Annotated in this window: 50 protein-coding genes; 29 read left to right on the top strand and 21 right to left on the bottom strand. The window is 60.8% G+C overall.

Annotated features, from left to right (window positions below):
• Positions 1-146 precede the first annotated feature (146 nt).
• Positions 147-1,181 (bottom strand): type IV pilus twitching motility protein PilT, encoded by a 1,035-nt coding sequence (locus AC1RO5_RS29180; RefSeq protein WP_007897938.1) that lies wholly within the window; start codon positions 1,179-1,181, stop codon positions 147-149.
• A gap of 57 nt (positions 1,182-1,238) precedes the next feature.
• Between AC1RO5_RS29180 and AC1RO5_RS29175 the strand changes: the two genes are divergently transcribed.
• The 10 genes from AC1RO5_RS29175 (at position 1,239) to AC1RO5_RS29130 (ending at position 8,206) form a co-directional block, all read left to right on the top strand.
• The gene (locus AC1RO5_RS29175) at positions 1,239-1,925 is read left to right on the top strand and encodes a YggS family pyridoxal phosphate-dependent enzyme (protein WP_493179145.1); all 687 of its coding nucleotides are present in this window, start codon (positions 1,239-1,241) and stop codon (positions 1,923-1,925) included.
• 34 nt (positions 1,926-1,959) lie between these two features.
• Positions 1,960-2,778, top strand: a complete 819-nt coding sequence (proC, locus tag AC1RO5_RS29170) for a pyrroline-5-carboxylate reductase (RefSeq protein WP_493179144.1) — start codon at positions 1,960-1,962, stop codon at positions 2,776-2,778.
• A 10-nt stretch (positions 2,779-2,788) separates the two neighbouring features.
• A complete protein-coding gene (locus AC1RO5_RS29165) occupies positions 2,789-3,379 on the top strand; it encodes a YggT family protein (RefSeq protein WP_019580613.1) in 591 nt (196 codons plus the stop codon).
• A 4-nt stretch (positions 3,380-3,383) separates the two neighbouring features.
• Entirely contained in the window at positions 3,384-3,674 is a 291-nt protein-coding gene (locus AC1RO5_RS29160; RefSeq protein ID WP_493179142.1) for a DUF167 domain-containing protein, read from the top strand.
• A 178-nt stretch (positions 3,675-3,852) separates the two neighbouring features.
• The gene (gene metX / locus AC1RO5_RS29155; RefSeq protein WP_413695854.1) at positions 3,853-4,992 is read left to right on the top strand and encodes a homoserine O-succinyltransferase MetX; all 1,140 of its coding nucleotides are present in this window, start codon (positions 3,853-3,855) and stop codon (positions 4,990-4,992) included.
• Between the two features lie 7 nt (positions 4,993-4,999).
• Positions 5,000-5,620 (top strand): methionine biosynthesis protein MetW, encoded by a 621-nt coding sequence (gene metW / locus AC1RO5_RS29150; RefSeq protein WP_007939351.1) that lies wholly within the window; start codon positions 5,000-5,002, stop codon positions 5,618-5,620.
• 26 nt (positions 5,621-5,646) lie between these two features.
• Positions 5,647-6,081 (top strand): DUF4426 domain-containing protein, encoded by a 435-nt coding sequence (locus AC1RO5_RS29145; RefSeq protein WP_019650221.1) that lies wholly within the window; start codon positions 5,647-5,649, stop codon positions 6,079-6,081.
• Complete coding sequence (rdgB, locus tag AC1RO5_RS29140) at positions 6,078-6,674, top strand: RdgB/HAM1 family non-canonical purine NTP pyrophosphatase (RefSeq protein ID WP_007939349.1); 597 nt, start codon at positions 6,078-6,080, stop codon at positions 6,672-6,674. The genes AC1RO5_RS29145 and rdgB overlap by 4 nt, the downstream gene beginning before the upstream one ends.
• Complete coding sequence (gene hemW / locus AC1RO5_RS29135; protein ID WP_493179141.1) at positions 6,671-7,873, top strand: radical SAM family heme chaperone HemW; 1,203 nt, start codon at positions 6,671-6,673, stop codon at positions 7,871-7,873. The genes rdgB and hemW overlap by 4 nt, the downstream gene beginning before the upstream one ends.
• Positions 7,874-7,882: 9 nt before the next feature.
• Entirely contained in the window at positions 7,883-8,206 is a 324-nt protein-coding gene (locus tag AC1RO5_RS29130; RefSeq protein ID WP_019650219.1) for a DUF3392 domain-containing protein, read from the top strand.
• Between the two features lie 124 nt (positions 8,207-8,330).
• Here the strand turns inward: AC1RO5_RS29130 and trmB are convergent, their stop codons facing one another.
• The 4 genes from trmB to AC1RO5_RS29110 all read right to left on the bottom strand — a co-directional run bounded on the left by trmB (position 8,331) and on the right by AC1RO5_RS29110 (position 10,586).
• A complete protein-coding gene (gene trmB, locus AC1RO5_RS29125) occupies positions 8,331-9,056 on the bottom strand; it encodes a tRNA (guanosine(46)-N7)-methyltransferase TrmB (protein WP_018928698.1) in 726 nt (241 codons plus the stop codon).
• A gap of 9 nt (positions 9,057-9,065) precedes the next feature.
• Positions 9,066-9,860 (bottom strand): thiazole synthase, encoded by a 795-nt coding sequence (locus AC1RO5_RS29120; RefSeq protein WP_007939343.1) that lies wholly within the window; start codon positions 9,858-9,860, stop codon positions 9,066-9,068.
• Positions 9,861-9,923: 63 nt separating this feature from the next.
• Positions 9,924-10,124 carry a sulfur carrier protein ThiS gene (gene thiS / locus AC1RO5_RS29115; protein WP_007897898.1) on the bottom strand — a complete coding sequence of 67 codons (201 nt, stop codon included), beginning with the start codon at positions 10,122-10,124 and terminating at the stop codon, positions 9,924-9,926.
• A 90-nt stretch (positions 10,125-10,214) separates the two neighbouring features.
• On the bottom strand, positions 10,215-10,586 hold the full coding sequence (locus AC1RO5_RS29110; RefSeq protein WP_019650216.1) for a DUF423 domain-containing protein: 372 nt from the start codon (positions 10,584-10,586) through the stop codon (positions 10,215-10,217).
• A 74-nt stretch (positions 10,587-10,660) separates the two neighbouring features.
• Here AC1RO5_RS29110 and mtgA point away from each other — a divergent pair, with 74 nt between their 5' ends.
• Complete coding sequence (gene mtgA / locus AC1RO5_RS29105; protein WP_493179139.1) at positions 10,661-11,383, top strand: monofunctional biosynthetic peptidoglycan transglycosylase; 723 nt, start codon at positions 10,661-10,663, stop codon at positions 11,381-11,383.
• Between the two features lie 75 nt (positions 11,384-11,458).
• Here mtgA and rpoH read toward each other — a convergent pair whose 3' ends face one another.
• The 4 genes from rpoH to ftsY form a co-directional block, all read right to left on the bottom strand.
• The gene (gene rpoH / locus AC1RO5_RS29100; protein WP_007897890.1) at positions 11,459-12,313 is read right to left on the bottom strand and encodes an RNA polymerase sigma factor RpoH; all 855 of its coding nucleotides are present in this window, start codon (positions 12,311-12,313) and stop codon (positions 11,459-11,461) included.
• Positions 12,314-12,426: 113 nt separating this feature from the next.
• On the bottom strand, positions 12,427-13,452 hold the full coding sequence (gene ftsX, locus AC1RO5_RS29095) for a permease-like cell division protein FtsX (RefSeq protein ID WP_493179137.1): 1,026 nt from the start codon (positions 13,450-13,452) through the stop codon (positions 12,427-12,429).
• Positions 13,449-14,120 carry a cell division ATP-binding protein FtsE gene (gene ftsE / locus AC1RO5_RS29090; protein WP_018928694.1) on the bottom strand — a complete coding sequence of 224 codons (672 nt, stop codon included), beginning with the start codon at positions 14,118-14,120 and terminating at the stop codon, positions 13,449-13,451. Before ftsE ends, ftsX begins: the two co-directional genes overlap by 4 nt.
• Positions 14,117-15,616 carry a signal recognition particle-docking protein FtsY gene (ftsY, locus tag AC1RO5_RS29085; RefSeq protein ID WP_493179136.1) on the bottom strand — a complete coding sequence of 500 codons (1,500 nt, stop codon included), beginning with the start codon at positions 15,614-15,616 and terminating at the stop codon, positions 14,117-14,119. The genes ftsE and ftsY overlap by 4 nt, the downstream gene beginning before the upstream one ends.
• 345 nt (positions 15,617-15,961) lie before the next feature.
• Here ftsY and AC1RO5_RS29080 point away from each other — a divergent pair, with 345 nt between their 5' ends.
• From AC1RO5_RS29080 to AC1RO5_RS29060, 5 genes are all read left to right on the top strand, one after another.
• Complete coding sequence (locus AC1RO5_RS29080) at positions 15,962-17,317, top strand: M16 family metallopeptidase (protein ID WP_493179134.1); 1,356 nt, start codon at positions 15,962-15,964, stop codon at positions 17,315-17,317.
• Positions 17,310-18,800: a M16 family metallopeptidase gene (locus AC1RO5_RS29075; protein WP_493179132.1), complete on the top strand. Its 1,491-nt coding sequence runs from the start codon at positions 17,310-17,312 to the stop codon at positions 18,798-18,800. The genes AC1RO5_RS29080 and AC1RO5_RS29075 overlap by 8 nt, the downstream gene beginning before the upstream one ends.
• Positions 18,800-19,417 carry a 16S rRNA (guanine(966)-N(2))-methyltransferase RsmD gene (gene rsmD / locus AC1RO5_RS29070; protein ID WP_258671492.1) on the top strand — a complete coding sequence of 206 codons (618 nt, stop codon included), beginning with the start codon at positions 18,800-18,802 and terminating at the stop codon, positions 19,415-19,417. The genes AC1RO5_RS29075 and rsmD overlap by 1 nt, the downstream gene beginning before the upstream one ends.
• 73 nt (positions 19,418-19,490) lie before the next feature.
• On the top strand, positions 19,491-20,501 hold the full coding sequence (locus AC1RO5_RS29065) for a hydrolase (RefSeq protein ID WP_493179130.1): 1,011 nt from the start codon (positions 19,491-19,493) through the stop codon (positions 20,499-20,501).
• A 3-nt stretch (positions 20,502-20,504) separates the two neighbouring features.
• The gene (locus AC1RO5_RS29060; protein WP_493179128.1) at positions 20,505-21,347 is read left to right on the top strand and encodes an AraC family transcriptional regulator; all 843 of its coding nucleotides are present in this window, start codon (positions 20,505-20,507) and stop codon (positions 21,345-21,347) included.
• 51 nt (positions 21,348-21,398) lie between these two features.
• On the opposite strand, the gene AC1RO5_RS29055 is transcribed toward AC1RO5_RS29060, so the two are convergent.
• Together AC1RO5_RS29055 and AC1RO5_RS29050 are read right to left on the bottom strand one after the other, a co-directional pair.
• Positions 21,399-22,253 (bottom strand): sulfurtransferase, encoded by an 855-nt coding sequence (locus AC1RO5_RS29055; RefSeq protein WP_493179127.1) that lies wholly within the window; start codon positions 22,251-22,253, stop codon positions 21,399-21,401.
• A gap of 33 nt (positions 22,254-22,286) precedes the next feature.
• Entirely contained in the window at positions 22,287-22,958 is a 672-nt protein-coding gene (locus tag AC1RO5_RS29050) for a TetR/AcrR family transcriptional regulator (protein ID WP_018928685.1), read from the bottom strand.
• Positions 22,959-23,104: 146 nt separating this feature from the next.
• On the opposite strand from AC1RO5_RS29050, the gene AC1RO5_RS29045 reads away from it, so the two are divergent.
• The 5 genes from AC1RO5_RS29045 (at position 23,105) to AC1RO5_RS29025 (ending at position 27,706) form a co-directional block, all read left to right on the top strand.
• Positions 23,105-24,535 carry a coniferyl aldehyde dehydrogenase gene (locus AC1RO5_RS29045; protein ID WP_493179125.1) on the top strand — a complete coding sequence of 477 codons (1,431 nt, stop codon included), beginning with the start codon at positions 23,105-23,107 and terminating at the stop codon, positions 24,533-24,535.
• A 28-nt stretch (positions 24,536-24,563) separates the two neighbouring features.
• A complete protein-coding gene (locus AC1RO5_RS29040) occupies positions 24,564-25,109 on the top strand; it encodes a twin-arginine translocation pathway signal protein (RefSeq protein ID WP_493179124.1) in 546 nt (181 codons plus the stop codon).
• 42 nt (positions 25,110-25,151) lie between these two features.
• Positions 25,152-26,747: a GMC family oxidoreductase gene (locus AC1RO5_RS29035; protein ID WP_493179122.1), complete on the top strand. Its 1,596-nt coding sequence runs from the start codon at positions 25,152-25,154 to the stop codon at positions 26,745-26,747.
• A 115-nt stretch (positions 26,748-26,862) separates the two neighbouring features.
• Positions 26,863-27,342, top strand: coding sequence for a pantetheine-phosphate adenylyltransferase (gene coaD, locus AC1RO5_RS29030; protein WP_007939322.1), 480 nt, complete (start codon positions 26,863-26,865; stop codon positions 27,340-27,342).
• Between the two features lie 112 nt (positions 27,343-27,454).
• Complete coding sequence (locus AC1RO5_RS29025; protein ID WP_003195146.1) at positions 27,455-27,706, top strand: YfhL family 4Fe-4S dicluster ferredoxin; 252 nt, start codon at positions 27,455-27,457, stop codon at positions 27,704-27,706.
• A 125-nt stretch (positions 27,707-27,831) separates the two neighbouring features.
• Here AC1RO5_RS29025 and AC1RO5_RS29020 read toward each other — a convergent pair whose 3' ends face one another.
• Genes AC1RO5_RS29020 through AC1RO5_RS29010 form a run of 3 tightly spaced genes read right to left on the bottom strand, consistent with a single transcriptional unit; the run spans position 27,832 to position 29,864 of the window.
• A complete protein-coding gene (locus AC1RO5_RS29020; protein WP_007939321.1) occupies positions 27,832-28,155 on the bottom strand; it encodes a multidrug transporter in 324 nt (107 codons plus the stop codon).
• 54 nt (positions 28,156-28,209) lie between these two features.
• On the bottom strand, positions 28,210-29,022 hold the full coding sequence (mutM, locus tag AC1RO5_RS29015) for a bifunctional DNA-formamidopyrimidine glycosylase/DNA-(apurinic or apyrimidinic site) lyase (RefSeq protein WP_007939320.1): 813 nt from the start codon (positions 29,020-29,022) through the stop codon (positions 28,210-28,212).
• A gap of 29 nt (positions 29,023-29,051) precedes the next feature.
• Positions 29,052-29,864: an HDOD domain-containing protein gene (locus AC1RO5_RS29010; RefSeq protein WP_493179147.1), complete on the bottom strand. Its 813-nt coding sequence runs from the start codon at positions 29,862-29,864 to the stop codon at positions 29,052-29,054.
• 232 nt (positions 29,865-30,096) lie between these two features.
• Here AC1RO5_RS29010 and AC1RO5_RS29005 point away from each other — a divergent pair, with 232 nt between their 5' ends.
• The 5 genes from AC1RO5_RS29005 to ilvD all read left to right on the top strand — a co-directional run bounded on the left by AC1RO5_RS29005 (position 30,097) and on the right by ilvD (position 37,098).
• On the top strand, positions 30,097-31,293 hold the full coding sequence (locus AC1RO5_RS29005) for a class I SAM-dependent rRNA methyltransferase (RefSeq protein WP_017341306.1): 1,197 nt from the start codon (positions 30,097-30,099) through the stop codon (positions 31,291-31,293).
• A 439-nt stretch (positions 31,294-31,732) separates the two neighbouring features.
• Positions 31,733-32,812 (top strand): SagB family peptide dehydrogenase, encoded by a 1,080-nt coding sequence (locus tag AC1RO5_RS29000; protein ID WP_493179121.1) that lies wholly within the window; start codon positions 31,733-31,735, stop codon positions 32,810-32,812.
• Complete coding sequence (locus AC1RO5_RS28995) at positions 32,809-33,786, top strand: diiron oxygenase (RefSeq protein WP_493179120.1); 978 nt, start codon at positions 32,809-32,811, stop codon at positions 33,784-33,786. Before AC1RO5_RS29000 ends, AC1RO5_RS28995 begins: the two co-directional genes overlap by 4 nt.
• Positions 33,779-34,999 (top strand): MFS transporter, encoded by a 1,221-nt coding sequence (locus AC1RO5_RS28990; RefSeq protein ID WP_493179118.1) that lies wholly within the window; start codon positions 33,779-33,781, stop codon positions 34,997-34,999. The genes AC1RO5_RS28995 and AC1RO5_RS28990 overlap by 8 nt, the downstream gene beginning before the upstream one ends.
• Before the next feature lie 257 nt (positions 35,000-35,256).
• Positions 35,257-37,098 carry a dihydroxy-acid dehydratase gene (ilvD, locus tag AC1RO5_RS28985; RefSeq protein ID WP_018928674.1) on the top strand — a complete coding sequence of 614 codons (1,842 nt, stop codon included), beginning with the start codon at positions 35,257-35,259 and terminating at the stop codon, positions 37,096-37,098.
• Between the two features lie 157 nt (positions 37,099-37,255).
• Here the strand turns inward: ilvD and AC1RO5_RS28980 are convergent, their stop codons facing one another.
• Entirely contained in the window at positions 37,256-38,323 is a 1,068-nt protein-coding gene (locus tag AC1RO5_RS28980; protein ID WP_413695868.1) for an HAD family hydrolase, read from the bottom strand.
• 237 nt (positions 38,324-38,560) lie between these two features.
• Here AC1RO5_RS28980 and AC1RO5_RS28975 point away from each other — a divergent pair, with 237 nt between their 5' ends.
• A complete protein-coding gene (locus AC1RO5_RS28975) occupies positions 38,561-39,952 on the top strand; it encodes an L-cystine transporter (RefSeq protein WP_493179117.1) in 1,392 nt (463 codons plus the stop codon).
• 110 nt (positions 39,953-40,062) lie between these two features.
• Here AC1RO5_RS28975 and AC1RO5_RS28970 read toward each other — a convergent pair whose 3' ends face one another.
• The gene (locus AC1RO5_RS28970) at positions 40,063-40,575 is read right to left on the bottom strand and encodes a dihydrofolate reductase (RefSeq protein WP_493179115.1); all 513 of its coding nucleotides are present in this window, start codon (positions 40,573-40,575) and stop codon (positions 40,063-40,065) included.
• Positions 40,576-40,660: 85 nt separating this feature from the next.
• On the opposite strand from AC1RO5_RS28970, the gene AC1RO5_RS28965 reads away from it, so the two are divergent.
• Positions 40,661-42,040 carry a DUF2868 domain-containing protein gene (locus AC1RO5_RS28965; RefSeq protein WP_493179113.1) on the top strand — a complete coding sequence of 460 codons (1,380 nt, stop codon included), beginning with the start codon at positions 40,661-40,663 and terminating at the stop codon, positions 42,038-42,040.
• Positions 42,033-43,409, top strand: a complete 1,377-nt coding sequence (locus AC1RO5_RS28960) for a GTPase/DUF3482 domain-containing protein (protein ID WP_493179112.1) — start codon at positions 42,033-42,035, stop codon at positions 43,407-43,409. Before AC1RO5_RS28965 ends, AC1RO5_RS28960 begins: the two co-directional genes overlap by 8 nt.
• Before the next feature lie 55 nt (positions 43,410-43,464).
• Here the strand turns inward: AC1RO5_RS28960 and AC1RO5_RS28955 are convergent, their stop codons facing one another.
• The 5 genes from AC1RO5_RS28955 to AC1RO5_RS28935 all read right to left on the bottom strand — a co-directional run bounded on the left by AC1RO5_RS28955 (position 43,465) and on the right by AC1RO5_RS28935 (position 49,148).
• Positions 43,465-44,022 (bottom strand): phosphonate degradation HD-domain oxygenase, encoded by a 558-nt coding sequence (locus AC1RO5_RS28955; RefSeq protein WP_493179111.1) that lies wholly within the window; start codon positions 44,020-44,022, stop codon positions 43,465-43,467.
• Positions 44,022-45,155 carry a TIGR03364 family FAD-dependent oxidoreductase gene (locus AC1RO5_RS28950; RefSeq protein WP_493179109.1) on the bottom strand — a complete coding sequence of 378 codons (1,134 nt, stop codon included), beginning with the start codon at positions 45,153-45,155 and terminating at the stop codon, positions 44,022-44,024. Before AC1RO5_RS28950 ends, AC1RO5_RS28955 begins: the two co-directional genes overlap by 1 nt.
• A gap of 125 nt (positions 45,156-45,280) precedes the next feature.
• Positions 45,281-46,306, bottom strand: a complete 1,026-nt coding sequence (locus AC1RO5_RS28945; protein ID WP_493179107.1) for a putative 2-aminoethylphosphonate ABC transporter substrate-binding protein — start codon at positions 46,304-46,306, stop codon at positions 45,281-45,283.
• Between the two features lie 41 nt (positions 46,307-46,347).
• Positions 46,348-48,072, bottom strand: coding sequence for a putative 2-aminoethylphosphonate ABC transporter permease subunit (locus tag AC1RO5_RS28940; protein ID WP_493179105.1), 1,725 nt, complete (start codon positions 48,070-48,072; stop codon positions 46,348-46,350).
• The gene (locus AC1RO5_RS28935) at positions 48,072-49,148 is read right to left on the bottom strand and encodes a putative 2-aminoethylphosphonate ABC transporter ATP-binding protein (RefSeq protein WP_493179104.1); all 1,077 of its coding nucleotides are present in this window, start codon (positions 49,146-49,148) and stop codon (positions 48,072-48,074) included. The genes AC1RO5_RS28940 and AC1RO5_RS28935 overlap by 1 nt, the downstream gene beginning before the upstream one ends.
• Between the last annotated feature and the right edge of the window lie 188 nt (positions 49,149-49,336).

Raw genomic sequence — 49,336 nt, 5'->3', positions numbered from 1 at the left:
GCAAGCTCCCCCTTTAGTTTTTACCGGACACTAGTGACGCTCTGCGTGGGAATGCAGCCCGGGACGCTCCGCGTCCCCCTGCCAAAGCGGACGCGGAGCGTCCATTGAGGCGTTCCCACGCAGAGCGTGGGAACGATCAACTTCCTTCAGAAGTTATCCGGTGAGCGCGCCTTCTCCCGCGCATGCTCGCGGCTGATCACGCCTTTGGTGACCAGCTCCTTAAGGCACATATCCAGCGTCTGCATCCCCAGCGACCCTCCGGTCTGAATCGACGAGTACATCTGCGCCACCTTGTCTTCACGGATCAGGTTACGGATCGCCGAGGTGCCGAGCATGATTTCGTGGGCGGCAATCCTCCCGCCGCCGATTTTCTTGATCAAAGTCTGAGACACCACCGCCAGCAACGACTCGGAGAGCATCGAGCGCACCATCGATTTCTCGTCCCCCGGAAACACGTCCACCACCCGGTCGATGGTTTTTGCCGCCGATGTGGTGTGCAGCGTGCCGAACACCAGGTGGCCGGTCTCGGCAGCGGTCAGTGCCAGCCGAATGGTCTCCAGGTCACGCATTTCCCCGACCAGAATCACATCCGGGTCTTCACGCAGGGCCGAGCGCAGGGCCGTGGCAAAGCTGCGGGTGTCGCGATGGACTTCACGCTGATTGATCAGGCATTTGCGCGATTCGTGGACGAACTCGATGGGGTCTTCGATGGTGAGGATGTGGTGATGGCGATGGTTGTTCAGGTAATCGATCATCGCCGCCAGCGTGGTGGACTTGCCGGAACCGGTCGGACCGGTCACCAGCACCAGGCCCCGGGGCGCTTCGGTAATCTTGCGAAACACTTCCCCCATGCCCAGGTCATCCATGCTCAGGACCTTTGACGGAATCGTCCGGAATACCGCGCCCGCGCCACGATTCTGATTGAAGGCATTGACCCGAAAACGAGCCACGCCGGGCACTTCGAAGGAAAAGTCGGTTTCAAGATGCTTCTCGAAGTCCACCCGCTGGAGGTCGTTCATGATGTCGTAGATCAGCTCATGCACCTCCTTGTGGTCCAGGGCCGGCAAGTTGATGCGTCGCACATCGCCATCGACACGGATCATCGGTGGCAGACCGGCGGACAGGTGCAGGTCGGACGCGCCCTGTTTGGCGCTGAAAGCCAGCAGCTCAGTGATATCCATAGCGCTCCTCAATTCCAGTAGAATGCCGCGAACCTCAGACCCGCTGGCGCCTCTTGAATGTCCACGATAGCAGACAACATCGCTCAGGTTAGTTCACGCATCCACGCTGCGGCCCTAGCCGCAAAGCGTGACGAACACAGCATCCAGCTACTGGCCGTGAGCAAAACCAAGCCCGCCGAGGCCCTGCGTGAAGCCTATGCCGCCGGGATCCGCGACTTTGGCGAAAACTACCTGCAGGAAGCCTTGGGCAAACAGCTCGAATTGGCCGACCTGCCCTTGATCTGGCACTTCATCGGCCCCATTCAATCGAACAAGACTCGTGCTATCGCCGAGCATTTCGACTGGGTGCACTCCGTGGATCGTTTGAAAATCGCACAACGCCTGTCCGAACAGCGCCCTGCCGATTTGCCGTCCTTGAACATCTGCATCCAGGTCAACGTCAGTGGTGAAGCCAGCAAATCTGGCTGCACCCCGGCCGACCTGCCCGCCCTGGCCGATGCCATCAGCGCGCTGCCGCGTTTGAAATTGCGCGGGCTGATGGCGATTCCCGAGCCGACTGAAGATCGCGCCGCCCAGGATGCCGCCTTTGCTGCCGTGCAGCGCCTGCAAGCCAGCCTGAACCTGCCACTCGACACACTTTCCATGGGCATGAGCCATGACCTCGAGTCGGCCATCGCCCAGGGCGCCACTTGGGTCCGCATCGGTACGGCCCTGTTTGGCGCCCGCGATTACAGTCGACCATGAACATGGCTGACTCACCTCTCTATAAGGACCTGACATGAGCAAGACTCGTATTGCCTTTATCGGAGCCGGCAACATGGCCGCCAGCCTGATCGGCGGCCTGCGCGCCAAAGGTCTGGACGCCGCGCAGATCCGCGCCAGCGATCCGGGTGAAGAAACTCGTGCCCGGGTGCACGCCGAACACGGCATCGAAATGTTTGCCGACAACGCCGAAGCCATTCAGGGCGTGGACGTGGTCGTGCTGGCGGTCAAGCCACAGGCGATGAAAGCCGTTTGCGAAGCCATTCGCCCAAGCCTCAAGCCGAACCAGCTGGTGGTGTCGATTGCGGCCGGCATCACCTGCGCCAGCATGAACAACTGGCTGGGTGCCCAGCCGATTGTGCGCTGCATGCCCAACACCCCGGCGCTGGTGCGTCAGGGCGTGAGCGGCTTGTATGCCACGGCCCAAGTGAGCACCGAGCAACGCCAGCAGGCGCAAGAGCTGCTGTCGGCAGTCGGCATCGCTTTGTGGCTGGACGAAGAACAGCAACTGGACGCGGTCACTGCCGTTTCCGGCTCGGGCCCTGCGTATTTCTTCCTGCTGATCGAAGCCATGACCGCCGCTGGCGTGAAGCTCGGCCTGCCACCGGAAACCGCTGCACGACTGACCGTGCAAACCGCGTTGGGCGCCGCACACATGGCGGTCGCCAGTGATGTCGACGCGGCTGAACTACGTCGCCGCGTGACCTCGCCTGCGGGCACCACGGAAGCGGCGATCAAGTCGTTCCAGGCCGGCGGTTTCGAAGCCCTGGTGGAAAAAGCACTCGGCGCCGCCGCGCACCGCTCGGCCGAGATGGCCGAACAACTGGGCAAATAAGGAGCCTTACATGATTGGATTGAACACTGCAGCGATTTACGTGCTGCAAACCCTCGGCAGTCTGTACCTGCTGATCGTGCTGCTGCGTTTCGTGCTGCAACTGGTGCGCGCAAACTTCTACAACCCGCTGTGCCAGTTCGCCGTAAAAGCTACCCAGCCACTGCTCAAGCCGCTGCGCCGGATCATCCCGAGCCTGTTCGGCCTGGACATGTCCTCGCTGGTGCTGGCGATCCTCGTGCAACTGGCGTTGATGGCGCTGACCCTGCTGCTAACCTTCGGCACCACCGGCAACCCTCTGCAATTGCTGATCTGGTCGCTGATCGGCGTAACGGCGCTGTTCCTGAATATCTTCTTCTATGCCCTGATCATCAGCGTGATCCTGTCCTGGGTCGCACCGGGCAGCCATAACCCCGGCGCCGAGCTGGTGAACCAGATCTGCGAGCCGGCCCTGGCGCCGTTCCGCAAGATTCTGCCAAACCTCGGCGGCCTGGATATCTCGCCGATCCTGGCGTTCATGGTGCTCAAGCTGATCGACATGCTGGTGATCAACAACCTCGCGGCCTTGACCATGATGCCGCAAATCCTGCGCCTGCTGATCTGACCCGGTGAGCTACTTTCGCTGGGACGGTGATGACCTGATTCTGGACTGTCACCTGCAACCTGCGGCCCGCAGCGATGATTTCGCCGGGCTGCACGGTGATCGCCTGAAGATCCGCCTGACGGCGCCGCCGGTCGAGGGCAAGGCCAATGCGTACCTGATGGCGTTTCTGGCCAAGGCGTTCGGGGTTTCCAAGAGCCAGGTGAGCCTGATCAGCGGCGAGTTGAACCGGCAGAAGCGGGTGCGGATCTGTTCGCCGAAGACGCTGCCGGAGCTACCCGATCTGACACCACCCTGATCATTCCCACGCTCCGCGTGGGAATGCATCCCGTGACGCTCCGCGTCACCACCAAAGCGGACGCAGAGCGTCCATGGCGGCATTCCCACGCAGAGCGTGGGAACGATCGTTGGCCGTCGCTTGCTGCTACGGGCAGCGGTCTTTAGACTTACGCCTCATTTCAATGAGAGCAGGGTCGATGCCAGCTGCCTTTCCCCCCGATTCTGTTGGTCTGGTGACGCCGCAAGTGGCGCACTTCAGTGAACCGCTGGCCCTGGCCTGCGGCCGTTCGCTGCCAGCTTATGACCTGATCTATGAAACCTATGGCACGCTGAACGCCACGGCGAGCAATGCCGTGCTGATCTGCCACGCCTTGTCCGGTCACCATCACGCCGCCGGCTTCCACAGCCCCGACGACCGCAAACCCGGTTGGTGGGACAGCTGCATCGGCCCCGGCAAGCCGATCGACACCAACAAATTCTTCGTGGTCAGCCTGAACAACCTCGGCGGTTGCAACGGTTCCACCGGCCCCAGCAGCGTCAACCCGGAAACCGGCAAGCCGTTCGGCGCCGACTTCCCGGTACTGACCGTAGAAGACTGGGTGCACAGCCAGGCACGCCTCGCCGACCTGCTCGGCATCGGCCAATGGGCGGCGGTGATCGGCGGCAGCCTCGGTGGCATGCAGGCCTTGCAGTGGACCATCACTTATCCTGACCGCGTGCGTCACTGCCTGGCCATCGCCTCGGCGCCGAAACTGTCGGCACAGAACATCGCGTTCAACGAAGTCGCACGCCAGGCGATCCTCACCGACCCGGAGTTCCACGGCGGTTCGTTCCAGGAAGCGGGCGTGATACCCAAGCGCGGGCTGATGCTGGCGCGGATGGTCGGGCACATCACTTACCTGTCCGACGACTCCATGGGCGAGAAATTCGGTCGCGGCCTGAAGAGTGAAAAGCTCAACTACGACTTCCACAGCGTCGAGTTCCAGGTCGAAAGCTACCTGCGGTATCAGGGCGAGGAGTTTTCCGGACGTTTCGACGCCAACACCTACCTGTTGATGACCAAGGCGCTGGACTACTTCGACCCGGCGGCGAATTTCGACGATGACCTGGCGAAAACCTTCGCCAATGCCCAGGCCAAGTTCTGCGTGATGTCCTTCACCACCGACTGGCGCTTCTCCCCTGCCCGCTCGCGGGAGCTGGTGGACGCGCTGATGGCGGCCAGGAAAGACGTCTGCTACCTGGAGATCGATGCTCCGCAAGGCCACGATGCCTTCCTGATTCCGATCCCGCGTTACTTGCAGGCCTTCAGCAATTACATGAACCGCATATCGCTTTGAGGAAGACATGAGAGCCGATCTGGAAATCATCCAGGAATGGATCCCCGCCGGCAGCCGCGTGCTCGACCTCGGCTGCGGTGACGGCGAGCTGCTGACCTGGCTGCGTGACCACAAGCAGGTCACCGGCTATGGCCTGGAAAACGACCCGGACAACATTGCCGAGTGCGTGGCCAAGGGCATCAACGTCATCGAGCAGGACCTGGACAAGGGCCTGGGCAACTTTGCCAGCAACAGCTTCGACATCGTGGTCATGACCCAGGCCCTGCAAGCCGTGCATTACCCGGACAAGATCCTCGACGAAATGCTGCGGGTCGGTCGCCAATGCATCATCACCTTCCCCAACTTCGGTCACTGGCGCTGCCGCTGGTACCTGGCGAGCAAGGGCCGGATGCCGGTTTCGGAGTTTCTGCCGTACACCTGGTACAACACGCCAAACATTCACTTCTGCACCTTCGAAGACTTTGAAGCGCTGTGTCGCGAACGTGAAGCCAAGGTCATTGATCGACTTGCCGTGGATCAACAGCATCGACACGGGTGGGCCAGTAAGCTATGGCCTAATCTGTTAGGTGAGATCGGTATCTATCGCGTCAGCAGCCCCGGTCTGCCGGACCACAAGGTCGCGGTCTGAATCACGACACTTCGAGGAGAACGATCATGGGTCGTCTAGCGCTGTTTTTACTCACTGCCTGCCTGAGCGTCACCGCCATGGCCGCCGATGTCATCAAAGGCGAGCGCAAGGAAACTTTTGGCGACGTGACGGTGCATTACAACACCTTCAATTCGACCTTCCTGACACCGGACATTGCCAAAGCGGCCGAGCTGATCCGCAGCAAAAACCAGGGCGTGATCAATATCTCGGTACTCAAGGACGGCAAACCGCAAACGGCGCAAGTCAGCGGGACGGTCAAAGACCTGACCAGCCAAAGCGTTCCATTGAAGTTCAAACAGATTACCGAAACAGGCGCGGTCTACTACATCGCCCAGTATCCGGTGGATCAGCAGGAAGTCCGCACCTTTGAAATCAAGGTGCAGACCGGTGACAAAATCAACACCATCAATTTCAACCAAGAGCTCTTCCCCGGCGAATGATCAATTTCACGCAACTCGTACTGGCCAGCCATAACGCCGGCAAACTCAAGGAACTCCAGGCCATGCTCGGCGAGTCGGTGCACTTGCGCTCGATCGGCGAGTTCAGCAGCGTCGAGCCTGAAGAAACCGGCCTGTCGTTCGTCGAAAACGCCATTCTCAAGGCCCGCAACGCCTCGCGCATTTCCGGCCTGCCGGCACTGGCCGACGATTCGGGGCTGGCGGTGGATTTCCTCGGCGGTGCGCCGGGTATCTATTCGGCCCGTTACGCTGACGGCAAGGGCGATGCGGCGAACAACGCCAAACTGCTCGACGTCATGAAAGACGTGCCGCAAGCCGAGCGCGGCGCGCAATTCGTCTGCGTATTGGCGCTGGTGCGTCATGCCGACGATCCGTTGCCGATCCTCTGCGAAGGCCTGTGGCATGGGCGCATCCTGACCCAGGCCAGTGGTGAACACGGCTTTGGCTACGATCCACTGTTCTGGGTGCCGGAACGCGAGTGCTCCAGCGCCGAGCTTAAGCCCAGCGACAAGAACCAGATCAGTCACCGCGCCCGTGCAATGGATCTGCTGCGCCAGCGTCTGGGCTTGAAATGACCATTGAATCGTCCGCGTCGCCGCTGATCTTCGGCGGCGCGCAATCGCCTCGGGCCGCTTTGCCTGTGCTGCCGCCCCTGGCGCTGTACATCCACATCCCGTGGTGTGTGCGTAAATGCCCTTATTGCGACTTCAACTCCCACACCGCCAGCCCGGTGCTGCCGGAACAAGAGTATGTGGACGCCTTGCTCGCCGACCTCGATCAGGACCTGCATGCGGTCTATGGCCGCGAGCTGAGCTCGATCTTCTTCGGCGGCGGCACGCCGAGCCTGTTCAGCGCCGAGGCGTTGGGCCGTTTGCTCAAGGGTGTCGAACAACGCATTCCGTTCGCCAGCGACATTGAAATCACCCTGGAAGCCAACCCCGGAACGTTCGAGCAGGAGAAATTCCGCGCCTACCGGGCGCTGGGTATCAATCGCCTGTCGATCGGCATCCAGAGTTTTCAGGAAGAGAAACTCAAGGCCCTGGGGCGGATTCACAACGGCGATGAAGCCGTGCGTGCCGCTGGCATGGCCCGTGAGGCCGGCTTCGACAACTTCAATCTGGACCTGATGCACGGCTTGCCCGATCAGTCTCTGGACGACGCTCTGAGCGACCTGCGCCAGGCCATCGCCCTGAAGCCGACGCACCTGTCCTGGTATCAGCTGACGCTGGAGCCGAACACGGTGTTCTGGAACCAGCCGCCGACGCTGCCGGAAGATGACGCCCTGTGGGACATTCAAGAGGCCGGTCAGGCGCTGTTGGCCGAGCACGGTTACGCGCAATACGAAGTCTCGGCCTATGCCCAGCCCGGCCGTCCGGCGCGGCATAACCTCAATTACTGGAGTTTCGGCGACTTCATCGGCATCGGCGCCGGTGCCCACGGCAAGCTCAGCCATCCGGACGGGCGTATCGTGCGCACCTGGAAGACTCGCCTGCCGAAGGATTACCTCAATCCGGCCAAAAGCTTCAAGGCTGGCGAGAAGGCACTGACCAACGAAGAACTGCCGTTCGAGTTCCTGATGAACGCCTTGCGCCTGACCGAGGGCGTCGAAGCGCGGTTGTATCCGGAGCGCACCGGGCTGCCACTGGAAAGCCTTGCAGAAGGGCGCCGCGAGGCCGAACAAAGTGGCTTGTTGCAGGTCGAACCGTCACGTCTGGCAGCCACGATGCGCGGACAACTCTTTCTCAATGACTTGCTGCAGACTTTTCTGACATAAGGAAATCGAATGGATCTGGTACTCGACCTGCTCGCCACCGTGTCCCGTTGGAGCCGTAGCAACCTGTCGGAAATCTCTCTGGCACTGGTGGGCTGCCTGCTGGTGCTGTTTGGCGCCGACCTCAAGGGCTGGGTCGAGCAACGCCTGGGCAGCATCGCCGGCGCCTTGCGCATCCCGCTGATGGCCCTGCTGTGCATGGTCGGCAGCGGCGTGGCGCTGATCTATGCCACGCCATGGATCATCAAAGGCCTGAGCCAGTTCAACAACTACAGCCTGGCACCGGTGTTGTTGGTGGTGCTGGTGTTAATCGGCGTGGTCGCAGACCGCCGCTGACTTAGAACCTAATAAAAATCCCGTAGGAGCGAGGCTTGCCCGCGAAGAACGATGACACGGTGTATCAGTTACACCGCGGCGTCCCGTTCGCGGGCAAGCCTCGCTCCTACAGGTTCCAGGTCAATCAGGACTGCTTCTCGAACTTCAGGTCCCACACGCCATGCCCAAGACGTTCGCCGCGGCGTTCGAACTTGGTGATCGGGCGTTCGGCCGGGCGCGGCACGCATTTGCCGTCTTCGGCGAGGTTGCGATAGCCCGGGGCGACGTTCATCACTTCCAGCATGTACTCGGCGTACGGTTCCCAGTCGGTGGCCATGTGCAACACACCGCCGACCTTCAACTTGCTACGCACCAGCTCAGCGAACGACGCCTGAACGATACGACGCTTGTGGTGACGGCTCTTGTGCCACGGATCCGGGAAAAACAGCATCAGGCGGTCGAGGCTGTTGTCGGCAATGCAACGGTTGAGCACTTCGATCGCATCGCAATCGTAGACACGCAGGTTGGTCAGGCCCTGAGTCAGCACACCATTGAGCAGCGCGCCGACACCTGGACGGTGAACCTCAACGCCAATGAAATCCTGCTCCGGCGAGGCCGCAGCCATTTCCAGCAGCGAATGGCCCATGCCGAAACCGATTTCCAGCGAGCGTGGTGCCGAACGGCCGAACACCTGATCGAAATCCACCGGCGCATCGGCCAAAGGCAGTACGAACAATGGAGCACCCTGCTCCAGACCGCGTTGCTGGCCTTCGGTCATGCGCCCGGCGCGCATCACGAAACTCTTGATGCGGCGGTGTTGGCGCTCTTCGCCTTCTTCCTGCTGGATAGGCGTGTCGTTTGATTCAGTCATCAATGGCTCTTACTTGATCAGACCATCCAGCGGCGAGGAGGCGCTGGCATAGAGTTTTTTCGGCATGCGGCCGGCGAGGTAGGCCAGACGACCTGCCACGATGGCGTGTTTCATGGCTTCGGCCATCATGATCGGCTGCTGGGCATGGGCGATGGCCGAGTTCATCAGCACCGCTTCACAGCCCAGCTCCATGGCGATGGTGGCGTCGGAGGCAGTACCGACACCGGCATCCACCAGCACCGGAATTTTCGCTTCTTCGAGGATGATCTGCAGGTTGTACGGGTTGCAGATCCCCAGGCCCGAGCCGATCAGACCAGCCAGCGGCATGACCGCGATACAGCCGATTTCCGCCAGTTGACGGGCAATGATCGGATCATCGCTGGTGTACACCATCACGTCGAAGCCTTCCTTGACCAGCACTTCGGCGGCCTTGAGGGTTTCGATCACGTTGGGGAACAGGGTTTTCTGATCCGCCAGCACTTCCAGCTTCACCAGGTTGTGGCCGTCGAGCAGCTCACGGGCCAGGCGGCAGGTGCGCACGGCTTCAATGGCGTCGTAGCAACCGGCAGTGTTCGGCAGGAAGGTGTAGCGATCCGGCGACAGGACTTCGAGCAGGTTCGGTTCGCCCGGGTTCTGGCCGAGGTTGGTCCGGCGCACAGCGAAGGTGACGATCTCGGCCCCCGAAGCCTCGATGGCCAGGCGGGTTTCTTCCATGTCACGGTACTTGCCGGTGCCTACCAGCAAACGCGACTGGTAAGTACGACCGGCCAGGACGAAGGGCTTGTCGCTACGAACGATGCTCATGGGAAATCCTCTGTTGGGGTGAGGTTCTTGCACAATGATTCTGTGGCCGCTCGGGCCAGACGGCTAGCCGCCGCCGATGGCGTGTACCACTTCGACCGAGTCGCCGTCGTTCAGCGTGGTTTCAGCGTGCTGGCTGCGCGGGACGATATCCAGATTGAGCTCGACCGCCACCCGGCGCCCGGTCAGTTCCAGACGGGTCAGCAGGGCCGCAACGGTTTCACCGTCGGGCAGTTCAAGGGATTCGCCGTTCAACTGAATGCGCATGCCGAATGCCGCCATCATTTTTAGGGGCTGGCATTCTAGCCCGATCAGACTTGACGACCCAAGCCATTCGTCACGAAATGGACCGCGTGGTCAGCTCAACCGCCAGGCGGCAAGCCCCAGGCAAACCCAGCCGACCAGAAACGCGAGACCGCCGAACGGTGTGACGATCCCAAGCTTGCTGACGCCGGTCATCGTCAGCAGGTACAGGCTGCCGGAAAACAACACAATGCCGATGGCAAACGACGCACCGGCCCAGGTAATCAGACGACCGGGAATCTGCGTCGCCAACAGCGCCACACCCAGTAACGCCAGGGTATGCACCAATTGATAAGTGACGCCCGTGTGGAAAATCGCCAAATACTCAGGCGTCAGGCGGTTTTTCAGGCCGTGAGCGGCGAATGCACCCAAGGCAACGCCGGTGAAGCCGAAGAAAGCGGCCAGCATCAGAAAGCCACGCAACATGAAGAACTCCAGTCAGACTCGATCAACAGGGTCTGTATAATGGCCGGCTCAACGGGTTCGGCCAAGCCATCTCTATGCTGCAGTTAATTTTCCGTCGTTTCACAAAGGCCCTGCTCTGGTTCGCGGTCGGCAGCGTTTTGCTGGTTCTGCTGTTTCGGGTGGTGCCGCCACCGGGAACGGCATTAATGGTCGAGCGCAAGATCGAATCCTGGTTCGACGGCGAGCCCATCGACCTGCAACGCACCTGGAAACCCTGGGATGAAATCTCCGACGACCTGAAAGTCGCGGTGATTGCCGGTGAAGACCAGAAGTTTCCCGAGCATTGGGGCTTTGATTTCAGCGCGATTCAGGCGGCGTTTGCACATAACGAGCGCGGCGGCTCGATTCGCGGCGCCAGCACCCTGAGCCAGCAAGTGTCGAAAAACCTTTTTCTGTGGTCTGGCCGCAGCTGGCTGCGTAAAGGCCTGGAAGCCTGGTTTACCGGGTTGATCGAAGTGTTCTGGCCCAAGCAGCGGATTCTTGAGGTGTACCTCAATAGTGCCGAGTGGGATGAAGGCGTGTTCGGCGCCGAAGCAGCGGCCCGGCATCACTTTGGCGTGGGCGCTGGTTCGCTGTCCCGGCAGCAGGCAAGTTTGCTGGCGGCGGTATTGCCGAACCCGCGGGTGTGGAGTGCCAGCCATCCGACTTCTTACGTTGCAAGGCGGGCGGGGTGGATTCGTCAGCAGATGAGCCAGTTGGGCGGGGACAGTTATCTGGTCGGCCTCAACGATTCGCGCCGGGCACCGTGGGCTCAATAACTCGACACAAACAAAAACGCCCCGATCAATGATCGACGATCATGATCGGGGCGTTTTTTATTGCCTTCGCGTGGGTTACGCGGCGATCGACAACTTGAGCTTGTTCATCGCGCTCTTCTCGAGCTGACGAATACGCTCGGCCGACACGTTGTACTTCTGCGCCAGGTCGTGCAGCGTGGCTTTTTCTTCTGCCAGCCAGCGCTGGTAGAGGATGTCGCGGCTGCGGTCGTCCAGCACTTCAAGCGCTTCGTGCAGGTTGTGATTGGAGTTGTCGCTCCAGTCGGCGTCTTCCAGTTGACGGGCCGGGTCGTACCGGTGGTCTTCCAGGTAGTTGGCCGGCGATTGGAAGGCACTGTCGTCGTCCGCTTCCGCGGCCGGGTCGAAGGCCATGTCATGGCCGGTCAGGCGACTTTCCATCTCGCGCACTTCCCGCGGCTCTACGCCGAGGCTTTCCGCCACACGATGGACTTCCTCGTTGTTCAGCCAGGCCAGACGTTTCTTCTGGCTGCGCAGGTTGAAGAACAGCTTGCGCTGAGCCTTGGTGGTCGCGACTTTGACGATCCGCCAGTTGCGCAGGATGAACTCGTGGATTTCCGCCTTGATCCAGTGCACCGCAAAGGACACCAGGCGCACACCCATTTCCGGGTTGAAACGCTTGACCGCTTTCATCAGGCCGACGTTGCCTTCCTGGATCAGGTCAGCCTGGGCCAGGCCGTAACCGGAATAGCTACGGGCAATGTGTACGACAAAACGCAGGTGGGCGAGCACCATCTGCCGAGCCGCCCCCAAATCCTGCTCATAATAGAGACTCTCGGCCAGTTCACGCTCCTGCTCCGGCGTCAGCAATGGAATGCTGTTCACCGTGTGCACATAGGCCTCCAGGTTCGCACCCGGGACCAGAGCATATGCAGGCTGCAAAGAATTGGTCATACGAAAAAACCTCCGACTTACATAACTCGTGCAGTTCAGCACTGCGAAAATTGACCGGAAACCAAAAAACAAGTTCCCATAAACGCTGAAAGGTCAATACGAGCAAAATGATATTACTTTGGCGCAAGCTCCCGCAGGTGGCGTGCGACTGCAATCCATGCACCGATATACCCCAACAGCACCGCGCCAAGCAAGAGCGACAGACCGTCGGCAACTGGCACTCCGGCCAGCGCAAAATCACTGCCGTACAAACCGGCCAGTCCAACCACCGCGTCGTTCAGCCAGTTCAGGCCGAACGCCAATACGCCCCAGGAAAGAATCCCCGCACCGAAGCCATAAAGCGCGCCCATGTACAGAAAGGGCCTGCGCACATAACTGTCCGTGCCGCCGACGAGTTTAATCACTTCTATCTCTGTGCGGCGGTTTTCAATATGAAGACGAATGGTATTGCCTATCACCAAAAGTAATGCAGAAACCAAAAGCACGGTCAGACCGAAGACAAAACGGTCACCCAGCTTGAGGATGGCTGCCAGACGCTCGACCCAGACTAGATCAAGTTGCGCCTGTTGTACCTTCGGCAATTCGGAAAGTTTTTGTCGTAATGCTTCAAGCGCGGGCTTGTCGACCTCTTTCGGCGTCACCAGGACTACGCCCGGCAGCGGGTTTTCCGGCAATTCCTTCAGTGCTTCGCCCAGTCCGGATTGTTGCTGGAACTCTTCCAGTGCCTGATCGCGACCCACATATTCAGCATCCGCTACGCCCGGCATGCCCTTGATCTGCTCGCGCAACGACTCGCCCTGCTCAGGGCTGGCCTCAAGTTGCAGGTACAGGGAAATCTGCGCCGCACGCTGCCAGGAACCGCCCAGACGCTCGACGTTATTCAGCAAAAGTGACAGGCCCATCGGTAAGCTCAGGGCCACAGCCATCACCATACAGGTGAAAAAGCTGCCGATCGGGTGCTTGCCCAAGCGACGCAAGCTGTCCAGCAAACTGGCACGATGACTTTCGATCCAGGCGCGGAACAGCGTGGCGAAATCCGGGCCATCGTCATCGTCGCGTTTTTTCTTCTGCTGTGGTTGCGGATCGGCGGCCTTCGGGGCCACGCGCTCGGAAACCTTGGGGCTACGTGTCGCACTCATACACCGGCCTCCCCGTCGCCGATCAATCGGCCACGCTGCAGGGTCAGCATGCGGTGACGCATGCGGGCAATCAGCGCCAGGTCGTGACTGGCGATCAGCACGCTGGTGCCCAAGCGGTTGATGTCTTCGAACACACCCATGATTTCTGCCGCCAGACGCGGATCGAGGTTACCGGTCGGTTCGTCCGCCAGCAGCAAGGCCGGACGGTGAACGATGGCGCGAGCGATGCCGACGCGCTGTTGCTGGCCGGTAGACAGGTCGCCAGGGTAGAGATCGGTTTTGTCCGAGAGCGCCACGCGCTCCAGGGCCGAGTCCACGCGCTTGACGACCTCGGCCTTGGACAGGCCAAGGATCTGCAATGGCAACGCGACGTTATTGAACACCGTGCGATCGAACAGCAACTGGTGGTTCTGGAACACCACGCCGATCTGCCGGCGCAGGAACGGAATCTGCGCGTTGCTGATGGTGCTCAGGTCTTGCCCGGCCAGCAGCAATTTGCCGGTGGTCGGACGTTCCATGGCCAGCAACAGCCGCAACAAGGTGCTTTTACCGGCGCCGGAATGGCCGGTGACAAACAAGAATTCGCCCCGACGGACTCGAAAGCTCAGCTCATGCAAGCCGACGTGACCGTTCGGGTAGCGTTTACCGACCTGTTCGAAACGAATCATGAACGCTCCCGCTCGGCAAACAATGCCTGGACAAAGGGTTCTGCTTCAAAAGTACGCAAATCGTCGATGCCTTCGCCGACGCCGATGTAACGGATCGGCAAGCCAAACTGCTTGGCCAGGGCGAAAATCACCCCGCCCTTGGCGGTGCCGTCGAGTTTGGTCAGCGCCAGGCCGGTCAATTCGACGGTCTGGTTGAATTGCTTGGCCTGGTTGATGGCGTTCTGGCCGGTACCGGCATCGAGCACCAACAGCACCTCATGAGGCGCGTCGGCGTCGAGTTTGCCGATCACCCGGCGAACCTTCTTCAACTCTTCCATCAAATTGTCTTTGGTGTGCAGGCGACCGGCGGTGTCGGCGATCAGCACGTCAATGCCACGGGCCTTGGCGGCTTGCACCGCATCGAAGATCACCGAAGCCGAGTCTGCGCCGGTGTGCTGGGCGATCACCGGGATCTTGTTGCGCTCACCCCAGACCTGCAATTGCTCGACCGCTGCGGCGCGGAAGGTGTCACCGGCGGCGAGCATGACTTTCTTGCCTTCCAGTTGCAGCTTCTTCGCCAGCTTGCCGATGGTGGTGGTTTTGCCGGCGCCGTTGACGCCGACCACCAGAATCACGAACGGCTTGTTCTGCGAGGTGATTTTCAGCGGCTGCTCGACCGGTTTGAGCATCGCTGCCAATTCGGCTTGCAGGGATTTGTACAGCGCATCGGCATCGGCCAGCTCCTTGCGGGCGACTTTCTGAGTCAGGCGCTGAATGATCACCGACGTCGCTTCGACGCCGACATCGGCGGTCAGCAGACGGGTTTCGATGTCTTCGAGCAGCTCGTCGTCAATGATTTTCTTGCCGAGGAACAGGCTGGCCATGCCCTCGCCAATGCTGGCGCTGGTCTTGGACAGGCCTTGCTTGAGACGGGCGAAGAAACCGGCTTTGGTCTCTTCGGTACGCACAGGCTCGACTGGAGTTTCGAGGGGCGCAACCGGTGTGGCGGCAACAGGAACGATGACCGGTGCAGGTGCAGGTGCAGGTTCTGGCGCTTGAGCAACCGGAGCAACAAATGCTGGCACTGGAGCCACCGGTGCAGGTTCGGCCACGAACACGGGAGCAACGGCTGCCGGTTCAACCACTGGCGCCCGAACCGGCTCCGGAGCAAACGCAGTCGGGGCCGGAATCGGCGGGGTGATGTGCGGTGCTTGCTCATCTTCGACCAGCGACACCGGCTCTTCCGCTACCGGCAACGTCAGCCACGGCGTGGCAACAGGCGTCAGCGGCAATGGGGCCGCGACTTCGGTTTCAGGTACGAGCGCGGCCGCAGGTTGCAGCACCGGCTCGGCAATCGGCGCAGGCTTTTGCTCTATAACCGGTGCCGGGGTTGGCTCAGAAAGTGGCTGTGGCTGTTCGACAACGGGTTCCTGCGGCTTTTTGCGCAGCCATCCGAACAGGCTTTTCTTCTCACCAGCCGCAGCTGGGGTCTTCTTGTCGTCGTTGGAACCAAACATGGAGGACGGCTATCTCACGGTAGCGACGCGCCAAAAGGCGCCTCGGCAAATAAATAATTCGATGCTGAACAGACTGCGATTCATCCAGCTTGTTCACGCGCAACATTTTGTCGAGGAGCCAACGGCGCCTCAAAGGTCGACTAATACGAAGGACTGGAACGGCATCGTCGGCGAAAACGCAGAGTTTAGCTGACAAACTCAAAGCTTCTGCCGGTAACCCATACAACCTGCAAGCCGATCAAAGGCTTGATAGGCGTGGCCGCCAGTAAAACGGATCAGTATCCTAGCACCCTCTCGCCCGCCGACGCTAAGACCAAGCGGGCAGCCCAACAGGTTTAAAAACGAATGAATGCTCTAGCCCGCCGCGCTGCAGGCCTGCTGCTCAGCACAGTTTGTCTGCCCCTCTCGGCCCTGGCTGCCGATCCACAACCGACCCACGAATTCACCCTCGACAACGGCCTGAAGGTTGTCGTGCGCGAAGACCATCGTGCGCCGGTCGTCGTTTCCCAGATCTGGTACAAGGTCGGCTCCAGCTACGAGACCCCGGGCCAGACCGGGTTGTCCCATGCGCTGGAACACATGATGTTCAAGGGCAGCGAGAAAGTCGGCCCCGGCGAAGCCTCGCTGATCCTGCGCGACCTCGGTGCCGAAGAGAACGCCTTCACCAGCGACGACTTCACCGCGTATTACCAGGTGCTGGCCCGCGACCGTCTGGGCGTAGCCTTCGAACTGGAAGCCGACCGCATGGCCAACCTGCGCCTGCCGGCCGACGAGTTCACTCGCGAAATCGAGGTGATCAAAGAAGAACGGCGTCTGCGCACCGATGACAAGCCGATGTCCAAGGCCTACGAACGCTTCATGGCCATGGCCTACCCCGCCAGCGGTTACCACACGCCGACCATCGGCTGGATGGCGGACCTCGATCGCATGAAAGTCGAAGAACTGCGCCATTGGTACCAGTCCTGGTATGTGCCGAATAACGCCACCCTGGTGGTGGTCGGCGATGTGACCCCGGACGAAGTCAAAACCCTGGCCCAGCGTTACTTCGGCCCGATCGCCAAACGCGACGTGCCACCGGCGAAAATCCCGCTGGAGCTGGCTGAGCCCGGCGAACGCAAGATCACCCTGCATGTGCAGACCCAATTGCCGAGCCTGATGCTGGCCTTCAACGTGCCGAGCATCGCCACAGCCGCAGACAAACAATCGGTGAACGCCCTGCGCCTGATTTCCGCCCTGCTCGACGGTGGTTACAGCGGCCGCATCCCGACGCAACTGGAGCGCGGCGAAGAGCTGGTGTCCGGCGGCTCGTCGAGCTACGACGCCTACACCCGTGGCGACAGTCTGTTCACGTTGTCGGCCACGCCGAACACCCAGAAGAAGAAAACCATGGCCCAGGCTGAAGCCGGCCTGTGGAAACTGCTCGAACAGCTGAAAACCACCGCACCGTCCACTGAAGAGCTGGAGCGAGTGCGAGCGCAGGTCATTGCCGGCCTGGTCTTTGAGCGCGACTCGATCACCAGCCAGGCCACCGCCATCGGCCAACTGGAAACCGTCGGCCTGTCGTGGAAACTGATGGACACCGAACTCGCCGACCTGGAAAGCGTAACTCCGCAGGACATCCAGAAGGCCGCCAAGCTGTATTTCACCCGCGAACGTCTCAGCGTCGCCCATGTACTGCCACAGGAGACGACTCATGAGTGAGCGTAAAAAGTCGCGTCTGGCCCTGATCGGCCTGATCGCTGTTGCACTGATCGGGTCTGCCGCCTTCTATCTGTCAAAACCCGGTGAGTCCAACGCCAGCGAAGCCCTCGACAAGGCCAAGTCCAGTCAAAAGCTGCAATCGCTGGCCGAACTCGACGGTAAGGCCCCAAGCCATCGCTCGCTGAACGTGCAGACCTGGAACACCGTCGAAGGCGCCAAGGTGCTGTTCGTCGAAGCCCGTGAACTGCCGATGTTCGACATGCGCCTGATCTTCGCCGCCGGCAGCAGCCAGGACGGCGATGCACCCGGCCTGGCACTGCTGACCAACGCCATGCTCAACGAAGGTGTGGCCGGCAAAGACGTCGGCGCCATCGCTCAGGGCTTCGAAGGATTGGGTGCCGACTTCAGCAACGGCGCGTACAAGGACATGGCGCTTGCCTCCTTGCGCAGCCTCAGTGCCGTGGACAAACGCGAGCCTGCCTTGAAGCTGTTCGCTGAAGTCGTCGGCAAACCGACCTTCCCCGCCGACTCGTTTGCCCGCATCAAGAACCAGATGCTCGCCGGCTTCGAATTCCAGAAACAGAACCCTGGCAAACTCGCCAGTCTGGAGCTGATGAACCGTTTGTACGGCGCTCACCCGTACGCGCACTCCAGCGACGGCACGGCGAAGAGCATTCCACCGATCACCCTGGCGCAGTTGCGAGCCTTCCATCAGAAAGCCTATGCCGCCGGCAACGTGGTGATTGCGCTGGTAGGCGACCTCTCGCGCGCCGAAGCCGAGGCGGTCGCCGCCCAAGTGTCCGCCGACCTGCCCAAAGGCCCGGCCCTGGCGAAAGTCGAACAGCCGACCGACCCCAAGCCCAGCATCGGCCACATCGAGTTTCCGTCCAAGCAGACCAACCTGATGATCGCGCAACTGGGTATCGACCGTGACGATCCGGATTACGCAGCGCTGTCCATGGGCAACCAGATTCTTGGCGGCGGAGGCTTCGGCACCCGGCTGATGAGCGAAGTGCGCGAGAAGCGTGGCCTGGCTTACGGTGTGTATTCGGGTTTCAGCCCGATGCAGGTTCGCGGCCCGTTCATGATCAACCTGCAAACCCGCGCCGAAATGAGCGAAGGCACCCTGAAGCTGGTGCAGGATGTGCTCGCCGACTACCTTAAGACTGGCCCCACCGAGAAAGAGCTCGACGATGCCAAGCGTGAACTGGCCGGCAGCTTCCCGCTGTCCACCGCCAGCAACGCCGATATCGTCGGTCAGCTCGGCGCCATGGGCTTTTACAACTTGCCGCTGAGCTACCTGGAAGACTTCATGCAACAGTCCCAGAGCCTGACCGTCGAGCAAGTCAAAGCCGCACTGAACAAACACCTGAGCACGGACAAACTGGTCATCGTCAGCGCTGGCCCGACCGTGCCACAAAAGCCGTTACCGGCCCCTACTGACAAACCCGCCGAGCAACCGCTCGGGGTTCCGGAGCATTAATGGCCAGTTCATCTCGTCCAAAGAAACCCGTTCACAACGTGCATAACGGTGTAAACCAACTGCGCATCATCGGTGGCGAATGGCGCAGCCGAAAGCTGAGCTTCCCGGATGCTCCAGGCCTGCGCCCGACGCCGGACCGGGTGCGTGAGACCCTGTTCAACTGGCTCGCGCCTTACGTCGCCGGGGCCAAGGTACTCGATCCGTTTGCCGGCAGCGGCGCGCTGTTCCTGGAAGCCTTGTCCCGTGGCGCGGCCATGGGTCAGGCGCTGGACGCCAGCAACGTCGCGGTGTCCAGCCTGAAAGAACATCTGGGCACCCTGCGCTGCACCAACGGCCAGGTACAGACTGCCGACGCCTTGCGCTATCTGGAAACCCAACCGGCCACGGCGTTCGACCTGGTATTCCTCGACCCGCCGTTCAATCAGAATCTGTTGCCTGTGGTTTGCACTCTGCTCGAAGAACGTCATTGGCTGGCCGACGATGCGTGGGTCTACACTGAAAGCGAAAGCGCACCGTCGATATTGGGTTTGCCAGAAAATTGGCGCCTGCATCGGGAGCAAAAATCGGGACGGGTGTATTACGCGTTGTGGCAACGTATGGCAGGGATCGCCGGCTAGTCCGGCCTGAGAAAACGGTGCGCAGCTCAGTCAGCTAACGCTGCGGGTACGCGCCGCAGCATCGAGAGCAATCGTGTCCCATCTGCCAGAACGTTTCACCCCCGCCTTCACGCCCGCCTACGGCCTGGGTAATCCGCACTTACAAACCTTGTGGGGACCGCTATGGCGCAAAACCACACATATCGAGCGTGAGCGCGAGCGATTGTGGCTTGAAGATGGCGATTTCCTTGACCTGGACTGGCACGGCCCCCACAGCGCGAATGCACCGTTGGTGCTGGTATTGCACGGCCTGACCGGCTCGTCGAATTCGCCTTATGTGGCCGGGATGCAGAAGGCGCTGAGCACCCAGGGTTGGGCCAGCGTCGCGTTGAACTGGCGAGGTTGCTCCGGCGAGCCCAATCTGTTGCCGCGCAGCTACCATTCCGGGGCCAGTGAAGATTTGGCCGAAACCATCAGACACCTGCGCACCCAACGCCCCCTCGCGCCGCTGTATGCGGTCGGTTATTCCATGGGCGGTAACGTGTTGCTCAAGCATCTGGGTGAAACCGGCAGCAACAGCGGCGTACTCGGCGCGGTGGCAGTGTCGGTGCCGTTTCGCCTCGATCACTGTGCCGATCGTATCAGCCAGGGTTTTTCCCAGTTCTACCAAGCGCATTTCATGCGAGAGATGGTCGCCTACATCAAGAACAAACAGCGCAGATTCCAGCATGAGGGACATGAGGATGGCCTGGCGGCATTGGAGGCGCTGGGCTCTTTGGAGAACTTGCGTACCTTCTGGGATTTCGACGGCCGGGTCACCGCACCACTGAATGGTTTCGCCGATGCCGCGGACTATTATCGTCGCGCTTCGAGTCGTTATTTCCTTGGAGAGATTCGCACGCCAACCCTGATCATCCAGGCGGCTGACGACCCGTTTGTGTTTCCGCATAGCCTGCCCCAAGCCGACGAATTGTCCGCCAGCACTCAATTCGAGTTGCAGGCCAAGGGCGGGCATGTCGGTTTCGTCGAGGGTTCGTTCAGGCAACCGGGTTACTACCTGGAGCGGCGCATTCCCCAATGGCTGGCCAGCACGGGGCGCAGGTAAACCGTGGAGGTCGATCAGGGCGAGTCGATCCACTTCTGGCAAACGGCGCCGCTGGCCGGGGTCGAGTTGTTGTCTGCGCGCTACATCGAACACCGTTTCGCCCCTCATGTGCATGACGGCTATGTAATCGGCATGATCATGGCCGGCGCCCAGCGTTATCGCTATCGCGGTGCAGAGCATTTGGCGGGCAGCGGCACGCTGGTGCTGATCAACCCGGACGAACTGCACACCGGCCACAAAGGTACGGAAGACGGTTGGTTGTACCGGGCGTTTTATCCCGACAGCGGGCAAATTCTTTCGCTGCTGGAGGAGCTTGAACTGCCGAGCGGCACCCTGCCCGCGTTTAGCGCCACGCTGTATCGCGACCCGGATCTGGTGAGGGGGTTCTGCCAATTGCATCGGCTGCTGGAAAGTCCGTCCACGGCCCTGCAGCAGCAAACGGTCTGGCGGGAAATGATGCTGTCGTTGTTGCAACGCCACGCAGCCGTCCCGATCGCCGGCAAACCCGGCAAGGAACACCGCGCAGTGACCTTGGCCAAGGAACGGCTGCAATCGCAATTGGCGGCGCCGCCCTCGCTGGAAGAACTGGCGGCGACGGTGAACCTGTCCCCCTTCCACTTCGCCCGGGTGTTCCGCCGCGCCACCGGCATGCCGCCGCACGCCTGGCTGATGCAGCAGCGCATCGCTCGGGCACGGGCGTTGTTACAGGGCGGTTGCCTGCCGCTGGAAGTCGCGACACAACTGGGTTTTGCCGACCAGAGTCATCTGAGCCGGCAATTCAAGCAGGTTTACGGCGTAGGACCGGGGGCGTATCGCAGCGCGCGGCAATTGCCCGACCATAGATGACAACAAAGATCCAAATGTGGGAGCAGACCAGCTCCCACATCGGATCTGCGTTTACTCGCCGGTGGCGACGCCTCGCGCGGGATCATTGATCCACTCGCTCCACGAACCGGCATACAACGCCCCCAACGGATAACCCGCCAGGCACAGGGCGAACAGATTGTGGCAGGCCGTCACGCCGGAACCGCAATACGCGACCAGCTCCGTCGGCGAACGATCACCGAGCTTCGTGGCAAACCGCTGCTTGAGCTGGTCGGCCGGCAGGAAGCGCCCGTCGCTGCCCAGGTTTTCGGTGAACGCGGCGCATTGTGCACCGGGAATGTGCCCGGCAATCGGATCGATTGGCTCCACTTCGCCCTTGAAGCGCGGCAAGGCACGGGCGTCGAGCAAGGTCAACGCGGGCTGGCCGAGACGTTTCTGGAGCTGTTTGGCACTGAGCACCAGCGAAGCATCCGGCGTCCCGGTGAAAGTGCCACGGGTAACCGAAGGCGGATCAAGACTCAGGGGCAATCCGGCGGCGTGCCAGGCTTTCAGCCCGCCATCGAGAATGAACACACCGTCGCGCTTGCCCAGCCAGGCCAGCAACCACCAGGCCCGCGCCGCGTAGGCCCCGGGACCGTCATCGTACAAAACCACTTCGCTGTCGGCATTGATGCCCCAGGCTTGCAGGCGCTCGATCAGCTTTTCGGGTTCAGGCAACGGATGACGCCCGGTAACCCCCTTGACCACCGCCCCGCTCAGATCACGCTCGAGATCGGCAAAGCTCGACCCGGCAATATGCCCTTCGGCATAGCTGCGCTGACCGTAATCCGGGTCTTCGAGGGCAAAACGACAATCCAGAATCACCAGCCCCGGGGTCTCCTTTTTCAGGTCCAACGCTTGCGGGCTGATCAGTTGCGCAATGGGCATAACGGGCTCCTGTGATGTTGTCAGTCTTGAATCCTAATGCACTTCTTCCAGCGCCTGGGCCAGCGGTACGTAAAATTCGTCGAACAGCGCATTTACCGCGTCGCGCGATTGATCGGTAACGAACCCTGCCTCAAGCACCAACACCTGATACACCCCGCGCTTAATGGCCTGTTCGCTCAAGTGGTTGGAGTTTTCCCGCGTGGTGCACAGAAACCGCACCCAGGACGTGAGGATGATCCAGGCGTTCAGCGTCAGGGACTCGATCTGAACCTTATCCATGTTCAGGATGCCAGCGGCTACGAACCCTTCGTAAATGGCGGTGCCCTGGATCAGGCAACGCTGGGAAAAACGCCGATAACGGGCGGCCAGCTCGGGATCGCTGTCGAGCAAGTGCTCGAGGTCGCGATGCAAAAACCGGTAGCGCCACATGGCGGCGAGCAATTCCTTGAGGTAGAAGCGCTTGTCTTCGACCGTTGCGGCGCGGCCCTGAGGCGGGCGCAGGAAGCTGTCCACCAGGCTTTCGTACTCACTGAACAGCACAGCGATGATCGCCTGCTTGTTGGGGAAGTGGTAGTACAGGTTGCCCGGAGAAATCTCCATGTGGGCAGCAATGTGGTTGGTGCTGATGCTGCGCTCGCCCTGCTGATTGAACAGCTCCAGGCTGTTCTGCACGATGCGCTCGCTGGTTTTGATCCGAGGGGCCATGGCTTGAGCTTTAATTCAGAGTGCGGTGACGGGCATCTTACGACCTATCCGGGAGTGGATAAAACAAAGCTGCGTCAGGATGTCATTTGACTTTCTAGAGCATAGACTCTAAAAATCCCCTCATTACAATAAATCCGGAGCCGACCATGCCTGCTGACATCGCCTACCTGAAGAACCTGCAGCAGCCTCTGGACGAGCTCCAATCCCTGTTCGATGCTCAACGCGCGGCGTATGCAGGCAACCCGATGCCACCCGCGGCTCAGCGCCAACAATGGCTAAAGGCGTTGCGGGACCTGTTGAGCAATGAGCGCCAGGCCTTGGTCGACGCCATCAGCCAGGATTTCAGCCACCGCAGCGCCGACGAAACCCTGCTCGCCGAATTGATGCCCAGCCTGCACGGCATTCACTACGCCAGCCGACACCTCAAAGGCTGGATGAAAACCTCACGGCGTAAAGTCGGCATCGCTTTTCAACCGGCGTCGGCCAAAGTCGTTTATCAACCGCTGGGCGTGGTCGGGGTGATTGTGCCGTGGAACTACCCGCTTTACCTGGCCATCGGGCCGTTGGTGGGGGCGTTGTCGGCGGGCAACCGGGTGATGCTCAAACTCAGCGAATCGACCCCCGCCACCGGTTTGCTGCTCAAGGAATTGCTGGAGCGGATATTCCCTCAAGACCTGGTCTGCGTGGTGCTCGGCGAGGCCGACATCGGCGTGGCGTTCTCCCGGCTGCACTTTGATCACCTGCTGTTCACCGGCGCCACCAGCATCGGCAAACACGTGATGCGCGCCGCCGCCGAGAACCTGACCCCGGTGACCCTCGAACTGGGCGGCAAGTCCCCGGCCATCGTTTCCCGCGACGTGCCGCTCAAGGATGCCGCCGAACGCATCGCTTTCGGCAAGACCCTCAACGCCGGGCAAACCTGTGTCGCCCCGGACTACGTGCTGGTGCCGGAAGACCGCGTCGGCTCTTTCGTCGAAGCCTATCGCCAGGCAGTTCGCGGGTTTTATCCGACCCTGGCCGACAATCCGGACTACACCGCCATCATCAATGAGCGACAACTGGCGCGGCTCAACGGTTACCTCAGCGACGCCACCAGCAAGGGCGCGCTGCTGATTCCGCTGTTCGATCAGGGCCAGGGCCGGCGCATGGGTCATTGCCTGCTGCTCAACGTCAGCGACGACATGACAGTGATGCAGGACGAAATTTTCGGCCCGTTGTTGCCGATCGTCCCCTACAAGGACCTCGATGAAGCGTTTGCCTATATCAACCAACGGCCTCGTCCGCTGGCGCTGTATTACTTCGGCTATGACAAGCGCGAGCAAAACCGTGTTCTCCACGAAACCCATTCCGGCGGCGTATGCCTCAATGACACCTTGCTGCACGTTGCTCAGGACGACATGCCGTTCGGCGGCATCGGCGCCTCGGGCATGGGCCACTACCACGGCCATGAGGGTTTCCTGACCTTCAGCAAGGCCAAGGGCGTGCTGATCAAACAGCGTTTCAACGCGGCGAAGCTGATCTATCCGCCATACGGCAAATCCATTCAGAAACTGATCCAGAAGCTGTTTATCCGCTAACGATCAACACCGCCGGGTAATAACAATAATGAGCCCAAGCCTGTCCGACACACCCGCGCTGTCACGGCGCGGCCTGCTTAAATTCAGCCTGGGCGCCAGCGCCTTTCTGGCCACGGCCGGATTAGGTGCGAGCCTCAGCGGCTGCTCGTCGAGCACGGCGGCCAGCGGTTTCGCGACACTGCGCAGCAGTGACCTGCTGTTTCTGCGGGCACTGATCCCGGTAATGCTCGACGGTGCCGTGATCGTCGAGAAAATGCCGGCCGCCGTCGAAGGCACCCTCAAAAGCCTGGATTACAGCCTCGATCACCTGTCGCCGGAAATGCTCAAGCTGACCCGGCAATTGTTCGATGTGCTGGGGATGAGCATCACCCGCGGCCCACTGACCGGGATCTGGGGCAGTTGGGAAAATGCCAGCAGCGAAGACATCCGACACTTTCTCGATCGCTGGGAAAACAGCTCGCTGAGCTTGCTGCGCATGGGCCATAGCTCGTTGCTGCAAATGGTGATGATGGCGTGGTACAGCCGGGCGGAGTCTTGGGTGCATTGTGGGTATCCGGGGCCGCCTACGGTTTGAGACCGCAGCGCGCCCAGAACATAACAATAAGAGAACCTGACGATGCCCGTACCCGATCCGTTCCGTGAAGGCCTGGCCCGTGGCTGGAAAACCTACAACGGCGCCCAACTGACCCAGGACCTGACCCTCGAAGCGGATGTGGCGATCATCGGCAGCGGTGCCGGCGGCGGGACCACCGCCGAAATCCTCAGCGCCGCAGGCTACAAGGTGTTGCTCATCGAAGAAGGCCCACTCAAGACCAGCAGTGACTTCAAGATGCTTGAGGATCAGGCCTACACCAGCCTCTATCAGGAAGGCATCGGGCGTATGAGCAAGGACGGTGCGATCACCATCCTCCAGGGCCGGGCGGTGGGCGGTACCACGCTGATTAACTGGACCTCGAGCTTTCGCACCCCGGACCCGACGCTGGAACACTGGGCCAAAGAGCATGACGTCATAGGTCACACCCCGGCCGAGATGGCACCCTGGTTCGAGAAAATGGAACAACGCCTGGGTGTCGCCCCGTGGCGGGTGCCGCCCAACGCCAACAACGACGTCATCCGCAAAGGCTGCGAAAAACTCGGCTACGCCTGGCATGTGATCCCGCGAAACGTGCGCGGCTGCTGGAACATCGGCTACTGCGGCATGGGTTGCCCGACCAACGCCAAGCAATCGATGCTGGTCACGACCATCCCGGCGACCCTGGAAAAAGGTGGCGAGCTGCTCTATCTGGCCCGCGCTGAAAAGCTGTCGGTCAAGGACGGCAGAGTCACAGGCCTGCATTGCGTGGCGATGGATGAGCGTTGCGTTGCCCCTACCGGACGCACAATCACGGTCAAGGCACGGCATTACGTGCTGGCCGGCGGCGGGATCAACAGCCCGGCGCTGCTGTTGCGCTCAGAGGCGCCGGATCCGCATGAGCGACTGGGAAAACGGACGTTCCTGCATTTGGTCAACATGTCCGCCGGGCTGTTCGACGAGGTGATCAACCCGTTCTACGGCGCGCCGCAGTCGATTTATTCCGACCATTTCCAGTGGCAGGACGGCATCACCGGCAAGATGTCCTACAAATTGGAGGTCCCGCCGCTGCACCCGGCGCTGGCCACCACCCTGCTTGGCGGCTTTGGCACGGAAAACGCCCGGCACATGGAAAACCTGCCGCATACCCACGCGATGCTGGCGTTGCTGCGAGACGGCTTTCACCCAGACAGCCCCGGCGGCAGTGTCGAATTGCGCAGTGACGGCACGCCGGTGCTCGACTATCAGGTTTCACCGTATGCCTGGGACGGGTTGCGCCGGGCGTTCCATAGCATGGCCGAGATCCAGTTCGCCGGTGGCGCCAACGCTGTGATGCCGATGCATGCCGACGCCCGTTACGTGAAAACCCTCGCCGAAGCACGCGTCTTGATCGACGGATTGAGCCTTGAGCTGTATCGCACGCGCCTGGGTAGTGCTCATGTGATGGGCGGTTGTGCCATGGGTGAAGACCCGAAAAACGCCGTGACCGACAGCCTCGGCCGACACCACCAACTGCACAATCTGTCGATTCACGACGGCTCGCTATTCCCCACCAGCATTGGTGCAAACCCACAATTGTCGGTCTACGGACTGACGGCACAACTGGCGAATTCACTGGCCGAGCGTTTGAAAAACCCATGAAAACGCGGAATATTCCCATCGTCTATAGTGCTTTCTTACCCAACAGGCGACTTGGCCGACCGGGAAGGCTGCGATACCATCCGACTCCCCAACGGACTCCCGCCAGGACGACGCGATGAACCGAGTGTTGTACCCAGGTACCTTCGACCCTATTACCAAGGGCCATGGCGATCTGGTCGAACGCGCCTCGCGCCTGTTCGATCACGTAATCATCGCCGTCGCCGCCAGCCCTAAGAAAAACCCGCTGTTTCCCTTGGAACAACGTGTGGAGCTGGCCCGCGAGGTCACCAAACATTTGCCGAACGTTGAAGTCGTCGGCTTCTCGACACTGCTCGCGCATTTCGCCAAAGAGCAGAACGCCAACGTGTTCCTGCGTGGTTTGCGCGCGGTGTCGGACTTCGAATACGAATTCCAGCTGGCCAACATGAACCGCCAACTGGCACCGGATGTGGAAAGTCTGTTTCTTACCCCGTCCGAGCGTTATTCGTTCATTTCCTCGACACTGGTCCGTGAAATCGCGGCCCTGGGCGGCGATATCACCAAGTTCGTCCACCCGGTGGTGGCCGACGCCCTCACCGAACGCTTCAAAAAGTAGGCGCTGCCAAAGCTGCACTTGATCGCGCCCGCGTGCACTGCGGGCGCCAATGCGGCACAATTGTGCGCATTGGTTTATTGCGCCAGGGCCTGCCGCCCCGGCTGGAGTTAGCATGTCCCTGATCATCACCGACGATTGCATCAACTGCGACGTCTGCGAACCCGAATGCCCGAACGCCGCCATTTCCCAGGGCGAAGAGATCTACGTGATCGACCCGAACCTGTGCACGCAATGTGTCGGCCACTATGACGAACCGCAATGCCAGCAGGTCTGCCCGGTGGATTGCATTCCGCTGGACGAAGCCCATCCGGAAACTGAAGAACAGTTGATGGAGAAGTACCGGAAGATTACCGGCAAGGCTTAAGTAATCTGGCGCCTGTCGGGGCGCCTTCGCGGGCAAGCCTCGCTCCTACAGGTTCACGTCGTACCTGGCACCCATGAACGGCGGAACTCTGTAGGAGCGAGGCTTGCCCGCGAAGCTTTTACAGCTCACTCCCGCTGCTCAAACCCTTCCCCGATGCACCCCAGACACCGCACAAACGCTGCTTTCGCCGGGTCGACCACCAGCGCCTGCCCTGCATCGCCAATGCCGCCGCCCAGCGCGGTAAATGGCAGCGACACCACAAACGCCCCAGCACCGATCACTGTCGCCACCACCAGCAACGGTCGGGCAATCAGCAGATCGCCAAGCATGGCGTAGGCCGGTGGATTCTGGATGGTGTAACGCGGGTCACCGCTGCCGTTCTCAGTAGCCAGCGCGGGCGCACCGACACTCAGCAACAGCGTGACGACAAGGGTTCGAAACAGATTCATGGCACGGTCCTTCGGCTAGGCAGTGAGAACACTGACTATAGACCGTAGCCGATATCAGCTCTGACAGCGCGGACAAAAGACGCTGGCGCGCTGCCCAAGTTTGACTTCCCGCAGCCCCGTGCCACAGACCTTGCAGTGTTCACCGCCACGGCCGTACACGAACAGTTCCTGCTGGAAATAACCCGGTTGGCCGTCGCCGCCGATAAAGTCCCGCAACGTGGTACCGCCCCGTTCGATGGCGAGGGCCAGGATGCGCTTGATCTCGATCGCCAGCTTCAAATAACGCGCCCGGGAAATGCTCTTGGCCTCGCGGCGCGGGTCAATGCCAGCAGCAAACAGCGCTTCGGTCGCGTAGATATTGCCGACGCCCACCACCACCGCGTTATCCATGATGAACGGCTTGACCGCCATGGACCGCCCGCGGGACAGCTGGAACAGACGCTCGCCGTCGAACAGATCGGTCAACGGCTCCGGCCCCAGGCGAACCAGCAGTTCGTGGTTCAGCGGGTCGAGGCTCCAGAGCATCGCCCCGAACCGACGCGGGTCGGTGTAACGCAGGGCCAGGCCCGATTCCAGTTCGATGTCCACATGCTCATGCTTGGCTGCCGGCAAGCCGGCTTCCACCAGCCGCAGATTGCCCGACATGCCCAAATGACTGATCAGTGTGCCGACCTCGGCATTGATCAGCAGGTACTTGGCCCGCCGTTCCACCAGCACGATGCGCTGGCCCGACAGCCGCACATCCAGGTCTTCGGGGATCGGCCAGCGCAGACGGCGCTCACGCACGATCACCCGGCTGACGCGCTGGCCTTCCAGGTGCGGTGCAATTCCGCGGCGGGTGGTTTCGACTTCCGGCAGTTCAGGCATGGGGCTCTCGAATCAGGCGAGTTCGACACTCAACGCGTGGCGAGGTCGCGAATTTCTTGTTTCTGGGTTTCGAAATCGTATTCCGATAGACCAATGTAATCGAGCACAAGGTGCCCGACATTGTTCCATTCATGGTCTTCGGCCTGGTTGCCCAGCACCCGATAGGAGGCACAAATGTGCTCGGCCATCTTCAGGATCGCCAGCAGATTTTTCAGCGGTGTATTACGCGACGATTCATCGCTGAAAATGGCCAGGGCATTGTGGTGGTTGGCAATGGCCTGGGTGACGTGCTCCGGCAAGCGCCAGGACTTGGCGGTGTAATACCCGACCACCGCGTGGTTGGTGTTGTAGTGCTTATTCTCGGTATCCACCACGCGGCATTCGGCGCTGGCGTTGGCATAGGCCTGCTCCAGCACTTTCATGTAGTCGGGGAATTTCTTGAGCATCAGCGGGATGCCGCAATCGTGGAACAGGCCCAGCGCATAAGCTTCATCACCGGCCTGGACGCCGACGCGCTTGGCCAGGCTCAGGCAGGTCATCGCCACGTCCTGCGCCGTGTCCCAGAAACGGTTGAGGGTGACGATTGCGTCGTCGTTCAGCTCGCCCTTGATCGACTGCGCGTTGATCAGGTTGATGATCGAACGGCTGCCCAACAGGTTTACTGCTCGCTGGATCGCAGTGATCTTGTTACTCAAGCCGTAGTACGGCGAATTGACGATTTTCAGCAAGGCGCCGGAAAGACCAGGGTCCTGGGAGATCAGCTTGGCGATCATCTCCAGGTCCGGGTCGGGCATATATTGCTCCATCTGCAGATCCACCATGATCTGCGGCTGGGGCGGCACACTGATGCCTTGCAGGGACTGTTGAATCTGTTCAGAAGACAGCTCTTGGGACATAAGTACGCACTCCGGGTCAGGCGGGGATTCTAACCCTTAAAAAGATCGATCCGACAGCCAGTCAAACGCAATCCATATGTGTGCGGGCCCGCGATGGCGTCATGCGCGTTTCATCGTCCGTCAAACCCGCCACTCCCTCAACACGCTATACTCCCGCTCTTTTTTCCGGAGCGACGTCATGTCCCTGCCTAGCCTGCGCCTCAAAGCCAACGCCGACCGACGCCTGCGCAACGGTCACCTGTGGGTCTACAGCAACGAAATCGATGTAGCCGCCACCCCATTGCACGGTTTCAAGGCTGGCGATCAGGCGATCCTCGAAGCCGCCGGCGGCAAGCCGCTGGGCATCGTTGCCATGAGCCCGAACAATCTGATCTGCGCCCGCCTGCTGTCGCGCGACATCAAGTTGCCGCTGGACAAGTCGCTGCTGGTGCATCGCCTGAACGTCGCCCTGTCGCTGCGCGATCGCCTGTTCGACAAGCCGTTCTATCGCCTGGTCTACGGCGACTCCGACCTGCTGCCAGGCCTGGTGGTCGACCGTTTCGGTGACATCCTGGTGGTCCAGATCGCTTCGGCGACCATGGAAGCTCACAAAGATGACGTGATCGCGGCGCTGACCCAAGTGCTCAAGCCAAGCGGCATCCTGTTCAAGAACGACTCCGCCGCCCGTGACGCCGAAGGCCTCAACCGTTACGTCGAAACCGTGTTCGGCCTGGTGCCGGAGTGGGTAGCGCTGGAAGAGAACGGCGTGAAGTTCGAAGCGCCAGTCATCCAGGGGCAGAAAACCGGCTGGTTTTACGACCACCGCATGAACCGCGCGCGTCTGGCACCTTATGCCAAAGGCAAACGCGTATTGGATTTGTACAGCTACATCGGCGGCTGGGGCGTGCAAGCGGCCGCCTTCGGCGCCAGTGAAGTGTTCTGCGTCGATGCTTCAGCCTTCGCCCTCGATGGCGTGGAGCGCAACGCCGCACTGAACGGCTTCGCCGAAAAAATGACCTGCATTGAAGGCGACGTGTTCGAAGCCCTCAAAGAGCTGAAAGCCAGCGAAGAGCGTTTCGACGTCATCGTGGCCGACCCTCCTGCATTCATCAAACGCAAGAAAGACATGAAAAACGGTGAAGGTGCCTACCGTCGTCTGAACGAACAAGCCATGCGCCTGCTCAGCAAGGACGGCATCCTGGTCAGCGCGTCGTGCTCGATGCACCTGCCGGAAGACGATCTGCAGAACATCCTGCTGACCAGCGCCCGTCACCTGGACCGCAACATCCAGATGCTCGAGCGCGGCGGACAAGGCCCGGATCACCCGGTACACCCGGCCATTGCCGAAACCCGCTACATCAAGAGCATTACCTGCCGTCTGCTGCCAAACAGCTGAGTACGCCGGTTTGACGGGGAGCCGACAGGCTCTCCGTCAGCCATTCTGACGCCGCGACATATCCTCTCCCGCCCCATCGTCTTACTCTTGCAGTCCTACAGACTTGCAGGACATTTCCCTGCACATTTGATTTGAAAGAATATAACTTACAAAACCGTTCCAAACCCAAGATCGTTCCGACAAAATTACTGGAATATTCCTACTTAATATCCCCTTGATAAGCGCCCATTACCGCCTATGATTGAGTTGTCACCTCGAAGTGACACTCACTATCAAATGACAAGGAGTCAACAACATGAAAGCAATTACTCTGGAAGCTAACAAAATCGCCAACCTGGCTTTTCTGGTTGCACCAAAAGCCCGCTAAGTAAATGAGACGCTGGGGAGTGCCGGCTACCCAGCGCTTTCTATGGCACCCGTCCAGAGCGAACCGCCCACCATGCAGATAAACCCATATCTATTCATACTTCCTCGCACGCCCGGCCAAATAGTCTGGGATTACAAAAATCACAAACAATTTGAACTAAGCCTTGAATACTCAAGCAGACTTACGCAACTTATAAACAACCCAAAACTGTATAACGACAGCAACATAGTTGACACTCAACTCCTGAACGCAGGAATACTGACAACATCAATACAAGGTACTGTTGAATGGGGTTGGGATGAACTGTCGAAGATATTCCATATCGGTACCAAAAACATCCCATGCGAACATGTCCCTCAGGATGTTCATGAATGGTCGAGACACTACCTGGACCATTGCACCGAAGTGCTGGCCACTCCTGCGCCGAGCAACCGGCCCACAGAATGCCAGGCGCGGGAGCTGATTGACCTGCCAAAACCTTCCTGCCTGCCGGAAGGGTCTCTGGCCAACGTCCTGATCGGCCGAAAAACCTGCCGCACCTTCACGGATGCAGCGGTTTCACTGGAAGCTATCAGCACGCTGCTTTACCTGTCCCTTGGCTACTTGCATGAGCGCGAAAACGATGTCGATGAAACCCTTGTCGAAGGTCTCGATGCCCGGCGCAGCAGCCCATCCGGTGGCGGGCTGAATGCCTGCGAAGGCTTTCTTCATGTACACAACGTCAGCGGCCTGAAACCCGGGCTCTACGCCTACCATCCCACCGACCACGCCTTGAGTTTCGTCAACCCGACACCTGACTCACCACTGGGGCAGTTGCTGTGTGGGCAGCACTTCATCAACAACCTGCCCGTGGGCCTGTTCATCACCAGTCGGTTCGACAAGCTGTGGTGGAAATATGAACACTCGCGAGCCTACCGAATGGCCTTCGTGGAAGCAGGGCATATTTCTCAAACATTCCAACTGGTGGCCACCGCGCTGGGGTTGAACACCTGGCTGACGGGGGCGCTGGCCGATGATCAGGTCGAGGTCTTGCTGGGGATCGCGGACAGCGCAGAACAACCGTTATTTTTTGTCGGCTGTGGCTACAGCGACGGACAAATGATGTGCAAGGAATTGAAAGATCTTCTGAGCAGTCGGGAGCCGCAACAATGACCACTCCCATCGTTGCCCCGTTGGACCACCCAATGTCCTGGGCTCATCGTTACACCTTGGGCGACTGGAATACCCGCGCGTCAGTGCGCACCAGCAAACACGACTATCTATTACCGCCAGATCTGGAACAGCAACTGGAAACGCGCCACTGGTTTCCTCCAGGCTTCCTGGCTTACCTGACTCACCCGGCTATCCAGGCGGCAGGTCAAACCGTCATCCATCGGCTGTCGGCCAATCATCTGGTGTACTTCCTCGACTACACCACCTTGCTTGAGCACCGCATCGTCAACCGCTCCGTGGAAACCATCATCCATGATGAACTGAACGTCCACATTCCCGCACGGATGAAGACCGCCGCGCTTCAGCTTTATACCGACGAGGGTTATCACGCCCTGTTTTCCAACAGCCTTGCCGAACAGGTTGCCAGGTTCTACGGGATCAGCCGGCGTCCGGTCATGCCCCACCGCATCATGCGATTGAACGCCCTGCTTGACGGCGCCCCTGAAAGATACAGGGCGCTGGCCTGGTTTCTCGTCGGGTTCGTGTCGGAGACGATCATTGCCAAGGAACTGCTCGATGTCTGCCGTAACGACCTGGTTTCCAGCGTCCAGGCAATGCTCAGGGATCATCTGGCGGACGAGGCGCGCCATAGTCGCTATTTCTCTGAAGTATTCCATTACCTGTGGCTGACGCTGAACAGCCCTCAACGCACGTTTGTCGCCAAAGCGCTGCTGGACATCATCCGGATGTTCTTCGAGGCCGATGAGCGATGGATGCGCGAAAGCCTGCACAGCGCGGCTCTTGGCGACACCACCGTCACGGAAATTCTCTGCGGACTGACCAACCCCCAAGCCACCCATCAACGGGCGCGATCCGGTGCTGGCGCAACGCTGCAGGCGTTGAAAAAGGCCGGTTTCTTCGACCTGTCCTCCAACCAGCAACTGTTCATGAAGGCAGGGCTTATCGATGGCTGAAGGACAATCCGCGGCAACCGCCAAACAACGTCGGGGAGCGGTCAGCCTGTTGTTGGCCATGGTGCTGCTTGGCGTGTTCCCGCTGGATGTCCTGCGGCCCTCTTTCCCGGCGCTCGCCGAACACTTTCGCAGCACGCCCGCCGATATTGCGCTGTCGATCAGTCTGTTTGCCGTTGGCATAGCGGCCTCTCAACTGCTGATCGGGCCGCTGTCGGATGTGATCGGGCGCAAAGTACTGTTGCTCGCGGGAATAACCATCTCGATGCTGGGTGCGGTGGGCTGCACACTGACCACGGACTATGTCCACTTCCTGCTGTTCCGTGTCATTCAGGCGCTCGGTTGCGGGTGTTTCGTGCTGTCACAAGCACTGATTCAGGACCTGTTCGAGGGTGAGGAGCGTGACCGGTTGCGGATCCTGATGGTGACTGCCACCGGCGTTTTCATCTCGGTCTCACCGTTGGCCGGCACGTTCCTGCAAGCCACGCTGGGCTGGCAGGGCAGCTTTGGGGTGTTTACCGCACTGGCTGGAATAGTGCTGCTCAAGGCCTGTTTTTTTCTCGAAAACACTCGGCCAGCGGCAACCGGAGCGCTATCGAATATCTTCCAGCCCTACCGCCGGGTCTTGTGCGATGTCGACTTCCTGTCCTACTGGCTGATTTCCGCCTTTGCTTTCGCCTGCCATTTTTCCTTCATCGTGATTTCGCCGCTGATTTTCATGGATCAACTCCAGCTATCGGCCTATGACTTCTCGCTGATCCTGCTGGTATATGGCGGCGCCTACATTGTCGGCGGCACGGTTGCGACGTTGTTGGGTAAACGTATCAGTCCCGGTCATCAAGTCATCAGCGGGATGAGCCTGATCCTGCTGTCCGGCCTGATCATGCTTTATCTCTCAAGCCACTTTACGCTGTCCCCGATCACTGTCCTGGTACCGATGCTCATCTGTACTGCCGGCACCACCATCGCCCGGCCCGCCGCTACGTCCAAAGCCATGAGCCTGTTCCCCGAAAATGCGGGAACCTCGGCGTCGGCCGGCAGCACGGTGATTTTCATCTGCGGCGGGTTGATCAGTGCGCTCATCAGCTTGAGCCCGGCCAACCTGCAATCCACGCTGGGATACAGCTTCATCATCTTGAGCAGCGTGGCGCTGGCGCTCAACAGTCGTGTCCATAGCCGAGCCAAAAGCCCGAGAGCCAGCCCAAGCGTCGAATAATCCTGCCGGTCGTCATCCCACACGCGCCATCAGCGCTGGATCAGCACTTTCCGGCATTCCCTCCTGACGCCAGCGGTGTAGAATCGCGAGATTCATCGCCAGTCATCCCCCGGCGGGTTTATGAGCTCAAGCTGAAGCGCGCGGCGATCCCGCAAAGTTATCGGCAACTTCCGGACACACGGCCATTTCTGAGTGTTCCAGACGTCAATAGAAGCTCACTTCCCTTTTGATACCTGATTTGCCGCCCGGAGTGCTCCATGCCTGATTACCGCTCGAAAACATCCACCCACGGCCGCAACATGGCCGGTGCTCGCGCACTGTGGCGCGCCACGGGGATGAAAGATGACGACTTCAAGAAGCCGATCATCGCCATTGCCAACTCCTTTACCCAGTTCGTACCGGGCCACGTGCACCTGAAGGATCTGGGTCAACTGGTCGCTCGTGAAATCGAACGGGCCGGCGGCGTAGCCAAAGAATTCAACACCATCGCCGTGGATGACGGCATCGCCATGGGCCACGACGGCATGCTCTATTCGCTGCCGAGCCGCGAGATCATCGCCGACTCCGTCGAGTACATGGTCAACGCCCACTGCGCCGACGCCATCGTCTGCATCTCCAACTGCGACAAGATCACCCCTGGCATGCTGATGGCCGCCTTGCGCCTGAACATCCCGGTGATCTTCGTGTCTGGCGGCCCGATGGAAGCCGGCAAGACCAAACTGGCCAGCCACGGTCTTGACCTGGTCGACGCCATGGTGATCGCCGCCGACTCCAGCGCCTCTGACGAGAAGGTCGCCGAGTACGAGCGTAGCGCCTGCCCTACTTGCGGCTCCTGCTCCGGCATGTTCACCGCCAACTCGATGAACTGCCTGACCGAAGCCCTTGGTCTCGCGTTGCCGGGCAACGGTTCGACCCTGGCCACCCACAGCGACCGCGAACAGCTGTTCCTGCAAGCCGGCCGTACCATCGTCGAGCTGTGCAAGCGCTACTACGGCGAGAACGATGAGTCGGTATTGCCACGCAACATCGCCAACTTCAAGGCGTTCGAAAACGCCATGACCCTGGACATCGCCATGGGCGGTTCCACCAACACCATCCTGCACTTGCTGGCCGCGGCCCAGGAAGCCGAGATCGATTTCGACCTGCGCGACATCGACCGCCTCTCCCGCCACGTACCGCAACTGTGCAAGGTCGCGCCGAACATCCAGAAGTACCACATGGAAGACGTGCACCGTGCCGGCGGGATCTTCAGCATCCTCGGTTCCCTGGCCCGTGGCGGCCTGTTGCACACAGACCTGCCGACCGTACACAGCAAGACCATGGCCGAAGGTATCGCCAAGTGGGACATCACCCAGACCAACGACGAGGCGGTGCATCACTTCTTCAAGGCTGGCCCTGCGGGCATCCCGACGCAAACCGCGTTCAGCCAGTCGACCCGTTGGGAAACCCTGGACGACGACCGTGAAAACGGCTGCATCCGCAGTGTCGAACACGCTTACTCGAAAGAGGGCGGCCTGGCCGTTCTGTACGGCAACATCGCGCTGGATGGCTGTGTGGTGAAAACCGCCGGTGTCGACGAGTCGATCCACGTCTTCGAAGGCAACGCGAAGATCTTCGAAAGCCAGGACAGCGCCGTACGCGGCATCCTCGCCGACGAAGTGAAGGCCGGCGACATCGTGATCATTCGTTACGAAGGCCCGAAAGGCGGCCCGGGCATGCAGGAAATGCTCTACCCGACCTCTTACCTGAAATCCAAAGGCCTGGGCAAAGCCTGCGCCCTGCTGACCGACGGCCGTTTCTCCGGCGGTACTTCGGGCCTGTCCATCGGCCACGCTTCGCCAGAAGCCGCTGCCGGCGGCGCGATCGGCCTGGTGCAGGATGGCGACAAGGTACTGATCGACATCCCGAACCGCTCGATCAACCTGTTGGTCAGCGACGAAGAACTGGCCGCGCGCCGGGTCGAGCAGGACAAGAAAGGCTGGAAGCCGGTGGAAAAGCGTCCACGTAAAGTGACCACCGCTCTGAAAGCCTATGCCCTGTTGGCGACCAGCGCCGACAAAGGTGCCGTGCGTAACAAAGCGATGCTCGACGGGCTGTAATACTTAACCGTCGAACAAAAAAATGCCCCGCCAAGTGCGGGGCTGATCGTTCCCACGCTCCCGCGTGGGAATGCCTCAAGGGACGCTCTGCGTCCAGTGACGCGGAGCGTCACGGGCTGCATTCCCACGCAGAGCGTGGGAACGATCATCACAGCGTTTACTGAATCTCTTCAGGCTTGACGATCACCCAGTTCTTATCCGCCGTCACCGCCAACCCTTCCTTGGCCTGAGCCGCTGCGTGCTTGGCCATCATGCCGTTAATCTGGGTCATGTACTTGTCTTTGCGGTTGACCCACAAGTGGATGCCGCCCTTGGCCACGTCGACGCTGTGGAACAGCATGTAACCATCACTGCTCGGGGTATCGCCGCCCACCAGAACCGGTTTCTTCCATTCATCGATGTAGGTCAGGATGGCCGCCTGCTTGCCGGCCATCCAGGTGGCCGGGGTCCACAGGTACGGAGTCAGTTCCAGGCCCAGGTTAGCCTTCTCGTCATACTTACCAGCAGTAATCTGCTTACGCGCAGTGGTCAGCTCGCCTGTCTTGCGGTCCTTGAGCAGCGTGGTCACGCCGATCACGTTCTGCGGTTTGACGTTGTAGCCATACTTCGGATCGGCAGCGACCATGCGCACCAGCTCTTCGGAGGCAGCGGTCATCACGTAGACCTCGATGCCGTTCTCCATCAGCTTGTTGTAGAGCTCTTTCTGACCGGTGAAGATTTTCGGCGGGTTGACGTCGATGGTCTTGACCACGTCGCCATCGTAATAAGTGCTCGGCACCGGTTTGCCAGACGCCATCAGCTCATCGACGTTGGCCTTGAGCTCCTGAAGCGTAAAGCCGGAAAACACTTGGGCGACCCATGGATAGCAAACCATGTCGTCGACTTCGCAGAGGCGATAGTAGTAGCTGAACAGGCTTTCCTTGTGGTCGGCGGTGTCCTTGAACGGCATCAGTTTCAGGGAGGGGTCGAGGCTCTCGCGAGTGATCAGGCCCTTGTTTTCCATGAACGGCAGCAACGACTCTTCGAGGTCGTAGCGGTAGCTGGTGTTGTCCATGTCGAACACCGCAAAGTTACCCTTGTTAGCATTGGCCGCGATCATCGCGTCCAGCGCCTTGGCCTGATCCGCCGGCCAGTGCTGCAAATCGGTGGCGAAAACCTGCCCGGCAAGGCCCAGGCCCAAACCCAATCCCAGTGCAGCAGCAAGAAATTTCGGTGCAAGCTTCATCGGCGTTTCTCCCTGATTGAAAGAGATCGACGCTAACAAATAAGTGTGACAGTCCTCGCCTGCCCGCGACCGCTTACATCCTGATTCCGTCAGCGGCATTCCCCATAACGCCACCGGCTTATTCCAAAAACGACAGTCAACCGCTGTTTTTGATATTAATTCATTACATATCAAGCTGTTAGGCTTACCGGTTCGCAGCTGCCCCGGAATGCGGCTGACACAGTTATTGGAGCCTCTATGAATCTGCCGCTGATCCTCAATCTGCTGGTGTTCCTCGCCTTGCTCATTGGCCTGGCGCAAACCCGTCACACCACCTGGAGCCTGGCGAAAAAGGTGCTGCTGGCGCTGGTGCTGGGCGTGGTATTCGGTGTCTCCCTGCACACCATTTATGGTGCGGGCAACCCGGTGCTGAAAGCCTCGATCGGCTGGTTCGATCTGGTGGGCAACGGTTATGTGCAGTTGCTGCAAATGATCGTGATCCCGCTGGTGTTCGCTTCGATCCTCAGTGCCGTGGCCCGTCTGCACAACGCTTCGTCGCTGGGCAAAATCAGCTTCCTGACCATCGGCACACTGCTGTTCACCACCGCCATCGCGGCGTTGATCGGCATCGGCCTGACCAACCTGTTCGGTCTCACGGCTGAAGGCCTGGTCGCTGGCACTCAGGAAATGGCTCGCCTGCAAACCATCCAGACCGACTACGCGGGCAAGGTCGCCGACCTGAATGTGCCGCAACTGTTGTTGTCGTTCATCCCGCAGAACCCGTTCGCCGACCTCGCTCGCGCCAAACCGACGTCGATCATCAGCGTGGTGATCTTCGCCGCATTCCTTGGGGTCGCGGCGCTGCAATTGCTCAAGGATGATGTCGAGAAAGGTCAGAAAGTGATCAACGCCATCGACACCCTGCAAGCCTGGGTGATGCGTCTGGTGCGCCTGGTGATGAAGCTGACCCCGTACGGCGTGTTGGCGCTGATGACCAAAGTGGTCGCCGGCTCCAACCTGCAAGACATCATCAAGCTCGGCAGTTTCGTGGCGGTGTCCTACATCGGCCTGGGCCTGATGTTTGTGATCCATGGCGTTCTGGTGTCGGCCGCCGGGATCAACCCGTTGCGCTTCTTCCGCAAAATCTGGCCGGTGCTGACGTTCGCCTTCACCAGCCGCTCCAGCGCCGCCACCATTCCGCTGAGCATCGAAGCCCAGACCAGCCGTTTGGGTATTCCACAATCCATCGCCAGTTTCGCCGCCTCGTTTGGCGCGACCATTGGCCAGAACGGCTGTGCCGGTCTGTACCCGGCGATGCTGGCGGTGATGGTGGCGCCAACCGTGGGCATCAATCCACTGGACCCGCTGTGGATTGCGACGTTGGTGGCGATTGTGACGCTGAGTTCGGCCGGTGTGGCCGGGGTCGGTGGGGGCGCGACCTTCGCTGCGCTGATCGTGCTGCCGGCCATGGGCTTGCCGGTGTCACTGGTGGCGTTGCTGATTTCGGTTGAACCGCTGATCGACATGGGTCGTACGGCGCTGAACGTCAGTGGCTCGATCACTGCTGGGGCGATCACCAGCCAGATCATGCAGCAGACGGATAAAGCGCTGCTGGATGCGGATGAGCATTCGGAGTTGGCTCACGCTTAACCCGCACTGATCATTCCCACGCTCCCGCGTGGGAATGCCTCAAGGGACGCTCCGCGTCCAGTGACGCGGAGCGTCACGGGCTGCATTCCCACGCAGAGCGTGGGAACGATCTATGTGCGCTCCCAAACCTCGAAGCTGTACGCCGGTTTGTCGCCTTCTGCCGGATTCGGAACATTCGACACCAGTTTCCACTGGTTCAAATCAAACTCCGGAAACCACGCGTCCCCTTCCGGGCTCAGCGCCACGCGCGTCAGATACAACCGATCCGCCTGCTCCAGACCTTGCGCATACAACTGCGCGCCACCAATCAGCATCAACTCATCGGCACCCTGCTCCCGCGCCCATTCCTCGGCGCGAATCACGGCCGCCTCCAACGACGGATATACCTCCGCGCCTTCCAGCTGCAGATCCGCCTGGCGACTGACCACGATGTTCAACCGGCCCGGCAGCGGACGGCCGAGGGAATCCCAGGTCTTGCGCCCCATGATGATCGGCTTGCCGAGGGTGGTGGCCTTGAAGTATTTGAAGTCCCCCGGCAAGTGCCAGGGCATGCTGTTGTCGACGCCGATCACACGGTTTTCACCGAGGGCTGCGATCAGGCTGAGGGGGAGTGATTTAGTCATGCCGGCGAGGATACCAGAGCCTCCCTTACCCCGATAAGCGTCACAGCGGTTATGCTCATCGCTCAATTAAGCGACGGGATGCCGCGTGACTGAACTGACGCCCCTGCAAAACCTCTGGCTGAGCGAAACCATACGCCTGCGTGAAGAACACGCCGGGCCCCTGGATGATCTGGAAGCCAACCGAGTCGCCCGTAGCGCCGGCGGTGACCTGCCGACGCGTATTCAATGCCGCGCCCGGTGGCTGGCCGAGCGCGACGGGCAGACCCGCGCCCTCAAACACTGGCTGCAAGGCGCGCGACTGGCGCTGATCGTACTCGCCGTGCTGGCCGTGATCAGCGGTTCCGGCCTGGCGTTGGCCGCGCTGGGTGACGGCCAAGCCCCGGTCAATGTGTTCTGGGCCTTGGGCAGCCTGCTGGGGCTGAACCTGATTCTGCTATTGAGCTGGGCCCTGGGCCTGGTGTTCGCCGGCGAACAGGGCGCCGCCCTCGGACGCTTGTGGCTATGGCTCAGTGAAAAACTCGCCCGCGATGCCAACGCCGCGCAACTGGCGCCGGCCCTGCTGCTGTTGCTGCAACGGCAGAAACTCAATCGTTGGGCGCTGGGTGTGCTGGTCAACGGCTTGTGGTTGTTGGCGATGCTCAGTGCCTTGGTGATGGTGTTGACGCTGATGGCGACCCGGCGCTACGGCTTCGTCTGGGAGACCACCATCCTCGGCGCCGACACCTTCGTCGCCATGACCCAGGCTCTCGGCGCCTTGCCGGCCTTGCTCGGCTTCAGTGTGCCCAGCGTGGAAATGATCCGCGCCAGCGGCGATGCTGCGCTGAACATCGAAAGCGCCCGCCAGGCCTGGGCGGCGTGGCTGGTGGGCGTGCTGCTGGTGTACGGTGTGTTACCGCGTTTGCTGCTCGCATTGTTCTGCCTGTGGCGCTGGAAAACCGGCCAAGCAACCTTGCGTCTGGACTTGAACCTGCCCGGCTACGCACAACTGCGCGAACGGTTGATGCCCACCAGCGAACGCCTGGGCATCAACGATGCCGCGCCTGAGCAACTTCATCGGGTTGAAAACGCGGCCAGCGATCTGCAAAGCGATGGCGCACTGTTGGTGGCCATCGAGCTGGACGATCAACGCCCCTGGCCACCGCAGCTGCCGAAAAGCGTCAACGACGCCGGCATCCTCGACAGCCGCGAGTCCCGGCACAAACTGCTCGAACAGCTGAGTCGCTTTCCCCCGGCCCGCCTGGCCATCGCTTGCGATCCACGGCGTTCGCCGGACCGTGGCAGCCTGGCGCTGATTGCCGAACTGGCTCGCAGCGCCACCGCCACCCGCGTGTGGTTGCTGCAAGCACCGCCCGGCGAAGCGCTGGATGCCGAACGCCTGGGCGACTGGCATGTTGCGCTACGACAACTGGACTTGCCATTCGCCGATTGCGCACCGTTGAACTGGCTGGAGACGGGTCATGACTGATGCCTGGAAACAGCCGTTGAAACTCGCCGTGGTCGGCCACACCAACGTCGGCAAAACTTCATTGCTGCGAACACTGACGCGCGATGTCGGCTTCGGCGAAGTTTCCCATCGCCCCAGCACCACGCGCCACGTCGAAGGCGCGCGATTGTCGGTGGACGGCGAGCCGTTGCTCGATCTGTTCGACACGCCGGGCCTGGAAGATGCCATCGCCCTGCTCGACTACCTCGAGCGCCTGGAGCGGCCCGGCGAACGCCTCGACGGCCCGGCACGGCTGGCTCGCTTCCTTGAGGGCAGCGAAGCCCGGCAGCGCTTCGAACAGGAAGCCAAGGTGTTGCGGCAATTGCTCGCCTCGGATGCCGGCCTCTACGTGATCGACGCCCGGGAGCCGGTGCTGGCCAAGTACCGCGACGAACTGGAAGTGCTGGCCAGTTGCGGCAAACCGCTGCTGCCAGTGCTGAATTTTGTCAGCAGCGCCCAGCATCGCGAACCGGATTGGCGTGAAGCCCTGGCGCGATTGGGCTTGCATGCCTTGGTGCGGTTCGACAGCGTCGCGCCGCCGGAAGATGGCGAACGCCGACTCTATGAAAGCCTCGCTCTGCTGCTGGAAAACTCCCGCGGACAACTGGAGCGCCTGATCGCCGATCAGCAAGCCCAACGCCTGGCCCGTCAGCGGAGTGCAGCGCAGCTGATTGCCGATTTATTGATCGATTGCGCCGCCTGCCGCCGCAGTGTGGTCAGCGAGGCGGAGCAGGAACAGCAAGCGATCAGCGAACTGCGCAAAGCGGTGCGTCAACGTGAACAACGCTGCGTTGAGGCCTTGCTCAAGCTCTACGCCTTCCGCCCACAGGATGCGGCGGCCAGTGACTTGCCGCTGCTCGATGGCCGCTGGGGCGATGACTTGTTCAACCCGGAAACCCTGAAACAGCTCGGTGTACGGGTCGGCGGCGGCATCGCGGCCGGCGCGGCGGCCGGGGCCGGAATCGATCTGCTGGTGGGCGGCCTGACCCTCGGCGCGGCGGCACTGGCCGGAGCGATTGCCGGCGGCGCCCTGCAAACCGCCCGCAGTTACGGCAGCCGCCTGCTGGGCAAGATCAAAGGCCAGCGAGAACTGACCGTCGACGACAGCGTGCTGCGGCTGTTGGCCTTGCGCCAGCGGCAATTGCTGCAAGCCCTGAACCAGCGTGGGCATGCGGCAATGGACAGCATTCAGGTCGCCACACCGCAGGACAAAACCTGGCGCGAAGGCAAACTGCCGGAAGCGCTGAACAAGGCCCGGGCGCATCCGCAGTGGTCGTCGCTCAATCCTCATTCGAAGCTGAATCAGGCAGAGCGACAGGAGCAGGTTGAGGTGTTGGCGCAGCAGTTGTAGACCTTGGGTAATTGAGGCGTTTGAGCGGGCCCCATCGCGCCTCGGCCCCACACTTCTACGCAGCCAACAGGCGCAACGCCTTTTCCTTCAACACATCCAGATCAATCACCGGCATCCACATCTGCTTGGCCAACTCATCCCACTGACGCATCCGCAGACTGACCTCGCACAACGGATCGCGCTCAAAGGCCTCAGCCTCGGCGACGCTCATCACCCCGCCCTGATACTCCAGCGTCCGCCGACTGGCTTCGCTCAAACACTCGTAGTACCCGGGCTCTTTGAGCGTCAGATAACGCTTGGCCTGCACGTGATATTCCACCAGCCGCGCCATGCGTTCGCTGAAGCCGGCCCGACGCAAATAATCAGCGCCCAAACACTCATGGCTGACCACCCCGAAGCCACCCATGCTCTCGCCCCCCTCAGCACAGAGATGGCCGATGTCGTGAAAAAACGCCGCCAGCACCACTTCATCATCGAAGCCCTCGGCCATCGCCAGCTCGGCTGCTTGCGACATGTGCTCGATCTGCGACACCGGTTCGCCGATGTAATCGTTGTCGCCAAACCGTTCGTACAGACCGAACACCTCGGCAATCACTTGCTGATGGCGGTCCATCAACCGTCTCCCAATAAGGTCGCGACATTACGCTCAGCCAGCGCCGGCCCGACGCTCATGCCGACACCGGTGTGCATCAGCGCCACGCTCACACCCGGCATCGGCCGCAGAAAGGAGAACGGGCCGGGGCCGCGCGAACCGTAAACACCCTGCCAGCGCTCGATCACTTGCACCTTGCAGCCCAACGTCTGCTCGGCCAGTTCGAGCATCCAGTCGTCCACCTGCTCGGCATTGAACGGTGATGGATCGCTGCCGTAATGGTGGGAGTCACCGATGATTAACTCACCGTATGGTGTCGGGCTGATCAGCAGGTGAATGCCGTTTTCATGCAGGTGAGGCGCCTCGCGCAGAATCTGCGCCTGTACCGCGGCCGCTTCCGGCAGATCGGCGAAGGCGCCGTAATGCACGCAACTCAGACCGGTGAGCAACGCGTGTTGCAGGTTGAGGTTGATCTGCGGCCGGGCGCGGAGCATTTGCAGGCGGCAGACTTGCGGGTTGAGTTCGGCAATCGGTTCGGCCAGCAAGGTTTGATAATCGTGGCCGGAGCAAACGATGATCTGCTCGGCGTTGAAGGTGCCGGCGGTGCTGTGCACGCGGCCCGGCTCGATGTCGCGCACTAGGGCGGAGAAGTGAAACTCGACGCCCAACTCGCGGCGCAGGTAGTCGATCAATGCCGCAATTGCCTCGCGGGAATACAGTTGTTGGTCGTCCATGCCGTGCAACGCGGCGCGGTGATGGCTGAACTGACCGCCGTATAAATCCCGCAATGGGTTGCCGCGCAACAGCTCGACACGGTAACCGTGCTCCACGGCACGACCGGCGCAAAAGGCTTCCAGCAGATGCTCTTCCGCTTCGGTACGCGCGAACAAGTACGAGCCGTTGCGCTTGAGGTGCAGATCTGCGAGTTCTGCCCATTGGCCCCAGATTTCTCGACTGGCTTTGGCCAGTTCCAGCATCGGTCCCGGTGGTTGGCCAGTGACCAATGCCTGGCCGAAGTTGCGCACCGAAGCGCCCAATGGTGTGGCGCTGCGTTCGAAGACGTTGACCTTGAGGCCGCGCCTGGCGGCGGCATAGGCGTGGGACAGGCCGAGAATGCCGGCGCCTACGATCAGCATGTCGCTGTGTTGTGTCATGGAGTTCCCCAATGATCGTTCCCACGCTCAGCGTGGGAATGAATCCCGTGACGCTCTGCGTCACAGGGGACGCGGAGCGTCCTTTGCTGCATTCCCACGCAGAGCGTGGGAACGATCGGTGATGCTTACTTGGCAGCCACTTTCTCGGACTTGCCGTCATAGCGCTTGCGCCATTCGGCGAGGATCTCGTCGCGATTCTTCGAGGCCCAGGCAAAGTCGTTTTTGATCAAGCGCTGCTCATAGTCCGCCGGCAATTCGGTCTGCGGCTTGGCGATACCCGGTTGCGCGAGCACCGCGAAGTTCTCTTTATAAAGCTCCATCGCCGCCGGGCTTGCGGAGAAGTCGGCCAGTTTCTTCGCCGCGTCTTCATTCGGTGTGCCTTTGATCACGGCGGTCGCTTCGATCTCCCAGCCCAGACCTTCTTTCGGTAGGATGATGTCGAGCGGCGCGCCTTGGCGCTTCAACTGAACAGCCGGGTATTCGAAGGAAATGCCGATCGGGAATTCACCGGCAGCGGCGAGTTTGCACGGCTTGGAACCGGAGTGAACGTACTGGCCGATGTTCTGGTGCAGGTCGTCCATGTACTGCCAGCCCTGCTTCTCGCCGAAGGTTTGCAGCCAAGCGCTGACGTCGAGGAAACCGGTGCCGGACGAGGCCGGGTTGGGCATGACGATCTTGCCTTTGTACTCAGGCTTGGTCAGGTCCTGCCAGCTCACGGGCTTGCTCAAACCCTGCTTTTCGGCTTCGACAGTGTTGAAGCAAATGGTCGCCGCCCACACGTCCATGCCGACCCAGGCCGGTGGGTTGGCAGCATCACGGTAGTTGCCGCCGATATTGCCCAGGTCCTTCGGCGCGTAGCTTTGCAGCATGCCTTGCTGATCGAGGATCGCCAGGCTCGATGCCGCCAGGCCCCACACCGCATCGGCTTGCGGGCGGGCTTTTTCGGCCAGCAGCTTGGCGGTGATGATGCCGGTGGAGTCGCGCACCCATTTGATCTCGACGTCCGGGTTGGCTTTTTCGAAGGCCTCTTTGTAGGTCTTCAGTTGTTCGGCTTCGAGGGCGGTGTACACCGTCAACTCGGTTTTCGCAGCGAAGGCGTTCAGGCTGAAAGCGGTGAGGACAGCAGCGGCCAGGGCCAAGGGCTTGAACATGATCTTTTCCTGTTTTGAGTTGAGGTTAAGGCGTGAGCACATCAAAGACCGGGCGCGGTCTGCCGCCAGGCCTGGGAGCGGCGCAATAAACCGCGCGAGGCCCAGGCCAGCAGCAGGGACACGCCCGCCGAGGTGAACAGAATCAGGGTCGACATCGCCGCCGCGCCGCCGACGTTGCCGGCGTCATCCATGTTCAGCACCGCCACCGCCGCGAGAATGGTGTCGGGGCTGTAGAGGAAGATCGCCGCCGAGACGGTGGTCATGGCCGAGACGAACAAATAGCGCACGATGTCCAGCAGCGCCGGCAGGCAGATCGGCACGGTGACCCGCAGGTAATGCCGGTACAGCGGCGCCTTGAGCGACAACGCGGCGGCTTCGAACTCGGCGTCGAGCTGGCGCAGCGCGGTGGTGGCGGTCATTTGCGCGGTGGTCAAATAGTGAGCAATGGTGCAGACCACCAGCAGGCTCATGCTCCCGTAGAACACATGCAACGGGTTGCCGCTGAGGTTGAAGAAGAAGACGTAACCCAGCCCCAGCACCAGACCCGGCACCGCCATCGGTACGAAACTGAGCATGCGCAATGTCAGATTCAGCCCGCGCTGGCCCCGGGTTTTCTCCATCAGATACGCGCCGGTGAAGATCAGCACGCTGCCGATCAACGCCGTGCACAGCGCCATCTTCACGCTGTTGCCATAGGCCAGCCAGCCACCGCCCGCGGTGTCGTTGAACTGGTAATGGTTGAGTGACAGCGACAGGTTGTACGGCCAGAACTTCACCAGCGACGAGTACACCGCCATGCCGAACACCAGCAGCAACACCGCGCAGATCAGCAGCACGATGGCCAGATAACAACCGTCGCGCAGCTTCGACGGCGCCGGCTGAAACACTTGCGCCCGACCACTCATGGAATCGCCATGACGCCGACGCAGCCAGGCATCGACACCGAAACTGAACAGCGCCGGCAGCAGCAGGACCATGCCGATCAGTGCGCCGCGACCGAATTGCTGCTGACCGACCACCGCTTTGTAGGCTTCCAGCGCCAGCACTTGATAGTCGCCACCGACCACCACGGGCACACCGAAGTCGGTGATGGTCAGGGTGAACACCAGACAGAACGCGGCGAACACCGCCTGACGCGTCGCCGGCCAAGTGATGCTGCGAAAGGCTTTCGCCGGGCTGGCGCCCATGCTGGAGGCGGCATCGAACAGTCGCGCATCCGCCAGGGACAACGCCGACAGCAAAATCATCAAGGCGTGTGGGAAGGTGTAGATGACCTCGCCGAGCACAATGCCCCAGAAGCCGTAGATGTTGTCTGAGAGCAGACCGCGCAACAGGCCCTGATTACCGAACAGATAAACCAGCGCAATCCCCGGCAACATCGACGGCGCCATCAACGGCAGCAGCGACATGCCGCGCCAGATACCTTTGCCGGGAATCAACGTGCGCTGCAGGGCGTAGGCAAACAGGTAGGCCAGCGGTACGACAATCGCCGCCACGCTGAGGGAAACTTTCAGGCTGTTACCGAGCAACCAATGGAAATTCGCACTGGTCAGCAATTCACGGGCGGCCACCAGACCGCCGCCCTGCCCGGCCTGCGAACTGAACCCGCGCCAGAAGATCGCCAGCAACGGCATCAACACCGCCACGCCGAGCAATACCAGCAACAGCACCTTGCCACCGACCACGAACAACCGGTCGCCGATCTCGGCGCGGGAAGTCTGCCGAACCTGCTTGTGCGGTATCGGCAGCGCGACGTTCGCGCTCATCAGGCAAACACCTGCAGGCTGCGTGGCGGCAAGGCGACCATGATCTGCTGCGCGCCGAGACGCGGCATGGCTTCCGGCGCCAGTTCCGCCAGTAGCGCATGGCCCGGCAGCTGATCGAGTTCGAAGCTCATGCGGCAGCGGTTGCCGAGAAAAGTGATCTCGCGAACCTTGGCCGGAAACAGGTTTTCTTCGTGCACCAGCGGGTTGACGTTGATCGCTTCGGGGCGGCAAAACAAACGGCCCGACGCGGTTTTCGCACTGCCTTCCGCCAGGCGCATGTGCATCCCGCCGACCTGGGCATGACTGTCGCTGCTACGGCGGAACGGCAGCCAGTTGCCCTGACCGACGAACTCCGCCACAAACGGTGTGGCCGGGCGGTCGTAGATGTCCTGCGGCGTGGCGTATTGCTCGACCTTGCCGTTGTTCATTACGGCAATGCGGTCGGCCATCAGCATGGCCTCGTCCTGATTGTGGGTGACCATCAGGGTGGTGATGCCGAGGTTGCGCTGTAGTTGGCGCAACTCGGTGCACAGATGCTCGCGAACCCGGGCGTCGAGCGCCGACATCGGTTCGTCCAGCAGCAACAAGGAAGGGGCTGGCGCCAAAGCCCGAGCCAGGGCCACCCGTTGCTGCTGACCGCCAGACAACTGGCCGGGGTACTTTTTCTCACTGCCAATCAGGCCGACCAGCTCCAGCATCTGACCGACGCGCTGGCGTACTTCATCGCGACCGCTGCTAGAGAGGCCGTAGGCGATGTTCGCTTCGACGGTGAGATTGGGGAACAGCGCGTAGGACTGGAAGAGAATGCCGTAGTCCCGGGCCTGAGGTGCCAGGTGGGAAACGTCGCGATCGCCGAGGTACAACTCACCGCTGTCTTGTTTCTCAAGACCCGCGATGCAGCGCAGCAAGGTGGTTTTGCCACAGCCCGACGGCCCCAAGAGGCACACCAGCTCACCCGCTGCCACGTCGAGGGAAACGTTATCCAGCGCGGTGAACGCGCCGAAGCGTTTCTGCACGCCGCGCACTTTCATCGGCGCACCGGGGTTGGTCAGGGCAGTTGCGATCGAGTGGTTCATGGACAGGCCTCATCAAGCAGATGAGGGCCATCCTAGGTTTGCAATGCGTCTGTCATGTGGCAACGAGGCAAAAACGGCCGATAGTGGTATTCAAGGATTTGGGTTCAGCCCTGATCGTTCCCACGCTCTGCGTCACTAGTGTCCGGTAAAAACTAAAGGGGGAGCTTGCTCCCCCTTGCTGTGCCTGC

The organism is Pseudomonas sp. GW822-FHT02G04 (assembly GCF_058802085.1).
Note: the sequence above shows the minus strand (reverse complement) of the source record. Positions and strands in the feature narration are given on the sequence as shown.

What these genes read in the sequence shown, in the direction of transcription:
- AC1RO5_RS28935 (WP_493179104.1), bottom strand. Translation starts at nt 49,148, where the DNA reads ATGAACCACTCGATCGCAACTGCCCTGACCAACCCCGGTGCGCCGATG.
- AC1RO5_RS28945 (WP_493179107.1), bottom strand. Translation starts at nt 46,306, where the DNA reads ATGTTCAAGCCCTTGGCCCTGGCCGCTGCTGTCCTCACCGCTTTCAGC.
- AC1RO5_RS28960 (WP_493179112.1), top strand. Translation starts at nt 42,033, where the DNA reads ATGACTGATGCCTGGAAACAGCCGTTGAAACTCGCCGTGGTCGGCCAC.
- ftsX (WP_493179137.1), bottom strand. Translation starts at nt 13,452, where the DNA reads ATGAGTGCGACACGTAGCCCCAAGGTTTCCGAGCGCGTGGCCCCGAAG.
- AC1RO5_RS29000 (WP_493179121.1), top strand. Translation starts at nt 31,733, where the DNA reads ATGCAGATAAACCCATATCTATTCATACTTCCTCGCACGCCCGGCCAA.
- ilvD (WP_018928674.1), top strand. Translation starts at nt 35,257, where the DNA reads ATGCCTGATTACCGCTCGAAAACATCCACCCACGGCCGCAACATGGCC.
- coaD (WP_007939322.1), top strand. Translation starts at nt 26,863, where the DNA reads ATGAACCGAGTGTTGTACCCAGGTACCTTCGACCCTATTACCAAGGGC.
- mtgA (WP_493179139.1), top strand. Translation starts at nt 10,661, where the DNA reads ATGCTGCAGTTAATTTTCCGTCGTTTCACAAAGGCCCTGCTCTGGTTC.
- rpoH (WP_007897890.1), bottom strand. Translation starts at nt 12,313, where the DNA reads ATGACCAATTCTTTGCAGCCTGCATATGCTCTGGTCCCGGGTGCGAAC.
- AC1RO5_RS29045 (WP_493179125.1), top strand. Translation starts at nt 23,105, where the DNA reads ATGCCTGCTGACATCGCCTACCTGAAGAACCTGCAGCAGCCTCTGGAC.
- AC1RO5_RS29050 (WP_018928685.1), bottom strand. Translation starts at nt 22,958, where the DNA reads ATGGCCCCTCGGATCAAAACCAGCGAGCGCATCGTGCAGAACAGCCTG.
- AC1RO5_RS29055 (WP_493179127.1), bottom strand. Translation starts at nt 22,253, where the DNA reads ATGCCCATTGCGCAACTGATCAGCCCGCAAGCGTTGGACCTGAAAAAG.
- AC1RO5_RS29130 (WP_019650219.1), top strand. Translation starts at nt 7,883, where the DNA reads ATGGATCTGGTACTCGACCTGCTCGCCACCGTGTCCCGTTGGAGCCGT.
- AC1RO5_RS29040 (WP_493179124.1), top strand. Translation starts at nt 24,564, where the DNA reads ATGAGCCCAAGCCTGTCCGACACACCCGCGCTGTCACGGCGCGGCCTG.
- AC1RO5_RS29120 (WP_007939343.1), bottom strand. Translation starts at nt 9,860, where the DNA reads ATGAGCATCGTTCGTAGCGACAAGCCCTTCGTCCTGGCCGGTCGTACT.
- AC1RO5_RS29180 (WP_007897938.1), bottom strand. Translation starts at nt 1,181, where the DNA reads ATGGATATCACTGAGCTGCTGGCTTTCAGCGCCAAACAGGGCGCGTCC.
- thiS (WP_007897898.1), bottom strand. Translation starts at nt 10,124, where the DNA reads ATGCGCATTCAGTTGAACGGCGAATCCCTTGAACTGCCCGACGGTGAA.
- AC1RO5_RS29145 (WP_019650221.1), top strand. Translation starts at nt 5,647, where the DNA reads ATGGGTCGTCTAGCGCTGTTTTTACTCACTGCCTGCCTGAGCGTCACC.
- hemW (WP_493179141.1), top strand. Translation starts at nt 6,671, where the DNA reads ATGACCATTGAATCGTCCGCGTCGCCGCTGATCTTCGGCGGCGCGCAA.
- AC1RO5_RS29110 (WP_019650216.1), bottom strand. Translation starts at nt 10,586, where the DNA reads ATGTTGCGTGGCTTTCTGATGCTGGCCGCTTTCTTCGGCTTCACCGGC.
- AC1RO5_RS29020 (WP_007939321.1), bottom strand. Translation starts at nt 28,155, where the DNA reads ATGAATCTGTTTCGAACCCTTGTCGTCACGCTGTTGCTGAGTGTCGGT.
- AC1RO5_RS29080 (WP_493179134.1), top strand. Translation starts at nt 15,962, where the DNA reads ATGAATGCTCTAGCCCGCCGCGCTGCAGGCCTGCTGCTCAGCACAGTT.
- metW (WP_007939351.1), top strand. Translation starts at nt 5,000, where the DNA reads ATGAGAGCCGATCTGGAAATCATCCAGGAATGGATCCCCGCCGGCAGC.
- AC1RO5_RS28990 (WP_493179118.1), top strand. Translation starts at nt 33,779, where the DNA reads ATGGCTGAAGGACAATCCGCGGCAACCGCCAAACAACGTCGGGGAGCG.
- AC1RO5_RS28950 (WP_493179109.1), bottom strand. Translation starts at nt 45,155, where the DNA reads ATGACACAACACAGCGACATGCTGATCGTAGGCGCCGGCATTCTCGGC.
- AC1RO5_RS28940 (WP_493179105.1), bottom strand. Translation starts at nt 48,072, where the DNA reads ATGAGCGCGAACGTCGCGCTGCCGATACCGCACAAGCAGGTTCGGCAG.
- AC1RO5_RS29075 (WP_493179132.1), top strand. Translation starts at nt 17,310, where the DNA reads ATGAGTGAGCGTAAAAAGTCGCGTCTGGCCCTGATCGGCCTGATCGCT.
- metX (WP_413695854.1), top strand. Translation starts at nt 3,853, where the DNA reads ATGCCAGCTGCCTTTCCCCCCGATTCTGTTGGTCTGGTGACGCCGCAA.
- AC1RO5_RS28995 (WP_493179120.1), top strand. Translation starts at nt 32,809, where the DNA reads ATGACCACTCCCATCGTTGCCCCGTTGGACCACCCAATGTCCTGGGCT.
- AC1RO5_RS28975 (WP_493179117.1), top strand. Translation starts at nt 38,561, where the DNA reads ATGAATCTGCCGCTGATCCTCAATCTGCTGGTGTTCCTCGCCTTGCTC.
- AC1RO5_RS29005 (WP_017341306.1), top strand. Translation starts at nt 30,097, where the DNA reads ATGTCCCTGCCTAGCCTGCGCCTCAAAGCCAACGCCGACCGACGCCTG.
- AC1RO5_RS28980 (WP_413695868.1), bottom strand. Translation starts at nt 38,323, where the DNA reads ATGAAGCTTGCACCGAAATTTCTTGCTGCTGCACTGGGATTGGGTTTG.
- AC1RO5_RS29165 (WP_019580613.1), top strand. Translation starts at nt 2,789, where the DNA reads ATGATTGGATTGAACACTGCAGCGATTTACGTGCTGCAAACCCTCGGC.
- AC1RO5_RS28955 (WP_493179111.1), bottom strand. Translation starts at nt 44,022, where the DNA reads ATGGACCGCCATCAGCAAGTGATTGCCGAGGTGTTCGGTCTGTACGAA.
- ftsE (WP_018928694.1), bottom strand. Translation starts at nt 14,120, where the DNA reads ATGATTCGTTTCGAACAGGTCGGTAAACGCTACCCGAACGGTCACGTC.
- ftsY (WP_493179136.1), bottom strand. Translation starts at nt 15,616, where the DNA reads ATGTTTGGTTCCAACGACGACAAGAAGACCCCAGCTGCGGCTGGTGAG.
- trmB (WP_018928698.1), bottom strand. Translation starts at nt 9,056, where the DNA reads ATGACTGAATCAAACGACACGCCTATCCAGCAGGAAGAAGGCGAAGAG.
- AC1RO5_RS28970 (WP_493179115.1), bottom strand. Translation starts at nt 40,575, where the DNA reads ATGACTAAATCACTCCCCCTCAGCCTGATCGCAGCCCTCGGTGAAAAC.
- rsmD (WP_258671492.1), top strand. Translation starts at nt 18,800, where the DNA reads ATGGCCAGTTCATCTCGTCCAAAGAAACCCGTTCACAACGTGCATAAC.
- rdgB (WP_007939349.1), top strand. Translation starts at nt 6,078, where the DNA reads ATGATCAATTTCACGCAACTCGTACTGGCCAGCCATAACGCCGGCAAA.
- AC1RO5_RS29025 (WP_003195146.1), top strand. Translation starts at nt 27,455, where the DNA reads ATGTCCCTGATCATCACCGACGATTGCATCAACTGCGACGTCTGCGAA.
- proC (WP_493179144.1), top strand. Translation starts at nt 1,960, where the DNA reads ATGAGCAAGACTCGTATTGCCTTTATCGGAGCCGGCAACATGGCCGCC.
- AC1RO5_RS29035 (WP_493179122.1), top strand. Translation starts at nt 25,152, where the DNA reads ATGCCCGTACCCGATCCGTTCCGTGAAGGCCTGGCCCGTGGCTGGAAA.
- mutM (WP_007939320.1), bottom strand. Translation starts at nt 29,022, where the DNA reads ATGCCTGAACTGCCGGAAGTCGAAACCACCCGCCGCGGAATTGCACCG.
- AC1RO5_RS29175 (WP_493179145.1), top strand. Translation starts at nt 1,239, where the DNA reads ATGTCCACGATAGCAGACAACATCGCTCAGGTTAGTTCACGCATCCAC.